Consider the following 55984-nt stretch of genomic DNA (forward strand, 5'->3'; position numbering starts at 1 on the left):
ATCCACCCGATGTGCGCCGCGCCGTCCCCGCGGCAGCAACGGCTCAATCCGAGCCCACTCCGCATCGCTCAGCCAAGTGATCCCCTTCATTCCAAGCCTCCAGCTGTTTGGAAGCTTGAATCACAATCTCAATAATCAGGGAATCCCCAATTGAGTACGGACCCTAGGCCGCGTTCTCGGCGGACGGGACGGGTTCGGCCGGCTTGGGCTCCAGGTCAAACTCCAGCGTAATCGTCGTGCCCGGCGGGCCGGAGACGGCGAGCTTGCCGCCGAGCTGGCGCGTAAAGGCGCTGATGAGGTTCTGCCCCATCGTGCTCAAGCTGCTGGCGCCGATCACGGTTTCCGGCGCCGTCGTGCCGATGCCGTCATCGGCGATCGTCAGCATTGCCCGGCCATCCGGCTCGGCGCGCATTTGCACCAGGATGTTGCCGGCCCGGTGGTCCGGGAACGCGTGCTTGAAGGCGTTGGTCAGGATCTCGGTGGTAAGCAAAGCCAGCGGCACCGCCCGGTCTCCGGACAAGGTGATCGACGGGATATCGACCTTCAGCCGCACGCGCCGGGTCGGCACGCCGCTGCCGTCCTGAATCAGGCGCACCAGGTTGGACATGAAGGCGGCAAGATCAATCTCGCGCAGGTCCTGGCTCTCGTAGAGGTGACGGTGCACCAGCGCCAAGGTGTTGATCCGGGTCTGCACGTCGGCGAAGGCCTGCTTGATCGCCTCGCCGCGCGGGATGCGGGCATAGAGATTGAGCAGGCTCGTCACGGTCTGCAGGTTGTTCTTCACCCGATGGTGGATCTCGCGCAGCATCATCTGCTTCTGCGCGACCGATTCATTGAGCTCGGCCTCGCGCGCCTTGATCCGCGCCGCCATGGTCATCAGCGTATCGTTCAATTCGCGGATCTCGGTGGGCGCGCCGCTGAAATTGAACGGAATCGGCACCTCGCCCAGAGTGATGATGCGTGCTTCCTCGGTGAGTCTGGCGATCCAGCGCGTCACCAGCAGCTGCGAGCCGATCAAGGCGGCGGCGAGTCCGCCCAGCACGACCAGCGACAGGGTGGCGATCTGGATCGCAAGATCGCGCTGCAGCGGGGCGATCAGAATGCGGGTCGGCTGGCCGAGCAGGATGTAGAGACTGCCGCCGGCGATCGGGTGCACCGCGTAATAGCGTTGCACCCCGTCACGGCCCGCCGCCTCGAAGGTGAGCGCGCCGCCGCTCACGACCCTGGTCAGGTATTCCTCCGCCGGCAGGCCGCCGGAGCCGCTGTTGGCATCGGAGATCACCAACGGACGGCCGGTCTTATCCAGCAGGTCGACGCTGGCTTCCGGCGGCAGGCCCGGCTCCTGGCCGCTCGCGGCCAGCCAGCGCAGCCGGATGCCGAGGGCGAGCACGGCGATGACCTTGCCCTGGGCATCGCTGACCGGCGTGCCGTAGGCCAGCACCGGCTCGTTCACGATCTGCGCGAAGGTATAGGCGCTCAGCACCGGCTGCTGGCGGCTGATCACTTCCTTGAACCAAGCCTGTCCGCCGGCCAGGCCCTTCGCGCGATTGCCGGTCGAGCGGCAGAGCGCGGCGCCTTCGGACGACAGAACCGATGCCAATGCATAGGCGGGGTAGGGATCGATCGCCTTCTTCAGGATGGCCTCGCATTCACCGGTGTTGCCGGCACCGGCGATCACACTGCGGATCAGCGGGTCTTTGGCGAGGTCATCGACAATGCGCTGCGACTGCCAGAGCAGGTTGGTCTCGTTGTTCGAAGCCAGCGTCGCATAGCGCTCGGTGGAGCGACGCGCCTGCTCGACCTGGCCCTGGTAATGGTCGACCGCCGCCAGGATGCCGAACGCCGTCGGCACCGCGAGCACGATGAAGAAGACCAGAAGCAGACGCCGCCGCAGAGGTCCGAGGAACTGCCGAATCATGATCTCCGCGCTTCCTCAAGTCTTCGGCGGCGAAATGCGGCGCAATCAGACCGCCTGGCGGGTCTCCTGGCGGGTGCCGAAGAAGGAGAGCGCCTGCGAGATCGTCACCTTCAGGGTATCGGGCTCGAATGGCTTGGTCACCAGGTAAGTCGGCTCCGGCCGCTCGCCGGTCAGCAGTCGCTCCGGATAGGCGGTCACGAAGATCACCGGCACCGTCATGCTCTGCAGGATCGACTTCACGGCGGTGAGGCCCGAGCCGCCGGCGCCGAGGTCGATGTCGGCCAGCACCAGGCCCGGCTGCGCCTTGCGCGCGATCTGCACGGCCTCGCTCTGGCTGGCGGCGACGCCGACCACCGAATGGCCCATGTCGTTGACCAGGCCGGCGATGTCGAGCGCGATCACCGGCTCGTCCTCGATGATCAGGATGGTGGTCGCCATCTGCTGGTTCACCATCGACCAGGCATCGGCGACCAGCTGCGTTGCGGTTGCCTCCGGCACCTTCAGAATCTCCGCGGCCTGCTCGACCGAGAAGCCTTCCAGCGTGGTCAACAGCAGCGCCTGGCGCTCGGCCGGCGGCAAGGCTTTCAAGCGCGACTCGACGGTGAGGTCGGTGAGCTCGCCGGGATCGAGCGAGTCCGACGCGCTGTCGCGGACGCCGGTCCGGGTCAGCACCTCATGGAAGAGCGAGAAGACCTGCACTCTCGCATCCGGCCCGGCTTTGACCCGGCCCGGCTCCTGGACCAGGGTCTCCAGGCAGATGCGAACATAGGTGTCTCCCACGCCCTGGTCGCCCACCAGGGCCCGCGCGTAGCGGCGGAGATACGGAATGATAGTGAGAAGCTGCTCGGTGACGTCTGACATGCTGATCCCTTTTGAGCCCCAAATAAATGGCCCCGATGGCTTAAGCCTGGCCGATGATGGTCGATTGTTGCGTATTTTTTCCCGTTGCGAAGGAACCCCGGACCACAGGGAGGGTTCCCTCCTGTGTGAAATATACGATAATTCGCAACCTTTTGCGGCGCTTCGGTCTTGATACGTCCGGGACCGTTATCCCGGTGCGCAACAGGCGACCGGCCGTCGGGGCGATTGGACAATGGCATTCCAGAATACGGCGGCGCCGTCAGGCGGGCTGTCGGGGCGAGATTGGATGATCGACAAGAAAGATGAGTCGATGAAGGCGCGGCCTGAAAAGCAGGCATCGGAAGGTGCAATGGACATCCCTCAGGGAAGTAAGGTTAATCCCAACGCGAAGGCACCCCCGGTGCAGGACCGTTGGTTCGATACCCAATTGAGCCGGATGTACGCCGACCTCGCGTCCGAGCCGGTGCCGAAGGACATGCTGAGCCTTCTCGAAAAGCTGAAGTCAAACAAGTCCCAGTAAAGCAGCGAACAGGGTGTCGGGGTGCAAGCCTCTATCGGTCCGATGCCAGCAACGTCGGAATTTAAACCGGCGATGCCGGCCAAATGTGAGGTACGAATGGGTCAGCCGACTTTCGAGGAAATGTCGACGGAAATGCGCACCGCTCTGCTTGAGGCGGTCCCGCATCTCCGCGCCTTCGCCCGATCGCTGACGCGCAACCGCGACCAGGCGGATGACCTGGTCAACGACACGATCGTGCGCGCGATCGCGGCGTCCAATCAGTTCACGCCGGGCACCAACTTCCGTGCCTGGGTGTTCACCATCCTGCGCAATCTGTTCTACAATCAGGGCCGCCGCGGCAAATCCCGCTTCTCGTCGATCGACGATCTGACGGTCGATGAGCCGTCGGAGAGCGCCACGCAAGAGGCGAGCCTGGAATTTTGCGACTTCCGCCGTGCCTTCTGGCAGCTGCCGGAACATCATCGCGAAGCGCTGATCCTGGTCGGCGCCAGCGGGCTCAACTACGAGGACGCGGCCAAGATCTGCGGCTGCCAGGTCGGCACCATGAAGAGCCGCGTAAGCCGCGCCCGCGCCGAGCTCCGCCGGATGATCGACGACGACGCCATCGTCTCGAAGCGCGGCGACACCAAGCCGATCACCGGCAAGGACCCGTTCGACCTGATTCAACAGGACCGCGACGCTCCGCTGCGGGTGAAGGGCTAGCTGTACACAGCTCCTTGAGTTCACAGCCCCGATAATGTTATTCCTCCCGACGCGCCGCGTGCGCGATCGGGGGAGTGCATCGGCTTGGCGAAGGTCATCACGCAGTTTCCGCGCAAGGTCCGGGTGGTCGAGAATGTCTTCATTCCGATGCCGGATGGTATACAGCTCGCCGCCAAACTCTGGTTGCCGGAAGACGCCGAGACCGATCCGGTTCCCGCCATTCTGGAATACGTGCCCTATCGCAAGCGCGACGGCACCCGCACCTATGACCAGGGCTCGCATATGTACTGGGCGGGGCATGGCTATGCCTGCCTCCGGCTCGACATCCGCGGCACCGGCGACAGCGAGGGCTTGATCGATGACGAATACACGCCGCAGGAGCAGCAAGACGGCGTCGCGGCGATCGCCTGGATCGCGCGGCAGAAATGGTGCAGCGGCGACGTCGGCATGATCGGCATCTCCTGGGGCGGCTTCAACGGCCTGCAGATCGCCGCGCTCCAGCCGCCGGCGCTGAAAACCATCATCACGGTCGGCTCGACCGACGATCGCTATGCGACCGACATCCATTGGGTCGGCGGCTGCCTCTCGAAGGACAATTTCGATTGGTCGTCGACCATGCTCGCACATAACGACCTGCCGCCGGATCCGGAGATCGTCGGCGGGAAGTGGCGCGCGATGTGGGATGCGCGCATGCAGCACAACGCGCCTTGGATTCTCCAATGGCTGAAGCACCAGCGCCGCGACGCGTTCTGGAAGCAGGGCTCGGTCTGCGAGGATTTTTCGAGGATCACGATTCCGGTCTATGCGGTCAACGGCTGGGCCGACAACTATTCGGAATCGATCCCGCGCCTGCTCGCCGGACTGTCCGGCCCGCGCAAGGGCCTGATCGGCCCCTGGGCGCATTCCTATCCGCACGACGCCACCGTCACGCCGGAGATCGGCTGGCTGCAGGAATCGTTGCGCTGGTGGGATCAGTGGCTCAAAGGCAGGAATACCGGCATCATGGACGAGCCGCTATACCGCGTCTGGATGCAGGAGAGCCTGCCGCCGAAGACCTGCTACCACGAGCGCCCCGGCCGCTGGGTCGCTGAGGCGGAATGGCCGTCGCCGCGCATCCAATGGCGCAAGCTGCATCTCAATGCCGGCGGTGCGCTCGAAGCGCGGCCGAGGCGCACCACGCCGCTCCCGATCTGCTCGCCGCTCTGGGTCGGCATGGCGGCGGGCGAGGTGGGGCGCTACGGCGACCAGGCGGAATGGGCGACCGACCAACGCGAGGATGACGGCGGCTCGCTGGTGTTCATGACCGAGCCTTTGGCGGAGCGAACCGAGATCCTCGGCGCACCGCAGCTCGATCTCGTCTTCGCGTCCGACAAGCCGCTGGCGCTGGTCGCGGTGCGCCTCAATGACGTGGCGCCGGACGGGAGCTCGACTCGCGTCACCATCGGCCTGCTCAATCTCAATCACCTGAAGAGCCATGAGAAGCCAGCCCGCCTGAAGCCCGGCACGAAATACAAGGCGACGGTCGATCTCGACGACATCGCCCATGCCTTCCCGGCGGGGCATCGCATCGCGGTCTCGATCTCCACAGTCTATTGGCCGATCGCCTGGCCCTCGCCGGAGCTGGTTTCGCTGACGGTCTTCGGCGGGCGCACCAGCCTGCGCCTGCCGGTGCGCCCGGAAGATCCGGCCGATGCCGCCCTGCCGGCTTTCGCGGAGCCTGAGCAGGCCGCCGACACCCCCTATACGAAGCGCGAGGTGCCGGCGCTCAGCCGTCGCACTGTCAGCCGCGACCTGCTGACCGGCAAGATTACGGTCGATTTCCCGCGCTGGACCGGAGAGACCACGCTCACCGACATCAACCAGACCTTCGTCTCGCAGGCGAACTGCCGCTACACGATCACCGAGGGCGATCCGCTCTCCGCGGCGATCGAGACCGACTATCGCGTCACGTTGAAGCGTCCGGACACCGCGGTCACCCACCACAGCACCGGCCGGATGACCTGCGATGCGACCCATTTCCGCATCGAGGTCACGCTCGACATCTACGAGAACGACCGGAAGATCTTCACCCGCAGCTGGGATCAGCGGATCAAGCGCGACTTCATGTAGCCGGGAACGCCTCCGGGCCGACTCGACCGCACGGGCCTGGCGCGGGGCGAAGTTTGCGATAGGGGCGCGCGCAGGCCCATGCAACAATAGCGGGCAATGCTGGTCAGTCACCGGGGGGAGCCGATGGCTAACGTTGCCACCACCGCCGCCGCCGCCAAGCCGCGCGCCGAAGCAAGGAAGGCCAACCTGCCGCGCGCCATCGCGCTGGTTCTGCTCTTGCTGCTCGGCCTGCCGCTGGCAGTCTGGCTGGACCTTCGGGCGCTCTCCGGCAATATCCTGCAGGAGCAGGCCTTGCAGACCGGCAAGATCATCGACGACATGCGCGGCTTCTATGCCTCCGACGTGGTCGCCCGTGTGATCGCCGCCCACCAGCAGGTGAAGCCGGTCCACAACTACACTGAGGTCGATGGCGCGATCCCGATCCCGGCCACGCTTTCGATCGAGCTGGGCCATCGGATCAGCGCGCGTAACGCCGCCGTGCAGTATCGGTTCGTTTCCGACTTCCCCTTCAGGGGGCGCGCGCAGCACCCGCTCGACGGCTTCGAGACCGGCGCGCTCGCCAGCCTGCGGCAGAATCCCAAGCAGCAGATCGTCCAGGTCTCCGGCGAGATTTTCGACCGCAGCGTCCGCATGGTGAGTCCGGTGATCATGGGCCAGGCCTGCGTCACCTGCCACAACAGCCATCCCGACAGCCCCAAGAAGGACTGGAAGGTTGGCGACGTGCGCGGCATCCAGGAGATCACCATCCAGCAGCCGCTGGCCGCCAACATTTTCGCCTTCAAATATTCGCTGATCTACTTCGCGCTGGCCGCGATCAGCGGCATAGCCTTCATTCGCATGCAGCGCCGCCAGTCGGCGACCATCTCCGAGATGAACAACGACCTCACCGTGGCCAACGAGTATCTGGCGACGGTCTCGATGAAGATCGCCCGCTATCTGCCGCCGCAGATCTACCGCAGCATCTTCAGCGGCGAGCGCGACGCGACCATCCAGACCGAGCGCAAGAAGCTCACTATTTTCTTCTCCGACATCCAGGACTTCACCGGCACGACCGAGCGCCTGCAGCCGGAAGAGCTGACCGAGCTGCTGAACGAGTATCTTACCGAGATGTCGCGGATCGCCTTGTTCCACGGCGGCACGATCGACAAGTTCATCGGCGACGCGATGCTGGTCTTCTTCGGCGATCCCGAGACCAAGGGCGTGGAAGAGGATGCGCGCGCCTGCCTGCTGATGGCGGTCGACATGCAGCGGCGGCTCCGCGAGCTCAACGCGCAATGGCGCCGCCGCGGCATCGAGAATCCGTTCCGCGCCCGGATGGGCATCAACACCGGCTATTGCAACGTCGGCAATTTCGGCAGTGCCGACCGCATGGACTACACCATCATCGGCGCCGAGGCGAACCTCGCGGCGCGCCTGCAATCGATCGCCGATCCCAACGGCATCGTGCTCGCCTACGAGACCTACACCATCGTGCGCGACCTGGTGCGCGCGAAGCCGCTGGCGCCGATCCAGATGAAAGGCATCAGCCGCCCGGTGGTGCCCTATTCGGTTGAGGGATTGCTCGGCGAGCTGGCGCAGCGCACCCGCGTGATCAGTGAGCACGAAACCGGCGTGGATCTTTTCGTCGACCTCGACGTGATCGACCGCGAGACCGCCGCTCGCACCATCCGGACGTTGCAGGAAGCGCTGGACGCGCTCGACGCCAAGCGCGCGGCGCAGACCTGAGGCGCAAACGAGCCTATAGCCGGCCGGCCTCGATGATCCGCTTCAGGAACGCCCGGGTCCGCTCGTCATGCGGGTCGCCGAAGATCTGCTCGGGCGGTCCTTCCTCGTGGATCACGCCCTGATGCAGGAAGCAGACCTTGGAGGCGACCTCGCGGGCAAAGCCCATCTCGTGGGTGGCGAGCAGCATGGTCATGCCCTGGCCGGCGAGATCGCGCACGATGTTCAAGACTTCGGAGACCAGCTCCGGGTCCAGCGCCGAGGTGATCTCGTCCAGCAATAGAAGTTTGGGTTCCATGGCGAGGGCGCGGGTGATGGCGACGCGCTGCTGCTGGCCGCCGGAGAGTCGGTCGGGATAGGCGGTCGCCTTGGCTTCGAGGCCGATTCGCTTCAGCAGTGCCATCGCTTTGGCTTCCGCTTCGGCCTTGTCGATCTTCAGCACCTTGATCGGCGCCAGCGTCACGTTCTCCATCACCGACATATGCGGGAACAGGTTGAAGCTCTGGAACACGATGCCGACCTGCTGCCGCAGCTTGTTGACATCGACGCCGGGGCCGGAGACGCGGTCGTTCTCCAGCCGGATTTCGCCGGACTGGATCGGGTCGAGGCCGTTGATGCAGCGGAGCAGGGTGGACTTGCCGCAGCCCGAGGGGCCGATCAGGCACACCACTTGGTGCTCGTTGACCGAGAGATCGAGGCCGCGCAGCACCTCGTGGTCGCCATAGCGCTTGTGGACGTCGCGCATTTCCAGGAAGGCCATGCGGCGGTCAGCCTCCGGCCCGGATGCGCGCGTTGTCGCGCTCAATCAGCTTGTCGACGAAGCGCGCCTGCGGGATGGTGACGAGGACGAAGAGAATGGCGACGATGGTGACCGCCGAAAGGTTGAAGGCGTTGGAGGCGATGATGCGCGACTGGTTGAAGGCGTCGACCACGCCGATCACCTGCACCAGCGCCGTGTCCTTCTGCAGGCCGATGAAGTCGTTCAGCAAGGGTGCGCCGATCCGGCGCACGGCCTGCGGCACGATCACATAGCGCATGGTCTGCAGATAGGAGAGGCCGAGCGAACGCGCGGCCGCGACCTGGCTCCAATGAATGCTCTCGATGCCGGAGCGATAGACCTCGCCGACATAGGCGCCGTAGGTCAGGGTCAGCGCCAGGATGCAATACCAGGTGAGGGGGATCTTGGCATACTCGGCGGCGGTGGCCGGATCGACAAACAAGCCGGCGATCGGCGGGATGATCATCTGCGGCAGGCCCGAGAGCGGCAGGCCGAAGCCGACCAGGTAGAGGGTCACGATCGCGGGCAGGCCGCGAAACACGTCGCAATAGATGATGGCCAGAGCGCGGATCGGCAGGCCGGCCGGGCCGGGGAGCAGCCGCAGGATGGCGACGATCAGGCCCCAGATCAGCACCAGGATCTCGGCGACGATGAAGATGAAGACGTTGTTCCAGAACGCCTTCAGCACCAGCGGCCACTTGTCCAGCATCAGCGGCAGGAAGAAGAAGGTCTTGCCGACCTCGGCGTTGTTCAGCAGCACGAAGCAGACCGTGCCGATGGCGATCAGGAAGAACACGCCCCAGCCGAAGGTCAGGACCGCGCTTTCCTTGGCGGCGGCGGTATCGATGCGTGCATGCACGGCATCGCCGGCATCGAGGAAGCCCCGGGCCTTGCGCGAATAGGTCATCGCACGCAGCGCTGGCCAGAACAGCAGGCACGCGACCGCGATGGTCGCGATCAGCGGAACTTCCCAGCTGCTGCTGTAGGCGTTGAGATGGGCCAGTGCACTTCTGACCAGTACAGTCGCGCCGAAGGCGGCGAGGACGCAGAGTGCTGCGAAAAGGATGGCGGCGAGGGAAAGGCCGTCGGCGCCTTGCCTGGTTCCGTTCGCGACGGCGCGCCCTTGCGGCAGAGAAGTCACTTCAATCGGTCTCGATGTCAATGGGTCTCCCGGCCGCGGCGCTGCCGCGACCGGGAATGCAACGCGCTGCTTACGGGTTCCAGTAGGGGACCGTGGCCGGGTCCTTGCCCCAGACCGAGGCCAGCCACTTGTCGCCCAGCTTCTTCATAGTGCCGTCGTCGATGATCGACTGGATGATCTTGTCGAGCGTCGCGTTGTTGGCGCCGCCCTTCGGATAGAGCGCGCCGTAGGACTCGCCGGTCTTGTACTGGCCCGGCACCTTGATCTTGCCTTCGCCGCGCACTTCTTCGGCGAGCACAATCGAAGTATCGGTGATCGCGGCGTCGATCTGGCCGGCGCGCAGCGCGGTGAACATGTCGCCCTGGTCCGGATAGACCTGCACCTTCGTCAGCTTCAGCGTATCGGTGGCGAAGCTGGCGCCAGTGGTCGCCTGCTGGACGCCGACGGTCACTTCCTTGATGGTCTTGTCATCGACCGGCTTGTCGGTCCGGGTCAGCACGCCGATGTCGGAGCTGAAATAGGGGATCGAGAAATCGACCACCTTCTTGCGCTCGTCGGTGATGGAGATTTCCGACATCGCGAGGTCGAAGCCGGAGGTCTGGCCGGTCACCAGCGGATCCCAGCCGACGTTGACGACCTCGAGCTTCTCGAAGCCGGCGCGGAAGGCGATCTCGGCGGCGAGGCAGTATTCCATCCCGTCTTTGATCGCTTCCGGCGTGTCGCCGTTCCACCAGATCGGGGCGGGCAGCGAGACCTCGACGGTCAGCTGGCCGGCCTTGGCCGGGCTGGCGATCGGGATCGAGCCTTTCGGACCAACCACGTCGCAATTGCCAATCTTGCCGCCGGCGGGCGCGGGCGCCGTCGTGGCGGCCTGGTCGTTGCTTGCGGCCTGCTCTTCCTTCTTCTCGCCGCATCCGGCGAGAAGGAAAGCGGCCAGCAGGGCACAGGTAGCTGTGCGAATCATGTTGGAACCCCTCCTCATCGTGTTTCATGGGGGGACGGCTTCATGCCTCTCCCCGTCGGCTCGGTGAATCGGCCCTTTGATGGCCGATACGCGACGATTCTGCAAACATTCCCCGGGGCGATCCATCGCGGAACCGCCGCGCATTCATCCGACCGCGCCGGGGTGGTGGAGTCAAGAGCGTTATCCTCTTGGCCCCACTCGGCAATTCCTCGAGGCTACTTCTTACGGTTCTCGACTCCGTTCAAGCCGGCGAAGAAGTCCACCATCCGCGGTACGAAGCGCTGCGAATAGCCGGCATTCTCGGCCATGATGAAGTTCTGGTGCACCACCTCGGCGACGAAGGAGGTGGCGGAGATCTGCTCGGTCATATTGGTGTAGTAGCGCAGGTCCTTGCGCGCCGTGGCGACGGCGAATTTCAGCGCGGTATCGTCGTCGGCCAGCGGCACTTTCATCAGCCGCTGGAACATCACCGAATTGGCGCCGCCGGCGACCACGATGTCGTGCAGCGCCTGCAGATCGACGCCGGCCTTGGTCGCGGCGGTGATCGCCTCGGCCACCACAGTCGCGGTGCCCAATGCGATGAAATTGTTGATCAACTTCAACTTGTGCCCGGCGCCGATGCCGCCAGCATGGATGATCGCCTCGGCGAAGCAGTCGAGCACCGGGCGCAACTCCTTCAGGGTCGCCTCGTCGCCGCCGGTCATCAGGCCAAGCTTGCCGGCCTCGGCCTCCACGGGCGTGCGGGTGAGGGGCGTGTCGGCGAAGCGGCCGCCTTTCTTCTGGATATCCCCCGCGACCTTCAGGGTCGAGCTCGGCTCCGCGGTCGAGCAATCGGCGACGATCAGGCCCTTGTGCACGCCGGCCAGCAACCCGTCCTCGCGATAGACCACCTCCTCGACCTGGGGCGAGCCGGTCACGCACAAGAATACGATGTCGCTCTCGGCGGCGATCTCCTTGGGGCTCTTGCCTTCGGTGGCGCCGAGCTTCAGCAGCTTCTCGACCGGCTCGCGGTTCTTATGGGCCAGCACCTTCAGCTGATGGCCCTTGGTCACGATATTCTTGCCGATGCCGTAGCCCATCAGCCCGACGCCGATCAACCCGACGCGTTTACCCGCAGCCATCCGATCCTCCTTGGGAGAATTGTCATACATTCGAGGCGCGAGACTATACGCCGCGCCCCGCTTTGTCAGGTGGGCGATTGTCAGTTGGGTTGATACGGCACGTTGGCCTGGACCAGCGCGGTGATGCCGCGGAGCGTCAGATCCTCGTCCCAGGGCTGCGGGCGGATCTCGGTATTGGCCAGCAAGGTCTCGACCAGCCCGTCGCTCAGGCTGCGTTGCATGCTGGGTTCCAGATATTGGTAGGCGCGCACGCCGCTTCCGGAAACCAGGATCAAGCTCGGGCTTATGAGCGCGATGAGGTTGGTGAGGCCGAAGCCGAGCGCGCGGCCGGCCTGCTCGAACAGGCCGAGGGCAACCGGGTCGCCCTTGGCGGCGAGGTCGCAAAGCACCTGCATCTGCGCCTCGGAGGGGTGTAGGGCGTCGGTGTTCGGCAAATCCAGCATCGCCCGCGCGTCGCGATAGAGCGCGTAATCGCCGACGAAGCTCTCGATGCAGCCGCGGCGGCCGCAATGGCAGAACGGCCCGTCCATCTGGTACTTGGTATGGCCGAACTCGGCGGCGGCGCCGGTGCGGCCGTCGTAAACCTTGCCGCCGACGATCAGCCCCATGCCGACGCCGGTGCCGAGCATCAGCACCGCCATATTGTCGATCGCCTGGAATTCCGGGCGATTGCGCAAAGCGACCGCGATGCAGTTGGCATCGTTCGCGGCATAGACCGGCAGGCCGAAGCGGCGGACCAGCGGCTGCACGATATCGACGTCGCGCACGCTCAAGGCCGGGCTCCAGGCGATGATGTCGGAATCGCGCACCAGGCCTTGCACCGCCAGGCCGACGCCGAGGCAGGGGCCGTAACCCGGCGCCATGCTGCGATGGCAGCGCTCGATCGCATCGCCGATCACGGTCACGATGTCGGTGGCGGAGAGGGCGCGGGTGTCGAGCGGCATGGTCTCCGTCGCTGCCATCGCGCCGGTGAAGTCGCCGAGCGCCACCTGGATCTCGTTGATCGACAGTTTCACCGCGATCACATGCGCGGTCTCCGGCACCAGCGCGATCGTCACTTTCGGCCGGCCGCGGCCGCGGCCCGCGTCGCCGGCATCTTCGCGGCCGAACATTTCCCGCAGCGCACCGGCGCGCACCAACTCGCCGGTGACGCCGGAGACGGTCGCCGGACTCATCTCGACGATCGCGCTCAGGTCGACCCGGGCTTGCGGCCCATGGATGCGTAGGGCCTGCAGGATGCGGTCGCGGGTCGGCGAGGTCGGCGGCGGAGGGCTGATGCGGTTCATAGCCGGTTATGTCGATGGCCCGATGGAATTTGTACGACGAATGCGACGTTATTTGTTCAGCAGAGAAACAAATGAAAGACGACAGCGCGGCTGTCAATGCGTTTGATGCACGAAGGCCTCAACCCGTCGAGAGGTTCATTTCCGTTCCAACACAGCATGTTGCGGTGCAAAATCCGCCGCAGATCTGCTTCACCCGACAAAAGTCCAAAGGGAATCCGCTTGACGGTCGAGCGCCGCGCGCCGCAAATTAAGTTCAATGCTCGAAGTTAATAACGGGCTGGAAGTTGATCTGTCGCAAGGCGTCCGACGACACATCGCAGCAACATCCAAGGCCCATCATTCCGGGCTCACCAACGGGGAGGACTGACAGATGACTCGCTTTCTGAAGTGGACATTGCCGGCCGTGGCACTGGCGACCAGCGTGTTTGCTGGATCGACGATGGCCGCGGCCCAGGACCTGGTGGTCGGCGTCTCCTGGTCGAATTTCCAGGAAGAGCGCTGGAAGACCGATGAGGCCGCGATCAAAGCGGCGCTCGCTGCGGCCGGGGCCAAGTATATCAGCGCCGACGCACAGAGCGATCCGACCAAGCAATTGAACGACGTGCAGAGCCTGATCGCCGGCGGCGCGAAGGCGCTGATCGTGCTGGCCCAGGACGCGAAGGCGATCGAGCCTGCGATCACCGCGGCCCTGAACGAGGGCATTCCGGTGATCGGCTATGACCGGCTGATCGAGAATCCGGGCGCCTACTACCTCACTTTCGACAATAAGGAAGTCGGGCGCATGCAGGCGCAGGGCGTGTTCGCCGTGCAACCCAAGGGCAACTACGTGTTCATCAAGGGTTCGTCCACCGACCCCAATGCCGATTTCCTGCACGAGGGACAGCTCGAAGTGCTGAAGGCCGCGATCGACAGCGGCGACATCAAGGTGGTCGGCGAGCAGTACACCGACGGCTGGAAGCCGGAGAACGCGCAAAAGAACATGGAGCAGATCCTGACCGCCACCGACAACAAGGTCGATGCGGTGGTAGCCTCCAATGACGGCACCGCGGGCGGCGTGGTCGCGGCGCTGACGGCGCAGGGCCTGCAGGGCATCCCGGTCTCGGGCCAGGACGGCGACAAGGCCGCTCTCAACCGCGTCGCGCTCGGCACCCAGACCGTCTCGGTCTGGAAGGACGCGCGCGAACTCGGCAAGGCGGCCGGCGAGATCGCCGTGCAGCTTGCCAAGGGCACCAAGCTGACCGACGTTCCCGGCACCGTGCAGTTCAAGACTCCCGGCGGCAACACTGTGAACTCGACCTTCTTGAAGCCGGTCCCGATCACCAAGGACAACCTCAACGTGGTGATCGATGCCGGTTGGATCAGCAAGGCCGAAGCCTGCCAGGGCGTCGCGGCCGGCAAGGTCGCGGCCTGCAACTAGGCTGAGCTCGCCCGTGACCCGTCCCGACCTCTCTCCGGTCCCCGGAGAGAGCGGGGCGGGCATACCCTTCGAAATCGAATTGGGCTAACATCGGCGCGGGAAATCCGCGTCTCAGGGGATAAGCGATCGCCCGGCCATGAACCTGTTCCGCCGCCTGTTTGCGCGCCTCGAGATCGACGAGCGCCTGCTCGGGATGCTGCTTAGCCTGGTCGTGATCTGGATCGGCTTCCACATCGCTTCCGACGGCAAGTTCATCACGCCGCGCAACCTGTACAACCTCGGCAACCAGACCGCCTCGGTGGCCGTGATGGCGGTCGGCATGGTCATGGTGATCATCGTCCGCCACATCGATCTGTCCGTCGGATCGATGCTCGGCGTCACCGCCATGGTGATGGGCGTGGTCCAGGCCACCTTGCTGCCGCCGCTGCTCGGCTTCGGCCATCCCGCGATCTGGATCATCACCGTCGTGGCGGGCATCCTCTGCGGCGCGCTGCTGGGCGGCCTCAACGGCTACATCATCGGCTACCTCGGCGTGCCGTCCTTCGTGGTGACCCTGGGCGGCCTGCTGATCTGGCGCGGCTGCGCCTGGTGGGTGACCTATGGTCAGACGGTGGCGCCGCTGGACCAGACCTTCACGCTGCTGGGCGGCGGCGTCTACGGCACCTTGCGCGAGACCGGCAGCTGGATCGCCGCGGGAGTCGCGATTGCAATCATCGTCTGGGCGGCGCAGCGCCAGCGCCGCCAGCGCATCCGCTTCGGCTTTCCGATCCGGCCGGTCTGGGCCGAGGCGGTCGTGGTCGGCGCCACCTGCCTCTTCGTGCTGGCCTTCGCCGCGACCATGATCGCCTACGAGATGCCGGAGGTGGCGGCGCGCCGCCTCGCCGAGGAGATGGGCTGGCCGATTCCGGAAGGCGGGCTGCACCTCGCCGAAGGCATCGCCATTCCGGTGCTGATCGTGGTCGTCTTGGCCGTGGCGGGCTCGATCCTGCTGAACAACATGCGTTTCGGTCGGTATATCTTCGCCATGGGCGGCAACCCCGAGGCGGCGAACCTGGCCGGCATCGACATCCGGCGGATGACCTTCTGGGTGTTCGTGCTGATGGGCGCGCTCTGCGGGATCGCCGCGGTCATCGCCTCGGCGCGCCTGCAGTCGGCGGGCAATTCGATCGGCACCAACGACGAGTTGAAGACGATCGCCGCCGTGGTGATCGGCGGCGCTTCACTGACCGGCGGATCCGGTACCATCATCGGCGCCATCGTCGGCGCCATCGTTATCCAAAGTCTGCAGAGCGGCATGTCGCTGCTGGGTTTCGACGCCTCGCTGCAGAACATCGTCACCGGGCTGGTCCTGGTGCTGGCGGTCTATGTCGACATGCTCTACCGGAGGCGGCGCGGCGTATGACAGAGGAACGGGCGATGATGCCGAAGGCCGAAGCGCAGCCTCACGCAGCGCAGGGAAGGCCGCCGCTGGTCGAGATGCGGCACATCTCGGTCAGCTTCGGCGGCATCCGTGCGGTCGATGATTGCTCGATCGATCTCTATCCCGGCGAGGTGGTCGGCCTGGTCGGCCACAACGCTGCGGGAAAATCCACCCTCATCAAGGTGCTGTCCGGTGCCTACCACGCGGATTCCGGCGAGATCTGGATCGACGGCAAGCGGGCGCCGATCCACAACGCCCGTGACGCCCGCAACTACAACATCGAGACCATCTACCAGACCCTCGCCCTGGCGGACAATCTGGACGCCTGCGCCAACCTGTTCCTCGGGCGCGAGCTGGTGCAGCCCGGTGGCCTGCTCGACGAGGCGGCGATGGAGGACGCCACCCGCAAGGTGATGAAGCGCCTCAACCCGAACTTCGTGAAGTTCCACGCGCCGGTTTCCGTGCTGTCCGGCGGCCAGCGGCAATCGGTGGCCATTGCCAGGGCGGTCCATTTCAACGCCCGCATCCTGATCATGGACGAGCCGACGGCGGCGCTCGGCGTGCAGGAGGCGCGCGGCGTCCATGAGCTGATCCGGCAGCTGCGCAGGGAAGGGCTCGGCATCTTCCTGATCAGCCACGACCTGCATGACGTCTTCGACCTCTCCGACCGGATCAGCGTGATGAAGAACGGCAAGATGGTCGGCACCGTCCACACCAAGGATGTCACCAAGGACGACGTGCTCGGCATGATCATCCTCGGCAAGCTGCCGGCGGGCGCGGTCGCCGGGAACGCCTAGAGCCACATCGGCAGGATCGACGCAGCCAGCAGCAGCGCAAGCGCGATGTTGACCGCGCGCCATTGCCGCTCGGTCGTCAACAGCCGTGCGAGAATCTGACCGCCGCTGCACCAGAGCAGCAGCGATCCGATCGCGGCGGCGCCGAACACGGCCGCCAGCAGCAGGCCGAGCTTCACCGGATCGTCGGCCAGCGCGGTGTTGGCGCCGGCGGCGCCGACCGCCAGAGTCCAGCCCTTAGGATTGCTCCAGAGCAGCAGGAACCCGCCGCCGAACCGGATCGGCCGCTCGCGCGCGGCGCCGTTGTTGTCCGGCGTGCCGCGGCGACCGATGGTCCAGGCCAGCCAGAGCAGATAGGCGCTGCCGATCAGGCGCAGCCAGAGTTGCAACCCCGGCCAGGACATCACCAGCGCGCCGAGCCCGCCCGCGACCACGCCCACCAGCGAAGCCAATCCCGCGGCAATGCCGAACAGCAGAGGCAGGCTGCGCGCCAGACCGAAACGCATCCCGGATGCGGTCGCCAGCGTCGTGGCCCCGCCAGGGGAGGCCGTGGCGATCACCGCGAATGTCGCCAATGACATCCACAGCTCCGACATCACACCTTCGGCGTTTCTCCGGCGAGCACCTGGGCAAGGACCGGCATGTCGATATTGCCGCCGGAGAGGATCACGCCGATGCGGCGGCTCTTCTGCCGGTCGCGTTCCTGGATCAAGCCGGCGAGGGCGGCGGCCCCGGCGCCTTCGGCCATGTTATGCGTCGCCGTGTAATAGAGCCGGATTGCCGCGGCGATCTCGTCCTCGGTCACGCGCAGGATCCGCGCCGCACCCTTGGCCATGATTCCGAGCGCGTCCGGCTGCGGATCGCGACAAGCCAAACCATCCGCGAAGGTGCGCGCGGTCGCGGTCGGCACCGGCTTGCCGGCTTCGAAGGAGAGGGCGACGGCCGGCGCATTCTCCGCGACGACGCCGATGATCTCGGTCGTGAGGCCGAGCAGGTCCCGCGCGGTGATCGCCGCGCAGATCCCGGAGCCCATGCCGATCGGCACATAGAGCGCGTCGAGATCGCGATGCGCGGTGAAGAGCTCCAGCGACGCCGTCGCGACGCCGCGCACCAGGTCGGCATGGAAGGAGGGGACATAGTGATAGCCGCGCTCGCGCTCGATCTCGGCGGCCTTGCCCCGGCTCTCGTCGAAGTCGCGGCCGGAGATTACCACCTCGCCACCCAGGGCCGCCATAGCCGCGTTCTTCTCGACCGAGTTGCCCTCGGGCACCACGAGGACGGCGTGAACACCGAACTTCGATGCGGCCAGGGCCACCGATTGACCGTGATTGCCGCGGGTCGCGGTGACGACGCCCATCGGCAGCTTGCCCGCGCGGCGGAGCGAATCCATGTAGACCAGCCCGCCGCGCACCTTGAACGCGCCGATCGGCGTGTGGTTCTCATGCTTCACCACCACCGTCGCGCCGATCTCCTTGGCTAGCAGGGGCCAGGCGAAGCTCGGCGTCGGCGGCACGGTCTGGCGCACCAGGGCGGCGGCTTCGTTGAGCGCGTCTCGGCTGAACAGGGTCATGCGCGTCCTTCCATCGGGGCGAAGTAGCAGGCGCCGGCCGGCGCCGCTTTCAAGAATCTGACCCAAAGCGCGGCGCTCCGGTAGCGCCGTCGCGACCGCCTCGGCTAGGATCCGGCCATGGACGGTTATCGCAGCTTCGAGCAGCCCGGCCGCTGGCGGGTCGAGCTCCTGCCGAAGAAAGGCTATGAGGCGCGCTACACGGCTGTCGCGCCGGTCATCGGCTTTGCCTTCGACGCCCAGGTCGGCATTCATGCCTTCGGCACCGATCGCCGTAGCGGTTATCGCGCCAGGCCGAACGGTCTCGCCTTCGTGCCGGCGGGCTGCGACGTCTATTCCAGCTCGGAGACCGGCGGCGAATATCTGAAGATCACCGTCGGCGCGGCGACCGCCGCCCCCTGGAGCTGGCTCCGCCGCTTCAGCGACACCATCGATCCGTCGGCGATTGAGACCGCGATCGCGCTGCGGCGGCTGCTGTTGTCAGGTCAGGCCGACGCGCTCGCCTGCGAGCAGCTGGTCCACGACCTGGAAGCGCGGGCCGCGGCGATGCTGAAGCTGAAGCCGGGCAGGGCCGAAGCCTGGATGACGCCGCAGCGCCTCCGCCGCATCGACGCGTTGATCGAGGCGCGGCTAGAAACCCGGCTCACGGTGCAGGACCTCGCCGAGGCGCTCGACCTCTCCGCCGGTTTCTTCACCCGCGCCTTCAAACACGCGACGGGCAAATCTCCGCACGACCACATCATCGACCGGCGGGTCGCCCGCGCGCGCCTGCTGCTGCGCGACCGGAACCTCGGGCTGGCCGCGATCGCCCTGGCTTCCGGGTTTGCCTCGCATGCGCATATGACGGCGACGTTTCGCAGCCGGCTCGGCATTTCCCCGCAAGCTCTGCGCTAATTATTTTGTGTGTAGCAGCGCGGCGATTCTCGTGAATGCTGCAAATCGAGCCGCTTGCACCAGCAAGCTGATCTGGGTTCTTAATCCCAGAATCAGGCATTGGTAACGCAAATTTAAGAGCCCTCGCGTAGGATAATTCTCACAATACCTCGAGAATCCCGCTGCGCCGCCTGGTAACCCCTGCTTGGCCCCGCAGCTTGGCGAAGTCCCCAGAGCGCTTGCCTCCCAAGGCGGCGCTCGGCACCGCCGGCCATCCCCCGCCTCTCCCCAAGGCGCGGACCCATTGGCCGGCGGTTCCCCTTTTCAGGATCCCACATCACCGCCGCGATACTTTTTGCTGCAGTGCATTGATGTGTTTTGACTTGCGTACCTCAGCCGAGGTTTGCAGAGTGTCGGCCATGATCGAACGGCCGATGCGGATGACCTTGTCGGATGTGGCGCGCGAGGCGGGGGTGAGCCTCGCCACCGTCGATCGCGTCATCAACCGGCGGCCCGGCGTCTCCTCGCGCTCGGTCTATGCGGTCGAACAGAGCCTGGAAAAGCTCGGCTATCGCCCCGATCCCATCGCCGCCAAGCTGGCGCGCCGCTCGGCGCAGCGATTCTGCTTCGTGCTGCCGGCCGGCAACAACACCTTCATGCGTCTCCTGGCGGAGCAGGTGGAGGCGGCCCGCAGCTGGCTCGCCAACCAGCGCGCCGTCGCTGACGTAATCTGGACCGACGTCTTCGACCCCGCTGCTCTGGCAAAGACCCTCGACGGCATCGACGACTCCTATGAAGGCGTCGCGGTGGTGGCGCTCGATCATCCGATGGTGCGCCAGGCGATCGACGATCTCGACGCCCGCGACATCGAGGTGGTGACCCTGGTCTCCGACGCGCCGGGCTCGAAGCGCGCGCATTTCGTCGGCATCGACAATTCCGCGGCCGGTCGCACCGCTGCGACTTTGCTCGGCCGCTTCGCCGGCGGGCGCCAGGGCCCGGTCGCGATCCTCGCCGGCAGCCTCTCGCTCCGGGACCATGCCGAGCGCATCTACGGCTTCCAGCAGGTGCTCGCCGCCGATTATCCGCAGCTCACCGCGCTCGGGGTGCGCGAGGGCCGCGACGAAGGCGAGCGCGCCCGCGCGGTGGTCGAGGCCTTGCTCGCCGAGCATTCGGGCCTGGTCGGAATCTACAATGCCGGCGCCGGCAATCGCGGCATCGCCGAGGCGCTGGAGACGGCCGGCCGCGCCCGCGACGTCATCTTCGTCGGCCATGAACTGACGCCGCATTCCCGGCGTTTCCTGATGCGCGGCACCATGGATGCGGTGATCAACCAGGACCCCGGCCACGAGGCGCGTTCCGCCGCCCGCGTGCTGATGGCCCTGGGCTCGAAACAAGCGATCGTTCCCGACCAGGAGCGCATCCGGATCGATATCTTCGTGCGGGACAATCTGCCATAAATTCGAAGCCGCATCGGCCGCGGCGAAACAAAAAAGACTGGCCGAGCAGGGGAGGGCTTAAGCGTTGTTCATCGGCATCGATCTCGGCACATCGTCGGTCAAGTCCATCCTGGTCGACGGCAACGATACGGTGATCGCGAGCGCGAGCGCGCCGCTCGAAGTCTCGCGCCCGCACGCCACTTGGTCGGAGCAGAATCCCGCCGACTGGTGGACCGCGACGCTGAAAACGCTCGACGAGATCAAGGCCAAGCATCCTGCGGAGATGGCCGCGGTCCAGGGCATCGGCCTTTCCGGTCAGCAGCACGGCGCGACCCTCCTCGATAAGAACGGCAACCCGCTGCGGCCCTGTATCCTCTGGAACGATGGCCGGTCCGAGCAGGAATGCATCGAGATCGCCAAGCAATGGCCGGAAATCTCCAAGCTCACCGGCAATCCAGCGATGCCGGGCTTCACCGGCCCGAAGCTGCTCTGGGTGCGCCGCCACGAGCCCGAGATCTTCAAGCAGGTCGCCACCGTCCTGCTGCCCAAGGCCTATCTCCGTTATCTCTTGAGCGGCGAGATGGTCGAGGATATGTCGGACGCCTCCGGCACGCTCTGGCTCGATGTCGCCAAGCGCGACTGGTCGGAGGAGCTGCTGGCGGGGCAGCACATGTCCAGGAAGCAGATGCCGCGGCTGGTCGAAGGCAGCGCGGTCTCCGCCACCTTGAAGCCCGAGCTGGCACAGCGTTGGGGCATGGCGAAGCCACCGGTGATCGCCGGCGGTGGCGGCGACAATGCGGCCGCCGCGGTCGGGCTCGGCGCGATCCATCCCGGCGATGCCTCGGTCTCGCTCGGCACCTCGGGCGTGCTCTGGGCGACCACCGCCGGCTTCGCGCCGAACAGGAACCTGCCGATCCATGCCTTCTGTCACGCGATCCCGAACACCTGGCATCAGATGGGCGTCATCCTCTCGGCCGCGTCGGCGCTCACCTGGTGGGCGCATGCGGCGAAGAGCACGGAGAAGGAACTGGTCGCCGAGCTCGGCAGCGATGTGCAGGCGCCGAGCCCGCTGCTCTTCATGCCCTATCTCTCGGGCGAGCGCACGCCGCACAATGATCCCAACATCCGCGGCGCTTTCTATGGCATCTCGCACGACACGACGCGCGCCCACCTGACTCAGGCGGTGCTTGAAGGCGTCGCTTTCGCCTTCCGGGATTGCCTGGTCGCCTTGACCGAAGCCGGTACCCGCATCAAGGCGGCCGATGCGATCGGCGGCGGCTCGCAGTCGCGGCTCTGGGTCGCGATCATGGCCAATGTGCTCGGCCTGCCGTTGAGCCGTCTTGCCGGCGGCGAACAGGGCGGCGCGTTCGGCGCCGCGCGTTTGGGCCGCATGGCCGCGACCGGCGAGAACCCATCCGTCGTCTGCAAGGCTCCGAAGCGCGTCGAGACCATCGCGCCGATACCGACTCTGGTCCAGCAATACGACGACACCTATCGCCGCTATCGTTCTCTCTACCCCGCACTGAAGGGAGCTTTCTCATGAACGCGCCGATCTCCAAGTTCTTCCCGATCTCCGACCCGATTCCATTCAAGGGCAAGGACTCCCGGGACCCGCTCACCTTCAAATGGTATGACCCCGACGCCAAGGTACTCGGCAAGCGCATGGAGGATCACCTGCGCTTCGCGGTCTGCTACTGGCATTCCTTCTGCTGGCAGGGCAACGATCCCTTCGGCGGTCAGAGCTTCGAGCGCCCCTGGTTCGGGGATGGCGACGCGATGCAGATGGCGAAGATGAAGGCAGACGTCGCCTTCGAGATGTTCCGCCTGCTGCGCGTGCCTTTCTTCTGCTTCCACGATCGCGACGTCGCGCCGGAAGGGGCGAGCTTCGCCGAATCCAATCGCAATCTCCGCACCATCATCGATGTCTTCCATCGGAAGATGGAAGAGACCAAGGTGAAGCTGCTCTGGGGCACCGCGAACCTGTTCTCGCATCGCCGCTACATGGCCGGCGCCGCCACCAACCCCAATCCGGAAGTCTTCGCCTGGGCCGCGGCGCAGGTGAAGAACGTGCTGGAAGCTACCCATGAATTGGGCGGCGCCAACTACGTGCTCTGGGGCGGACGCGAGGGCTATGAGACCCTGCTGAACACGGATCTCAAGCGCGAGCTCGACCAGATCGGCCGCTTCATGAACATGGTAGTCGAGCACAAGCACAAGATCGGCTTCAAGGGCACGATCCTGATCGAGCCAAAGCCGCGCGAGCCGACCAAGCACCAGTATGATTTCGACACCGCCTCGGTGTTCGGCTTCCTCAAGGCCTATGGCCTCGAGAAGGAAATCAAGGTCAACATCGAGAACAACCACGCGACCCTGGCCGGCCACAGCTTCGAACACGAGATCGCGCTGGCGGTCGCGCTCGGTATCTTCGGGTCGCTCGACATGAACCGCGGCGATCCGCAACTCGGCTGGGACACCGACCAGTTCCCGAACAACATCCCGGAAACGGCGCTGGCGCTCTATTACATCCTGCAGGCGGGCGGTTTCACCACTGGCGGCCTCAACTTCGACGCCAAGATCCGCCGCCAGTCGCTGGATCCCGCCGACCTGCTCTACGGCCATGCCGGCGCGATGGATGTCTGCGCCCGCGCTTTGACCATCGCCGGCCGCATGATCGAGGACGGCGCGCTCGACAAGCACGTCAAGGACCGATACGCCGAGTGGGACAGCGCCGAGGGCAAGGCGATCCTCGCCGGCAAGGTCTCGCTTGCCGACCTCGCCAAGAAGGTCGAGGGCAGCAACAGCGACCCGAAGCCGCGCTCGGGCCGTCAGGAGTATCTGGAGAATCTCGTCAACAGCTATCTGTAACCGCAGACGCCGCCGTCATCCCGGCACTTAGGTGCCGGGATCCACGCCTTGGCTGGCGCACGATGGAAAGCGTGGATGCCGGGACCAAGTCCCGGCATGACGACCGAGTAGAACGAGCCCTTAAGGGCGAAAGGGGAGGAACACGACCATGGCACTCAGCAACATCAAAGGCCCGGCGATCTTTCTGGCGCAGTTCGCCGCCGACACCGCGCCGCACAACACCTGGGACAGCATCACCAAATGGGCCGCGGGGCATGGCTTCGTCGGCGTCCAGGTGCCGACCTGGGATGGACGGCTGTTCGACCTGAAGAAGGCTGCGGCGTCGAAGGATTATTGCGACGAATTGAAAGGCATCGCCAAGAAGAACGGCATCCAGATCACCGAGCTCTCGACCCATCTTCAGGGCCAGCTGGTGGCGACGCATCCGGCCTATGACGAGCAGTTCGACGGCTTCGCCCCGAAGGAGATGCGCGGCAACCCGAAGAAGCGCCAGGCCTGGGCGGTCGATCAGGTGATGCTCGCGGCCAAGGCCTCGAAGAATCTGGGCTTGAAGGCCAGCGTCACCTTCTCCGGCGCGCTCGCCTGGCCCTTCATCTATCCGTTTCCGCAGCGGCCGGCCGGCCTAGTCGAGACCGCCTTCGATGAGCTGGCGCGGCGCTGGAAGCCGATCCTCGACGCCTATGACAAGGTCGGCGTCGATCTCTGCTACGAGGTCCATCCCAGCGAGGACCTCTATGACGGCGCCACCTTCGAGATGTTCCTCGACAAGGTGAAGGGCCATAAGCGCTGCAACATCCTCTACGACCCCTCGCATTTCGTGCTGCAGCAGCTCGACTATCTTGAATACATCGACCTCTATCACGACCGCATCAAGATGTTTCACGTGAAGGACGCGGAGTTCAACAAGAGCGGCCGCACCGGCGTCTATGGCGGCTACCAGCCCTGGATCAACCGCGCCGGGCGCTTCCGCTCGGTCGGCGACGGCCAGGTCGATTTCAAGAGCATCTTCTCCAAACTCGCGCAGTACGGCTACAAGGGCTGGGCGGTGCTGGAATGGGAATGCTGCATCAAGCACCCGGAGGACGGGGCGCGTGAAGGCGCCAAGTTCATCAAGGACCAGATCATCCACGTGACCGAGAAGGCCTTCGACGATTTCGCCGCCGCCGGCGTCGATGAGAAGGCCAATCGCCGGGCACTGGGTCTCGCGTAGGGGGGAGCGACATGGCCATCGAGGGCAGGCGCGATTCAGCGCTCGGCAAGATCAAGTACGGCATGGTCGGCGGCGGTGAGGGCGCCTTCATCGGCGCCGTGCACCGTCTGGCTGCGCGGATGGACGATCACTACGAGCTGGTGGCGGGGGCGCTTTCCTCCTCGCCGGAGAAGGCGATCCGCTCTGCCAGGGCGCTCGGTATCGCCGCCGACCGCTCTTACGGCGATTACCAGGCGATGGCTTCGGCCGAGAAGGCGCGCAAGGACGGGATCGAGGCGGTCGCTATCGTGACGCCGAACCATGTCCACGTCCCGGCGGCGCGCGCCTTCCTGAAGGCCGGCATCCATGTCATTTGCGACAAGCCGCTTTCGACCAACCTCAAGGATGCGCTGGCGCTCGAGAAGCTGGTGAAGTCGAGCGGCCTGGTCTTCTGCCTGACGCATAACTACACCGGCTACCCGATGGTGCGACATGCGCGGCAGATGGTTCAGGACGGCGACTTGGGCGAGATCCGCATCGTGCAGGCGGAATATCCACAGGACTGGCTGACCAACCCGATCGAGAAAACCGGGCAGAAGCAGGCTGCCTGGCGCACCGATCCCAAGCAGTCCGGCGGCGGCGCGATCGGCGACATCGGCACCCATGCGCATAATCTTGCGGCCTTCGTCTCCGGCCTCGAGCTGGATTCCGTGCTCTCCGACGTCGACACCTTCGTCAAAGGCCGCAAGGTCGATGACAACGTCAATGTGCTGCTGCGCTACAAGGGCGGCGCCAAAGGCATGCTCTGGGCGAGCCAAGTCGCCGTCGGCAACGAGAACAATGTCAAGGTGCGGGTCTACGGCACCAAAGGCGGCCTCGAATGGCACCAGGAGCACCCGAACCACCTGCACTGGTTCCCGTTCGGCCAGGCGCCTCAGCTCTTGACCCGCGGCTCGCCCTCGGCCAATGCCTCGGCCGGCCGCGTCACCCGCGTCCCGCCGGGACACCCCGAGGGCTATCTCGAGGGCTTCGCCAATATCTACACCGAAGCCGCCCATGCGATCCGCGCCGCACGGTCTAAGAAGAAGCCCGACAAGACGGTCATCTTCCCGACCATCAACGACGGCGTGAAAGGCATGGCCTTCATCGAGGCGGTGCTGAAGTCTTCTGCCAAGGGCGGGAAGTGGGTTAAGCTGGGGGCCTGACCCCCCTCATCGTCATCAGCGGGGATGACGGGTTGGTAAGTGAAGGAGAGCAGGCATGAAGCTCGATCACTACACGCTGCGGACCCGAAAGCCCGAGGAGACGGTGCGCTTCTACACCGAATACCTCGGCTTGAAGGAAGGCTGGCGGCCGGGGTTCAACTTCCCCGGTCATTGGCTCTATATCGGCGACGTGCCGACAGTGCATATCGTCACCATCACCGACGACGAGTCCGCCTTGCGCGGCTATGTCGGCGAGCGCAAGGACGGGCCGGGCTCCGGCTCGATCGATCACATCGCCTTCCGCTGCGTCGGGCTGGCCGAATACCAGCAGCGCCTGCTCGGCTTCGGCATCAAGTTCCGCGAGCGGGTGGTGCCGAATCTGGAGCAACACCAGCTCTTCATCGAGGACCCGAACGGCGTCCATATCGAGCTCGTCTTCAACGCCGCCGAAAGCACCGGCATCAAAGGTGAGCAGATGGCACAGTCGAAGATGAAGGCGGACTCCAACGCGGCGGAGTAGACCGCTGATAACAAATCACTAAACAAAATTGCTGCGACTGCGAAAAAAGCCTGCGGATTTCGCGCGCTTGCGGTGTTTAGTGATTTGGTGTTTACTAAACAAAAATCAGAATAAGCGTAGGGGAGCGCGCCGCGGATGAAGATCGGTTTCAATCTTCTGCTCTGGACCATCAACGTCGAGGACCGGCATATGCCGATCCTCGAGGACCTGAAGAAGACAGGCTATGACGGCGTCGAGGTGCCGGTGTTCGGCGGCGATCCCGCTCAGTTCAAAATGCTCGGCCAGCGCCTTTCGGACATGGGCCTGGAGCGGACCGCGGTCTCCGCCCTGACCAGCACTGAGGTCAATCCCCTGGATGCCGATGCGGCGGTTCGGGCCAAGGCGGTCGATTTCATGAAAGGCGTGCTCGACGGTTGTGCGGCGCTCGGTGCGTCGCGGGTCGTCGGCCCGATGCACTCGGTGCTCGGACATTTCAGCGGCAGCGGTCCCACTGCGGACGAGAAGAAGCGCTGCGTCGACTTCTGCCGGACGGTCGGCGAGCATGCCAAGTCGGTCGGCGTCGTCGTCAACCTCGAGGCGCTCAACCGCTTCGAATGCTATTTCGTGAACACGATGGCGGATCTCGAGGCCCATGTGGAGCGGGTCGGGCATCCCTTCATCCGCGGCATGTATGACAGCTTCCATTGCAACATCGAGGAGAAGGACCCGATCGACGCCATCGCGAAACACGTGAAGGCGATCGACCACGTCCATATCTCCGAGAACGACCGCGGCACGCCGGGGCGGGGGCATATCGACTTCGCCGCCACCTTCAAGGCGCTGAAGGCGGTGAAGTACGACGGCTGGCTCACCATCGAGGCGTTTGGCCGCGGCCTGGTGGAGCTGGCCGCCGCGACCAAGGTCTGGCGCGATTTCTTCCCCGATCCCAAGCAGGTCTATCAGGAGGGCTTTACCGTGATCCGCGACGGCTGGGCGAAAGCATGACACCCGCGCAGCTGAAACGCCTGATCGAAACCCTGGCGCAGGCCGTCATCGCCGAGACCGACCGGCTGACCGCGCTCGACCAGGCGATCGGCGACGGCGATCACGGCCTCAACATGAAGCGCGGCTTCGAGGCGGTGCTGGCCGATCTCGACGGGCTCGCCCGCAAGCCCCTGCCGGACGCGATCAAGGCGGTGGGCACGCATCTGGTGATGAAGGTCGGCGGCGCCTCGGGCCCGCTTTACGGCACTCTGTTCCTCACCATCGGCAAGGAGCTGCCGGCGGCGCCGGGCCTGGCCGACTTCGCCAAGGCGTTCGCCACCGCCTTCGCAGCGGTGAAGGCGCGCGGCAAGTCCGATCGCGGCCAGAAGACCATGCTCGACGTGCTGGGGCCGGTCAGCGATGCACTGGCCGGCGCTGCGGCGGATCCGCAGCTCGGCGACCGGCTCAAGCGCGTGGCGACCGAGGCGGCCGAGGCGACCGTCAACATGAAGGCGATCCGCGGCCGCGCCTCGTTCCTCGGTGACCGTTCGATCGGACATATGGATCCCGGCGCATGTTCCTCGGCGCTGATGATCGCCGCCGTCGTCGATTTCCTGGAGACAGCATGAGCAGCAATGTCGGCATCGTGATCGTTTCCCACTCGCCCAAGGTGGCGGAGGGCGCCGCCGACATGGTGCGGCAGATGGTGGGCGCGGAGGTTCCCGTCGCCTGGACGGGCGGCAATCCCGACGGCGGCCTGGGCACCAGCGTGCCTTCGATCATCGCGGCGATCGACCAGGCCTGGTCGGAATCCGGCGTCGCGATCCTGGTCGATCTCGGCGGCGCCGAGACCAACAGTGAGATGGCGGTGGAGATGCTCGACGCTGAGAAGCAGGCGAAGGTCGTGATCTGCAACGCCCCGATCGTCGAGGGCGCGGTGATCGCCGCCGCCGAGGCCGCGAGCGGGGCACCGCTCGATCTCGTGAAGAAGACCGCCGAGGAGCTGTCGCCGCAATGAGTGAAGCAAACGGCAGCACGCTGCTCACGCATTCAGCCGGTCTGCACGCGCGGCCGACCTTGAAGCTCGCCATGCTGGCCAAGACCTTCGCGGCGAAGATCGAGATTGCCGCCAAGCCGGAAGGTCCCTGGATCGATGCCAAGAGCGTCGTGAGGGTGATGGCGATGAAGGTGCCGAAGGGTGCGACGCTCCACCTCCGCGCCAGCGGCGACAAGGCGCGGGAAGCCGTCGCGGCGATCCTGGCTCTGGTCGATCGTGACTTTGATGAAGGCTCTGAGAGAGAGGAGAAGGCTGCCAATGCCTGAGATCCGCTGCTCCGGTCGAACCGCGTCTCCCGGCGTTGCCATCGGCACGCTCTTCGTCCTTGAGGCCGCGATCCACAGGGTCCGCGGCATCGGCACGGCGACGGAAGAAAGCGGCGCGCTGGACGACGCGATCGAGGCGGCGAAGGCGGAAATCGCCGCGCTGATCACCCAGACCGAAGGCGAGGCGGCGGAGATCCTGACCTTCCAGGTCGCGATGCTGGAAGACGAAGCGCTGACGGCGCCGGCGCGGGCCGAGATCGCCGGCGGCAGCCCCGCGGACCTCGCCTGGCGCCAGGCCCTGGATGCGCAGATCGCCGACTATGCCGCGGCGGATGACGAATACTTCCGGGCGCGGGCCGGCGACCTGGTCGATATCCGCGACCGGGTGTTGCAGCATCTGTCCGGGGCGCAGGTGCAGGCCTTGCCGCAGGGCGCCGTCATTGCGGCCGACGACATGACGCCCTCTCGCTTCCTCGGCCACGACTGGCGCAATGGCGGCGCGATTGCGCTTTCGAAGGGGAGCCCCTCGAGCCATGTCGCCATGCTGGCGCGGGCACGGCATGTGCCGATGGTGGTGGGCTTGGGTTTCGATACCGCGAAGCTCAAAGCCGGCGCCCCGGCGATCGTCGATGGTGCGGCGGGCCTCATCATCCTCGATCCTGAGCTGGAATCCCGCAAGCAGGCGAGCAGCCGCATCGCCAATGCGGCACGCGCCGAGGCGGAAGCGCAGCATTTCCTGAAGCGGCCGGCGGTCACGCGCGACGGCACGGCGGTCGCGGTCTTCATCAACGTGGCATCGCCGGAGGAATTGAACGGTCTCGATCCCGCGATCTGCGACGGGATCGGTTTGGTGCGCACCGAGTTGCTGTTTCACGCTTCGGGTGGGCTGCCGGACGAGGGGCATCAATTTGCGGCCTACCAGCGCATCCTGGAATGGGCCGCGGGCCGGCCTGTCATCGTGCGCACGCTCGATGCCGGCGGCGACAAGCCGATTCCGGGCCTCACGGTGGAGGAGACCAACCCCTTCCTCGGTCTTCGTGGCCTGCGGCTCTCGCTGCAGCGGCCCGAAGTATTTCGCACCCAGCTCCGTGCGCTCTGCCGCGCGGCGGTCGCTGGTGAACTCAAGATCATGCTGCCGATGGTGACCGTCCCGGCGGAGCTGGAGCAGGCGCGCGGGCACCTTGATGCGGTCGTCGCCGAACTGGCCAAGGCGGGTGTCGCACACAAGCGGCCGCCGCTCGGCATCATGGTCGAGGTGCCGAGCGTCGCGGTGATGCCGGAGCGCTTCGATGCGGATTTCTTCTCGATCGGCTCCAACGATCTCACGCAATACGTCATGGCTGCCGCGCGCGATTTGAGCTCGGTCGCGCATCTCGCCGACACCGCGGATCCGGCGGTATTGCATCTGATCGAGCGCGTGGTGGATCACGGCGTCTGCCAGGGCGTCGAGGTCAGTCTCTGCGGCGATGCCGCCTCCGACCCGGCGTTGGTGCCACATCTCCTGAAGAGCGGCTTGCGCAAGCTTTCGGCGGCACCGGGCGCGGTCGGGCGGGTCAAGGCCGCGATCGCGGGCTTCGAGCTCTGATGGTGATCGTGGTCGAGCAGCGCGAGAACGCGGTCGCCGAATACAAGCGTATTCTGGCCAAGGTGCTGGAGAACCGTCCCTCGGGGACGCGGCAGCGGCTGGCGGTGGCGCTTGGCAAGAACCGCAGCTTCATCTCGCAGATCGCCAACCCGAGCTACGCGACGCCGATCCCGGCGCAGCACTTGGAGACCATCTTCGAGATCTGCCTGTTTCCCGCGACCGAGCGGCACGCTTTCCTCGATGCCTATGGCCGCGCCCATCCCGGCAAGGTCGAGCGCCGGCGGCAGCGCAAGGACCACCGCATGCGGCCGGTGACCGTCTACGTGCCGGATCTCGATGACGAGGCGAAGAACCAGGCGCTCGACCGGCTGCTGGCCGATCTCGCAGCGCGGATTGGAAAACTGACCGAAGATTAGAACGTCGCGTCATTGCCGGGCTTGCCCCGGCAATCTCGTGCAAGCCGGAACCAGATGCCCGGGTCGAGCCCGGGCATGACGACTTAAGTCAAGAGGGGAGATAAGCCATGAAAAAGCTGATCAACGGTGTCGACACGGTTCTGTCAGAGAGCCTGGACGGCTTTGCTGCGGCCCATGCGGATATCGTGACCCTCGGCGCGGATCGGCTGTTCCTGCGGCGCAAGACCTTGAAGCCCGGCAAGGTCGCCTTGCTCTCCGGCGGCGGCTCGGGGCATGAGCCGCTGCATGCGGGCTTCGTCGGGCATGGCATGCTGGACGGCGCCTGCCCGGGCCAGGTCTTCACCTCGCCGACGCCGGACCAGATGGCGGCGGCGGTCGGCGCCATCGACACCGGCAAGGGCACGCTCTTCATTGTGAAGAACTATGAAGGCGACGTGATGAATTTCGAGATGGCGGCCGACATGGCGGAGACGCCGGTCAAGACCGTGGTAGTCGATGACGACGTCGCAGTCGAGAAGTCGACCTACTCGATCGGGCGGCGCGGCGTTGCCGGCACCATGATCGTCGAGCGCATCGTCGGCGCCGCGGCGGAGCAGGGAGCCTCGCTCGACGACGCGCAGGCCTTGGGCAAGGAGGTCAACGCCCGCACCCGCTCGATGGGTGTCGCGCTCACCAGCTGCACGGTGCCGGCGGCGGGCAAGCCGACCTTCCAACTCGGCGAGGATGAGATGGAGATGGGCGTCGGCATCCATGGCGAGCCGGGGCGGCGGCGGGTGAAGCTCGCCAGCGCCGACGACATCGCTAAGGAGATGATGACGGCGATCCTCGACGACCTCGCGCCGAAGAGCGGCTCGGAGGCGATCTTGCTGGTGAATGGTTTCGGCGGCACGCCGTCGATGGAGCTCTATCTGATGTGCAACGCCGCCAACCGCATCCTCGCGGGGCGCGGCGTGAAGCCGGCCCGCACCCTGGTCGGCGCCTATGTCACCTCGCTGGAGATGGCCGGCTGCTCGCTGACCCTGTCCCTGATCGATGACAAGCTCGCCAAGCTCTGGGACAGCCCGGTCCACACCGCCGCCCTGCGTTGGGGAATGTAAGCCGAATCACGGTGTGACGCTCGGGCGTGTTCCGCGCGCTCCGACTGAACAAATATCGTATCTCCATTGGCGGCAGGTCGCGTCATGCGCCCAAGCCCGACAGCCCGACGCTACCAATACGCGCATTAGCTTCCAGCTGTTCGTCTATTCCCGTCTTCCATCCTTCCGCTTGACCGCTCGTTATTATCACGACTAGTCTGATAGGGTTACAAGGATTAAGGCAGATGCCTTGTGTAAAATAAACCGACAGGGATGAGGTCATTCATGGCGATACGAGCCCAACGTCTCCCCTCCTTGAACGCGCTGAAAGTGTTCTGGGCGGCCGCGCGTCACGGCAGCTTCGTCAAGGCCGCCAGTGAGCTTCACGTGACCGCCTCGGCGGTCAGCCTGCAGATCCGACAGCTCGAGGACGAGCTGGGGCTGAAGCTGTTCGAGCGCACGCCGAAGGGCCTAGCACTCACCCCTGCGGGATCGCGGGTGCTGCCCGATGTGAACGCGGCCTTCGAGAGGCTGCGCACCACCTTCTCCTCCCTGAGCGAGGCGGAAGAGGGCGCGGTGCTGACCGTATCCGCCGCGCCGTCCTTCGCGGCGAAGTGGCTGCTGCCGAGGCTGACCCGCTTCCTCTCCGCCAACCCCGACATCGAGGTCAGCATCAAGGCGACGGCCGAACTCGCCGATTTCGAGCGCGACGCCGATCTCGGCATTCGCTATGGCCGCGGCGGCTATCCGAACCTCGAGACCGAACTGCTGATGCGCGAGATGGTGTTCCCGGTCTGCAGTCCCGAGCTCCTGCAGGGACAGAAGCACAAGGTGACCGCCGACTTCCTCAACGCCGTGAACCTGCTGCACGACGACAGCGCCGACCAGAACGAGGCTTTGCCCGGCTGGAAGATGTGGCTGCGCGCGGCCGCGATCGACGACGTCGATTGGCGCAAGGGTCCGCGCTTCGACCAGACGGTGCTGGCGATCGAAGCGGCCGCGGCGGGGCTGGGCGTCGCGCTGGCGCCGGCAGCTCTGGTCGATGGCGATATTGCCGGCGGCCGCCTGGTGCGGCTGGCCAGCGCCGAACTCAGCGAGCCCTTCGCCTATTACCTGGTCTACCCGGCGGCGAAGACCGACCGCGCCGCAGTGAAGGCGTTCCGCGCCTGGCTGTTCGATGAGCTGGGCGGCACGCAGGCGCAGGCCGCGCCGCCGCGCCGGGCCTTCGCGGCGGCGTGACGTCGCGAAGGCCCTGGCGCGCCGTTATGCGGCGGCTTGCGGGAAGTCGGTGCTGCGGGTCACATCCTCCCAGCGGTCGATCTCCTCGATCACCGCGTCGAGCTTCTCCCGCGCGCGCCGCAGTGCGTCGCTGCCGAGCAGCAGATGCAAGGGCGGCGTGCTCGCGTTGACCGCGGCGATGATGGCCTGGGCGCCACGCGCGGGATCGCCGAGCTGCTTGCCGTCATTGGCGTCGAAGGCGGCGGTGATGCGGCCGATATTCTCGGCATAGGCGTTGTCGGCGTCGCTCTTGCGGATCGAATGCGCCGAGAGGAAGTCGGTGCGGAAGGCGCCGGGCGCCACCGCCGTCACCTTGATGCCGAACGGCGCCAGTTCCTGGGCGATGCTGACCGAGATTCCTTCGAGCGCGAACTTGACCGCGGCATAGAGGCTGTAGCCGGCGGCGGGGGCGCGGCCGGCGACCGAGGTGATGTTGACGATATGACCGGAACCCTGGGCGCGGAGATAGGGCAGGGCGGTGCGGATGATGCGGAAGGGCGCGAAGACATCGACCGCGAAGATCCGCGCCAGCTCCTCGTCCGTCGCCTTCTCGGTCGCGCCGAGCAATCCGTAGCCGGCATTGTTGACGATGACGTCGATCTTGCCGGCCAGCGCGAAGGCCTGCTTCGTCGCGGCCTCCGCCGCTTTGCCGTCGGCGACATCGACGGTGATCACATGCAGCTTGCCGGGCGCGGCCTTGAGGTCGGGTGTGCCGCTGCGGACGGTGCCGATCACGGTGTCGCCCTCGGCCAGGGCCGCCTTCGCCAAAGCCAGGCCGAGGCCGCGCGAGATGCCGGTGATGAACCAGGTTTTCATGAGAGTCTCCTTGAGGCTGGTGGATGCCCGGAGAGCTATTCCTCCCAGCCGGCATTCAGAATGGGCGCTCTGCTGACAGAGCTTGTAAGCAGGGCTAAACAATCTATATCTCGGCCATGGAATCCCTCCTCTCCGGCAGCGATTACAACCAGCTTCGCGCCTTCGTCGCGGTCGGCGAGCATCTGAGCTTCAGCCGGGCGGCGGCGGTGCTGGGCGTCTCGCCCTCCGCCTTGAGCCAGCTGGTCCGCGGTTTCGAGGAGCGTGTCGGCATCCGTCTGCTCAACCGCACGACCCGCAGCGTGGCGCTGACCGAGGCCGGCGAGACCTTGTTCCAGCGCGTGCGGCCTGCGGTGTCCGAGCTGGGTGCCGCGATCGGCCAGGTGCGGCGCAGCCGAGAGCGGCCGGCGGGCACGGTCCGCGTGCTGGCCTTCCGCTCGGCGGCGGAGATCTATCTCGAGCCGATCCTGCCGGCCTTCGCCGAACGCTATCCCGATGTGGTGCTCGACATCACGCTCGACGACGAAGTGGTCGACGTCGTCGCCGGCGGCTTCGATGCGGCCTTGCGGATCGGCGAGGTGATCGAGCGCGATCTCATTGCCGTGCGCCTCGGGCCCGACTTGAAGCAGATCGCCGTGGCCACGCCGGACTATATCGCCCGGCACGGCAAGCCGGAGCACCCGCGCGACCTCGTCAACCATTGCTGCATCCGCTGGCGCTGGAGCGGGCACACGACTCCCTATGCCTGGGAGTTCTTCGAGAAGGGAAGCTGGTTCTCGGTCACGGTCGACGGGCCTCTGATCGTCAACGACAAGGCGCTCGCCTTGCGCGCGACGCTGCAGGGGATCGGCATCGGCTTTCCGGTCGAGAACACGGTCGCCGATCACATCGCGGCCGGTCGCCTGGTGCCGCTGCTCGAGGAATGGTCGGCGCCGTTCCCCGGCATGTTCCTCTGCTATCCGCAACAGCGGCAGATGGCGCCGGCTTTGCGGGCTTTCATCGACGCGGTGAGGGGCGGCAGGCTCTAGTCCACCACTGCAGCCGCCGCCGGCGGCGCGCCCGCTGGCCGGGCGGGCCGGCGGAGGAAGATCAGCAGCGGCACCGCGGCCAGGGTGACCCACATCATGAACTGGAAGTCGTTCAGATAGGCAATGGTCGCCGCCTGCCGCGTGACCTCGGCGTTGAGGGCGGCGAGGCCGGGGGCGGTGTCGAGCGACCAAGCAGGGGGTAGAACACCGTCTTGCATCATCGGCTTGTAGGGCGAGACATGCTCGGCGATGTCGGCGTGGTTGACCTGGGTACTCTGCGAGAGCAGTGCCATCACCACCGAGATGCCGATCGACGAGCCGATGTTGCGCAGCAAGCTGAACAGACCCGCGGCTTCGGTGCGCAGCTTCGGGTCGAGGGTGGAGAAGGTAATCGTACTCAGCGGCACGAAGATAAAGCCGAGGCCAAAGCCCTGGATGATGCCGCTTTCGACGATGTCGTATTGGCTGGTGTCGAGATTGAAGCCGACCATCTGCCAGAGTGAATAAGCCGTCATCAAGAGACCGGTCAGGATCAGCAGGCGGGTATCGACCTTTCCCACCATACGGCCCACCGCCATCATCGCGATCATCGTGCCGATGCCGCGCGGCGCCAGCACAAAGCCGACGGTGATGACCGGATAGCCCTTGAGATTCTGCAGGAAAGGCGGCAGGAGTGCCATGGTCGCCAGCAGCACGATGCCGACCAGGAAGATGAAACAGAGCCCGGTGACCAGGTTGCGGTCTTTGAACAGCCGCGGCGTGATGAACGGATGCTCATGCGTCAGCATATGCACGATGAACATGTAGAAGGCGAGGGCGGCCAGCACGGCCTCGACGATGATCTCGTTGGAGGAGAACCAGTCCAAGAGCTCGCCGCGGTCGAGCATCATCTGCAGCGCGCCGATCGCAAGGCCGAGCAAGGCGAAGCCGAAGAAGTCGATCGGCTTGTCGCTCTTCTCGGTCTCCGGCACGAAGGCGAGGATGCCCATCAAGGCCAGGATGCCGAAAGGCAGGTTGATGAAGAAGACCCAGCGCCAGTTGTAGTATTCGGTCAGATAGCCGCCGAGCGTCGGGCCGAGGATCGGCCCGACCATCACGCCGACGCCCCACATCGCCATGGCGGCGCCGTGTTTCTCTCTGGGGTAGGTGTCGAGCAGGACCGATTGCGACAGCGGCACCAGGGCCGCCCCGAACACGCCCTGCAGCAGGCGGAACAGCACCATCTGCTCCAGCGTCGCGGCGATGCCGCAGAGCATGGAGGCGATGGTGAAGCCGATCACCGACCAGACGAACAGGCGTTTGCGCCCGAGCTTCGCCGAGAGGAAGCCGGTCGGCGGCGTCATGATCGCGGCTGCGACGATATAGGAGGTCAGCACCCAGGCCACCTGGTCCTGGGTCGCGGACAGCGAGCCCTGCATATGCGGCAAGGCGACGTTGGCGATGGTGGTGTCCAGCGCCTGCATGATCGTCGCCAGCATGATCGAGCAGGTGATCAGGAACGGCGAGGCCGCCGCTTTCGTACCGCCGGACATATCGGACGCGCCTTACTTCCCGCCGTCGATCCAGGCCATGGCCGAATGGATGATGCTCGGCAGCGAACGGGTATGGCCGGTGTCGATCTCGACCTCGACGCTCATGCCGGCACGGAGCTGCGGCTGGTCGGGCTTCGGCTCAAGCTTCAGCCGCACCGGGATGCGCTGCACCACCTTGACCCAGTTGCCGGTGGCGTTCTGTGCGGGCAGGGCGCTGAACTCCGAGCCGGTCGCGGCGCCAACGCTCTCGACCTCGGCGACGAAATCCTCCGAAGGATAGGTGTCGACGCTGACATGCGCCTCCTGGCCCGGCTTCACATAGGTGAGGTCGGTCTCCTTGAGGTTGGCGTCGATCCACAGGTCTTTGTCCGAGACCAGGCTGAAGGCGGGACGGCCTGCAGTGAGATAGGTACCAGTGCGGATGTTGTCGATCTGGCTGACGATGCCGTCGCTCGGTGCCAAAATCGTTGCGCGGCGCAGATCGAGCTCAGCCTGGTCGACCTTGGCTTGCGCGGCCTGGACCTTGGGATGGTCTTCGGGCGCGATGTCGGGGTTGCCGTTCAAATCAGAGAGGATGCGCTGGATGTCCTGCTGCACGCCGGAGACCTGGGCCTGCGCGACGCTGTACTGGTTGCGCGCCTCGTCGTAATCGGATTCCGAGATGGTCTTGGCATTGAACAGCTTCTCGCGCCTTGCGTATTCGCGCTTGGCGAGGCCGACATTGTCGTTGGCCATCTGCAGATCGGCTTGGCGCTGGCGATAGGCGGCCTTCTGCGCGTCGATGTCGTTGCGCGCGGCGGCGAGCTCGGCCTGCGCGCCGGTCAAGGCGATCTTCAGCGGCTCGGGATCGATCTGCAGGAGGACTGTGCCTTGCTTGACGACCTGGTTCTCGTGCACCGGCACCGCGACCACGCGGCCGGAGATCTCCGGGCTGATCGAGGTCATATGCGCCTTGATGTATGCGTTGTCGGTGCCCTGGAAGCGACCGCCGTTCAGATAGACGGCGCCGGAGACCAGGATGACCACGACCGGGCCGAGCGCGAGCAGCAGGCGGCGCCAACGCCGCCGCTTGCGGAAGGCGAGGGTGATGCCGTCGCGGGGCGCGATGGTCTGTTGCGTGCCGGGCGCGCTGGTCGGCGCGGCCGCATCGGGAGCTGAACCTGAATCAGGCATGGCTGGCTGTTCTTGCACTGGATGTTGAATCGTCTTCGTCGCTGGCTTTGAGATCGCGGCCGGAGAGGTTGGCCCGCACCTTCATCAGAAGATCGGTGAGCTGCTGACGTTCCCCCTCGCTGAGGCCGGCGAGCGCGGCCTCCCGGGTTTCGGAGGCGAGGCCCTGGAGCTGGGTCAGCAGCGGCCCGGTCGCTTCGGTGAGATGCAGGCGGCGGACCCGGCGGTCGTTGGGATCGGGGCGGCGCTCGACCAGCCCCGCGGCCTCGAGCTTGTCCAGCAGGCGGACCAGGGTGATCGGCTCGATCTCCAGCATGTCGGCGAGGGCGGCTTGGCTGGACCCCTCGTTGCGGGCGATATAGGCCAGCACCGCCCATTGCGCGCGGGTGAGGCCGGTGCCCTTGGAGCGCCGCTCGAAGTCCCGGCGCAGCAGGCGCGCGGTGTCGTGGAGAAGGAAGCCGAAGGTGATCTGAAGCATCTCGCCCCGTCTGCACGGTTGTTATGGATGCATAACATAAGCATGCTTATGATATAGTCAAGCAGCGACTTTAAATGGCCAACGCCTTGATCCTTAAGTCTTTATTAACCATGGCCGTAAAGGGAACCTTAGCCATTTCCGGCGCTAAATCAGGCTAATTGGGATCAGAGTCTCGCATCCTCGTCGCGAAACTAGGAATCCGATCATTTCAAAAATCTGCGGGAGGGCCCGACCGGTCGGATGCGCCTGTTGAAGCGACTGCGCGTTTTAGCGGCGAGTTTCGCATTGACCGTCAGCCAGACCGTGCTGGGCGGCGCGCCCGCGCATGCCCTCGACGGACAAGGCGGATTGCTGGCGCAGACCGCTTTCGCCGGTCTTGTGGTCGGTGCGATCGTCGGCGCGTTGGTGCTGTTCCTGCTCGCGAAACGGGCGCGGCTGCGGGCCGCGCGTCACGCCGAGTTGGAGCAGCTGGCGGGCGTCCCCGAGGACAACCCGCATCCGATCCTTCGAGTCACCGCTTCCGGCGAGGTGCGTTATGCCAACGCCGCGGCCAATGCACTGCTGGGGCGGATCGGCACCGAGCCCGAGCTCTGGAAGCAGTGGCAGGAGGCGATCCGCGCGATGCGCGGGCCCGGGCGCACCGAGCGCCGCTTCGAGATCGGCGACCGGGTCTATCTGCTGAGCGCGGTCACCGATGCCCGCGACTGCCTCAATGTATTCGTGTTCGACGTGACCGATCTCTTCGCCAAGGAGCGCGCGCTCAGCCAGAGCGAGGCGCGGCTTGCGCTGGTGACGCGCACCGCGCGGCTCGGCCTGTTCGAGATCGACGTCCAGAAGCGCAGCATCACCTACAACGACATCTATGCCTGGCAGCTCGGCATCGGGCCGGTTTCCTATACCGAGAGCCTGGACCTCTGGGCCGAGCGCATTCATCCGGCCGAGCGCGAGGCGACCTTGCGCGCCATGCAGGATTTCATCGGCGGCCGGCTCGGGCGCTACCGCATGGAGCACCGGCTCGACAACGGCCGTGGTGGCTGGTTCTGGGTCTCGGCGATCGCCGAGGTGACCGAGGTCGAGCCGATGACCGGCATGCCGCGCCAGGTGATCGGCTCGCATCTCGATGTGACCGAGCTCAAAGCCTCCGAGATCGCGCTGGAGCGCAACAACCGCCGCAGCCAGGCGCAGCTCGCCCTGGTGGCGCTCGGCGACACCGGGTCGGAATCCGCGCTGTTCGCTTGCGCGGCCGAGCATGCGGCGGCGATCACCGAGAGCCAGCGCGGCGTCCTCCATGTGCTCAACGACAAAGGGGCGATCGAGGCGACCTATCGCTTCGGGCCCGGCGACCATCCGCGCCGCGTCGGCGAGCTCAAGCTTGAAAGCGAGATCCGCGACTGTGGCCGGATCGTCGCGCGCCTGAGCGTCGCCGGCCGATCCGACGCCTACGACGCGGAGGATGCGGCGAGCCTGCAGATCATCGGCGCCGAAGCCTGGCAGTTGGTGCAAAGGATCCGGCAGGCCCGCAAACTCGAGATCCAGTCGCGCGTGCTGCAGAGTGCGGTCAACGGCATCGTCATCACCGATCCCGATGGCCGTGTCGAATGGGCCAACCCCGCCTTCGAGCGCATCACCGGTTATGCACTCGACGAGATGATGGGGCGCGATCTGCGTTTGCTGCGCTCGGGCCAGCATGAGGAACCCTTCTACCGGCGACTTTGGGAGACGATCAAGGACGGGCGCTCCTTCACCGCCGAGTTCATCAACCGGCGCAAGGACGGCAACCTGGTCACCGTAGAGCAGGTCATCACCCCGGTCGTGGGCGCCGGCGGCCAGATCGAGAAATACATCTCCATTTCCGAGGACATCACCGAGCGCAAGTCGGTCGAGAGCCGGCTGGTCTATCTCCGGCAGCATGACGAACTGACCGGACTCCTCAATCGCGCCAGCATGGTCGATGTGATTGACCGCGCCATCGCCGAGCAGGAGCGCGGCGGCCCGGGATTCGCCCTGATCTATGTCGGGCTCGACCATTTCAAGGTGGTGAATGACCGGGTCGGTCGCCAATCGGCCGACGAAGTGCTGCAGCGCATTGCCGTCATCCTGAACGATTGCCTGCGGCCGACCGACAATGTCGCGCGCTGCGGCGGTGACGAGTTTGTCGTGCTGCAGCGGATGGCCAAGAGCGCCGACGACGCGGCCAACCTGGCGCGCCGGCTTTCCGCGGCGCTGATCAGCGGGATGGAGGCCAGCCCGGTCGAGGTGCGGCTGGGGGCCAGCATCGGCATCAGCATCTTTCCGGCCGACCAGGGGACCGCCGACGAATTGCTGACCAAGGCGGAACTCGCCATGCGCCGGGCCAAGACCGAGATGCGCGGCAGCGTCCGCTATTTCACGCCGGCGCTTCAGGAGGCGGCGCAGACGCGGGCCAAGCTCGCTTCCGCCCTGCCGGCGGCGATGCGCGAGGGGCAGATCTTCCTGCTCTACCAGCCGCTGATCGACTTGAAGACCGAGACCGTGATCGGCTGCGAGGCGCTGGCGCGCTGGAAGCATCCGGAACTCGGCATGGTCTCGCCGCTGCAGTTCATCGCGATCGCCGAGGAGACCGGGCTGATCGGCGAGCTCGGCCTCTATATCCTGCACCGCGCAATCATGGATTTCTCGGCGGCGATCCCGGGCTACGCCGAGAAGAACCTGACCCTCTCGGTCAATCTCTCCTTCGGCCAGTTCGCCGAGGACGAGTTCGTGGAATCGATCCGCGGCGCGCTCGACGTCACCGGCTTCCCGCCGGAACGCCTCGAGCTGGAGTTAACGGAATCCATGCTGGCCTTGGAGCCGGAGCGGGCGAGCGAAACTACCCGGTCGCTCGCGGCATTGGGCTGCAAGCTCGCGATCGACGATTTCGGCACCGGCTATTCATCGCTGGCGCAGCTGCGCCGCTTCCCGGTGGACTATCTCAAGATCGACCGCAGCTTCGTGATCGACCTCGAGAGCGGCGAGGGCCCGCAGGCCGTGGTTCGGGCCGCGATCGCGATGGCCCATAGCCTGGGCATGGCGATCATCGCCGAAGGCGTCGAGACGCCGCAGCAGGCCGAGTTCCTGCGCGATGCCGGCGCCGAGGTGGTGCAGGGCTATCTCTACGGCAAGCCGATGCCGATCGAGGACTTCGCCGCCATGGCCGGCCAGCCCGCAAGGCCGCAGCCGCAAACGCCGATCCGGGCGACGCACACCGCTTCGCGCCGGCTGCACTAGCGATCCAGCAACACCTGCGCGGCGCCGCGTTCGAAGAAGCTCTTTGGGCAGGTGGTTGCGGCTTCGGTGAGATCGCGGCGCCCGTCCTCGGTCTTGCCGGAGACGAGCGCCAGCGCGCCGATGTAGAAGGCGGCCTGGCAGGCCTGGTCGTCGCGATAGTCCGGATCGCCCTGCTTGGCCGCGGCACGGACCTCGTCGACCGTGGCGACGCCCATGTAGAGCGAAACGATCGGGCCCGGCCACTCGCTGAGATCCTCGCCGCCGAAGCGGGCGATCAGGTTGGGCTTCGCCGCGCGCCCGGCGCCGGTTTCGGCCAGATAGAGCCAGAGCCCGCCGAAGGTGTAGCGCGGCTTCACCGCCAGATACTTCTTGATCGACGTCACCGCTTCCGGATATCGGCCGAGATAGTACTGGATGATTCCCTTGTTCCAGGCGGCAAGTTCGGTGTAGTCGGCGTCGATTTGCGCCGCCTGGTCGAAGTCGTAGATGGCTTCGTTGTACTGGCCGGCCAGCATGCGGTCGTTGCCGCGGTTGTAGTAGGCGGTCGCATCCTCGGGATAGAGCTCGATCGCCTTGCTGTAGTCGGCGATGGCCTGTTCGTAGGCATCCTTAGACTCGTAGGCGAGGGCGCGGTCGTAGAAGGCCTCCGAGTATTCCGGCCGGAGCTTGATCGCCTGGTCGAAGCTGCGGATTGCCTGGTCGTAGTCGCCCTGGGCGCTATAGGCCATACCGAGGTCGTTGTAAGCTCGCGCGGCGTCGACGTCGGAAAGCCCGCCGGACTGGGCGGCGTGGCCGCACAGCGTAATGGCCCGGTCCCAATCCTGCGCATCGTTGGCGTCGTAGCAAGCCTGGAGTTCCCGCGGGGCCGCCTGGGCTGCGTTGCTCCAGCCGACAAAGGCGGCCAGCGCCACCGCACCGAACTTCAAACGCAACCCAACCCCCCGAAATGCCGCTTGCAGTTGTAGCCGCCAGCCTAGTCGAGCGACTCGGAAAGCGCCATAGCCGCGGTTGCGAAAACCGGGGCTTTCCATTAGTTTCCGCGCGGTTGCCGCAGTTTCGGGGTGTAGCTCAGCCCGGTAGAGTACCTGCTTTGGGAGCAGGGTGTCGCTGGTTCGAATCCAGTCACCCCGACCAGCGGCAAAGCAAAGGCGAGAGAGCGGAATCAAGAGATGCAGGCGCGGATTTTCAAACCGACGAAGAATGCGATGCAATCGGGACGCGCGGGCGCGCAGCAGAAATGGGTGCTGGAGTTCGCGCCGTCCTCGCGCCGCGAGGCCGATCCGCTGATGGGCTGGACCAGCTCCGACGACACCCGCCGGCAGCTGCGTCTCACCTTCGAGACCCGGGAAGAGGCGGTCGCCTATGCCGAGCGCGAAGGCATTCCCTATATCGTCGAAGAGCCCGCGGTCAGAAAGGTCCAGCCCAAGGCCTATGCCGACAACTTCCGCTTCGACCGGATCGGCAACTGGACCCACTGACCGCAAGCGCAAGCACGGCCCCGTAGCTCAGCGGATAGAGCAACCGCCTTCTAAGCGGTAGGTCGCTGGTTCAAGTCCAGCCGGGGTCGCCAATCCCGGTCTGGCGCAACCCGGATCGCATGGATTTCAGCCAGTTCCCCGAAATACTTGAAGTAAAACCTTGGCTCCGTGCGACGTGGTGTGGCGCGGAGGGGGAATCCCAACAGCGCAGCGCCCGCTGCGTTCCTCGGACGCACATTGAAGAGAGTGCGGTTCGGAGCGGCTCCATTTTGCGGGGGTGGATGGATCACGCCGCCGGATCATCGGTTTCTTTGACATGACCGATGGCGCCGCCTGAACCGCTCGGAGCGGTCGGACCGGCAGGCTTCACTGGGACTTGGAGGTTCAGATGAAACGCGCGCTCCTGGCCGCGGGGTCGGCCTTGCTCGGCCTGATGATCGGAACCAGCGCTCTCGCCGCGCCGCCGGAAGCCGGTGGCAAGGCCTGCATCAGCGCCCAGGATTGGGCCACCGTGGTGCGCGACAAATCCACCGGCGTCGCGATCAAGGTCCTGGCGAATATCGAAGGCATGGAAGCCAAGCAGGTGGTGGCGCGGGTGAATGCCGAGCCGCCCAAGACCCAGTTGTCAGCCGATCATCTGATCGTGCTGGGCGCCAAGGTTCTGGAGACCGGCGAGCCGGCGTCCTACGTCCTCGTGGCCTTCTTCAACCAGGGTTGCCTGGTGGCCTCGGGCCGCGCCGATCCGAAAGGCGTTGCCGACCTGCTCGAAGGCGAATCCACCTGATATATCAGTAGCATCTCATTCCCAGTGTGGGCCCGGCTGTTGGGAGCTGCCGCACGGGCCTGCTCTCGCTTGAATGTTCGGTTGATCTGTATCAAGGTCCCCGCAGGAACGCACCGCGGCCACAGGCGTCGCTGTGCCGCAAGCATGTGGGGTGACAGTATTGCCCGAGTTGCAGAGGCCTGAAGCGACCGTCCTGGTCGTCGACGATGACCCGGATCTCCTGCAGTCCCTGCGTGTCCTGCTGGAGGCCTACGACTACACCGTGATCATGGCCGCCAACGCCGCCGCGGCCATTGCCGCGGTGTCGGAGCGGCATCCCGATCTCGTCCTGACCGACATCTACATGCCCGACGCCGATGGCTTCGAACTGATCAACGCGCTGCGGCAGCATAGTCTGGACGTGCCGGTGGTGGCGATGTCGGGCGGCGGACGGGTCGGCGGCTATGACAACCTCTCGGTTGCAACCCATCTCGGCGCGGCGGCGGTGATCGACAAGCCCTTCTCGAATGCCTCGCTGATCGAAACCATCGAGCGCGTCCTGTCCGGCCAAAGGGCCGACCGCTGACGGTCAGCAGAACCGGCGCCGGCTAGAGCAGCGAAAAATCTGACAAAAACCCGGCGCTTTGCGCTTGCTGCGGCGGGTGCTGTAGCATGTCGGCGGATATTTTCACCCGCAAATCCAGATGCACAAACAGGAGGCGACATGGCCGGCAAGTATATCTCCTTGACCGCGAAGGATGGCGGCAGCTTCCGCGCCTATCTGGCGCCGGCCGCCACCGGCAAAGGGCCGGGCATCGTGCTCTGCCAGGAGATCTTCGGCATCAACGCCTATGTCCGAGAGGTGGCCGATCAATATGCGGCGGAAGGCTATACCGTGCTGGCGCCGGATCTGTTCTGGCGCATGGAGCCCAATGTCGAGCTCGGCTATACGCCGCAGGATTGGGAGCGCGCCTTCGACTTCTTCAAGCGCTTCAATGTCGACAAGGGCATCGAGGATATCGGCGTCGCGGCGCAAGCCCTGCGGACGCGCCCGGAGAGCACCGGGAAGGTGGGCGCGCTCGGCTTCTGTCTCGGCGGCAAGCTTGCTTACCTGACCGCCTGCCGGGTGAAGGTCGATGCGGCGGTCTGCTACTACGGCGTCGGCATCGAGCAGAACCTCGATGAATCCAGCAACATCAAATGCCCGATGGTGATGCACTTCGCCGATAAGGACCAGTTCGTGCCGAAGGAAGCGATCGAGCGGATCAAGGCGCATTTCGCGCCGCGGCCGGAGATCGAGATCTATGTCTATCACGGCCAGGATCATGCCTTCGCCCGGACCGGCGGCGATCACTACGACAAGGCTTCGGCGATGACCGCCGAGGCGCGCAGCAAGGCGCTGTTCAAGAAGGCGCTCGGCTAGGGAACCGGTCCCCACGGCTCTGGGTTGTTCCAGTCCCGGCACCGGTCCAGGGCTAGAATCATTCCAGAGCCAGAGGGGAGCATCATGGCCAGTTCCAGCGCTTCGTTGCATGAAGACGAAGGCAAGCTGAATCCCAAGACCATCGACCAGCACCGCGCCTACGTCTCGCTGCAGGAAGAGCTCGAAGCCGCCGACTGGTACAATCAGCGGGTCGAGGCCTCGACCGACCCCGAACTCGCGGCGATCCTCGCCCACAATCGCGATGAAGAGAAGGAGCACGCCGCGATGGTGCTCGAATGGCTGCGTCGCGGCGATCCCAAGCTCGACGAGCATTTGCGCACCTATCTCTTCACCGAAGGCGCGCTGCTCGACATCGAGGCGGCGGCCGAGCATGGCGGCGGCGACGGTGGTGGAAAGGGCGAAGCGGACAACTCACTCGGTATCGGCAGCCTGCGCGGCACCGGCAGCCTGGTCGTCACGGGAGCCTGAGACATGAGCCATCTGCATCGCCACCTCGCGCCGATCTCCGCCGAAGCCTGGGAGAAAATTGACGAGGAAGCCAAGCAAACGCTGAAGGCCACCTTGGCGGCACGCAAGCTGGTCGACTTCTCCGGGCCGAAGGGCTGGCAGAAATCCGCGGTCTCGACCGGCCGGGTGAAGCCCGCCGAGCCGGCCCCGCGCGAAGGCGTTACAGCCGCGATCCGCAAGGTTCTGCCGCTGACCGAACTCCGCGCGGTCTTTGAGCTCTCGCGTGAGGAACTCGATGCGGTCGATCGCGGCGCGGACAATCCGGACCTCGATCCGGTGACCGCCGCCGCCAAGCAGATCGCCCTCGCCGAGGACGGCGCCGTGTTCCACGGCTATGCGGCCGGAAAAATCGCCGGCATCTGCGAGCAGGCGCCGGGCGGGCCGATCGCCATCACCCACAATTACGAGGACTACCCGATCGCGGTCGCGCAGGCGATCACGCGGCTCAGGAATGCCGGCGTGGATGGTCCCTATGCGATCGCACTCGGCCCGCAATGCTATACCGGCCTCACCGATGCGACGAAGAACGGCTATCCGGTGATCCAGCATGTCCGCCGGCTGATCGACGGGCCGATCGTCTATGCGCCGGCGGTCGATGGGGCCGTGGTGCTTTCGATGCGCGGCGGCGATTTCAAGATCACGGTCGGCCAGGATCTCTCGATCGGCTATCTCGACCACACCGCGAAGACCGTGACGCTCTATCTCGAGGAGAGCTTCACCTTCCAGGTGCTCTCGCCCCAGGCCGCCGTGCGGCTGGCCTATAGCGACGGGAAGAAGAAGTAGCCGGATCGAGGGGCTGTACATGCTGGGTACATGCACGGGCGCACCGGCGGGGACCGTCCGAACACGGACGGCTGCAAACGAACGCGGTGCCTCTTGACCCGCTAACCCTCTGCCGCAAAACGCAAACCCCGCAGCGCAGGCGAAAGCGATTGTCGATTCCGTCCGTGTCCGGTCCGCGTTGCATGATCTGTCTGCGTCCGGTCTGCGTGGCGCGATCCGTCTGTGTCCGGTCTGCGTTGCAGGAAAGCAGGCAAGGCGCCCCAGGTCGGCGCGCCGGTCGATATGGCATTCACGATGTCAAACAGCGCCCGCCCGCGCAGGATGGAGGGCTGGTCGCTATTGTATCATGTGCGTCGCGGAAAGTCCCGGCCGGCATGCGCGGCTGAATTCAGGAGTATGCAGGCGAATTCGCTCAGGGCAGCGCCGCCGGAATCTCCGCCAGTGTCGAGAGAGTGGTTGAGTGCTCGTTCAATCCATATTCCATGGGCTGGCCGGCGCGGTTGAGCCAGAAGACACGAAAGCCGAAGCCGGCGGCGCCGCCGGCGTCCCAGGCATTGCCCGAGACGAAGCCGATCCGGTCCGGCGCGAGGCCGAGCGCCTCGACGCCCAGCTGGTAGACGCGGCGATCGGGCTTGAAGACCTTCACGGCATCGACCGAGAGCACCGGGTCGAGCAGTCCGGCGAAGGGCTGCGTTTCGATCAGCCGCCTGAGCATCGCGGGCGTGCCGTTGGACAGGATGCCGAGGCGAAGACCGCGGCCCTTCAAGGCGCGCAGGGTGGCTTCGGCATCGGGGTAGGGCGCCAGCGCATGGAAGGATTCCAACAGCGCGGCGGCGAGGGCGCTGTCGGCACGGCCCTCGGCGGCGAGTGCGAAGGCGAGGGCGTCGCGGGTGATGGCGTCGAAATCGCGGTAGGTGTTCCGCAGACTGGCGGTCCAGGTGTATTCGATCTGCTTCTGCCGCCAGAGGGCGAGAATGCGTTCCGTCCGGTCGCCGAGCCGGGAGGCATGCGGTGCGACCGCGGCGCGCAAATCGAAGAGCGTTCCATAGGCGTCGAACAGCATCGCCTCGATCGCGGCCATGGCGGCTACTTCCCGGGCTCTGTGTCGAACGACACAGCTTTTACGAGGCACCAGGCGCGCTGGCCTTGGGCGAGACCGAGATCCTTCAGCGAGTGGCGCGAAATGCGGGCCCAGATCGGTGCGCCGATATCCAGCAGCACATCCGCATAAGGGCCGTCGCCGCTCGATATCTCGGTGATGCGGCCCTGGAACTGGTTGAGGATGCTGATCCCATCGACGCGGTTTCTCGCCAGAGCTACGTCACGCGCGCGGATGCGCAGGTTGATCGGCGTGCCGGCCGGGCGTCCGGCGCCGGGCACGCGGAACTGGCCGCCGGCGAAGTCCAGCACCGAAAGGCCGGACCCGTCATCCTGGACCGAGACCCTGGCCGCGATCGCGGCGCCGGCGGCGCTGCTTTCCAGAATGTCGCCGAGACCGAGATCGGCGAAGACTTCGAAGATCGTCCCAACCCGTCGGATCTTGCCCTGCGCGACCACCGCGACCCGGTTGGCGAGCCGGACCACTTCATCGACGTTGTGACTGACGAAGATGGTCGGGATCGAGAGCGAGCTCCGAACCCGTTCCAGGAAGGGCAGGATCTCCGCCTTGCGCTTCTCGTCCAGGGCTGCCAGCGGCTCGTCGAGCAGCAGCAGGCGCGGTGCGCTCAACAGCGCGCGGGCCAGTGCGACGCGCTGCTTCTCGCCGCCGGAGAGGTCGGTGACGCGGCGATGCAGGAATCGCTCGATCTCCAGCAGCTCCAGCACCGTGGTTTCGGCGATGTGGCGTTCGGCGGCGGGGGCGCGGCGCCAGCCGTAGCGGATGTTGTCGCGGACGTTGAGATGCGGGAAGAGGCGCAGGTCCTGGAACATATAGGCGACTCGCCGCTTCTCGGGCGGCAGGTTGACGCCGGTGGCGCGGTCGAACAGGGTCGTGCCGTTCAAGCGGATGCTGCCGCGGTCCGGCTTGACCAGCCCCGCGAGCCAGTTGAGGATCGTGGTCTTGCCGGCGCCGGACGGGCCGAACAGGGCCAGCACACCGTCGGTCGGCGTCGCCAAGGTGATCTCGACTTCGGCCGAGCCCAGCTTCTGCGCGGCGTCGATTTCAAGCATCAGCGCCCGCCCCGGGCCGTGGCCCAGCGGTTGAGCAGGTTGGCGCCGATCAGTGCCGCCAGCGCGATCACCACGGCGATCAGGGTGAGGCGGAGCGCCTGGGTGTCGCCTTGCGGCGATTGCAGCGCGCGGTACATCGCCAGCGGCAGAGTCTCGGTCTCGCCCGGGATGGTGGAGACGAAGGTGATGGTGGCGCCGAACTCGCCCAGCGACCGCGCGAAACCGAGGATGGCTCCGGCGATCAATCCGGGAAAGGCGATCGGCAAGGTCACCGAGAAGAAGACGTCGAGCCGCGAGGCGCCGAGACTGCGCGCGGCGGCTTCGAGCTTGCGGTCGACCGCGGCGATCGAGAGTCGGATGGCGCCGACGGTCAGCGGCAGCGCCATCACCGCCGAGGCGATGGCGGCGCCCTGCCATTTGAACATCACCGTGAGGCCGAGCCAGTCGGCCATCGGCTTGCCGATCCAGCCCTGGCGGCCGAACAGGATCAGCAGGATGAAGCCGACCGAAACCGGCGGCAGGACCAGCGGCAGATGCAGCAGCGCATCCACCAGGGTCTTGCCATAGAACTCGTGGCGCGCCAGCAACCAGGCGAGCGCGATCGCGAAGGGCAGCGCGCCGAGCGTGCTCCAGATGCCGACCTTCAGCGACAGCAGCATCGCCTCGATTTCGAACGGCGACAAAGGGTCGGTCAGCACCGGTCAGGCACCGTAGAGTTTCGCGGGATCGATCTCGACTTCGGCGATGGTCTCGGCCTTGCCGTCCCGGATCGCGGTGAAGAAGCAATTGTGGCGGCCGGTATGGCAGGCGACACCCTTCTGATCGACCAGCAGCAACAGGCAGTCATTGTCGCAGTCGACCCGGAACTCGACCAGGCGCTGCACCTGGCCCGAGGTTTCCCCCTTGCGCCAGAGCGACTGCCGCGAGCGCGACCAGTAGCAGACCCGGCCGGTGGCGAGCGTCTCGTCGATCGCGGCGCGGTTCATCCACGCCAGCATCAGCACTTCGCCGCTGTCATGCTGCTGCGCGATCGCCGGGATCAGTCCGTCACGATCAAAGACCAATGTCTCCAGCAGCTCGCCAGCTGACTTCGGCGCCGTCATTCCGCCGCGCTTTCGCCCGGCAGATTGGAGCGCAGGCGCTGGAACCCGGCTTCGAGATCGGCGATCAGATCGTCCGGGTCCTCGAGGCCGGCATGGAGGCGCAGCATCGGCCCGTCGGTCTTCCAGGGTTTCGCGGTGCGCGATTGCTCGACCTTCGAGGGGATGATCAGGCTTTCGTAGCCGCCCCAGGAATAGCCCATGCCGAAGAGCTGCATGCCGTCCAGCATGGCGGTGAGCTGGGAGTCGGAGCAGGGCTTCAGGATCACGCTGAACAGGCCCGACGAACCGGTGAAGTCGCGCTTGAAGAATTCATGGCCCGGCGTGCCGGGAAGGGCAGGGTGCAGCACCCGCTCGACCTCCGGCCGCTTCTGCAGCCAGTCGGCGAGGCGGAGCGCGGTCTGCTGATGCTGCGCCAGGCGCGCGCTCATCGTCCTGAGGCCGCGCAGCGCCAGATAGACGTCGTCCGGGCCGACCGAATAGCCCATGCCGTGCACCTGATTCTTCACCGTCATGAAATGCGCGTCCTTCATGGCGATGATGCCCATCATCACGTCCGAATGGCCGACGATGTATTTGGTCGCGGCATGCAGGCTGATGTCGACGCCGTGCTTCAGCGGCTTGAAGTAGAGCGGCGAGGCCCAGGTGTTGTCGATGATGGTGACGATGCCGCGCCGCCTGGCGAGGGCGGCGATCGCCGGCACGTCCTGCACCTCGAAGGTGTGCGAGCCCGGGCTCTCGAGATAGATCACGCGGGTGTTGTCCCGGATCAGCTTCTCCAGTGCCTCCGCGGTGACCATCGGGTCGTAATAGGTCGTGCTGATGCCGATCTTGGCCAGTTGATTGTCGCAGAGCTTGCGCGTCGGGAAATAGGCCGTATCCGTCATCAGCACATGATCGCCCGACTTCAGGAACGCATAGAGCGCGCCGGCGATCGCCGCCAGGCCGGACGGCATGGCGATGGCGCGATCGGCTTCCTCGAGGGCCGCAACGGCCTCCTCGAAGGCCCAGCTGGTGGGCGTTCCCGTTCTGCCGTAAGTGACGTGCTCGAACGGCGCCTTCTCCTTGAAGCGCAGCTCTTCGACGGTCCGATAGAGCACGGTCGAGGCGTGATAGACCGGCGGGTTGACGATACCGTGGTTGTCGAAGGGGCTATTGCCCGCATGAGTCAGTTTCGTCCGGTCCCGCCAAGCCCTACTTTTGTCGGTGCCCGCGGGACGCTTTCCGCCGCTGCTGGAAGCCATGATTTTCTTAGCCTGTAAGCGATTTAATTAACGGTCCTGAGACCGGCAACAAACTTGTAGCAGCCGTTCGGGTTGTGTTAAAGGTGGCTGAAATCCCCACAAAAAGCGCACAGGGAGCGCCGCGGGGACCGAACGTACAAAAGCTAAAACAACACCACCATCAGGGAAGGGGTAGATCATGAACTATTTCCGTCTTGCCGTTGCCGGTGCCGCTCTGACGGTCGGCCTCGCGGCAGCCGCGCAGGCGACCACGCTGGAGACCGTGAAGCAACGCGGCAAGCTGGTTTGCGGCGTCACCACCGGTCTTGCGGGCTTCGGCGCGCCGAACGACCAGGGCCAGTGGTCCGGCCTGGACATCGACCTCTGCAAAGGCGTCGCCACCGCTGTGTTCGGCGATCCCACCAAGGTCGAGTACAAGCCGCTGAACGCCGAGCAGCGCTTCACCGCCCTGCAGTCGGGCGAAGTCGACATGCTGGCCCGCAACTCGACCTGGACGCTGCATCGCGACACCGGCCTCGGCCTCGATTTCGTCACCGTCAACTTCTATGACGGCCAGGGCTTCATGGTGAAGAAGGAACTCGGCGTGAAGAGCGCGCTCGAGCTCAAGGGCGCCACGGTCTGCGTGCAGGAAGGCACCTCGACCGAGAAGAACCTCGGCGACTTCGACAAGGTGAACAACCTCGGCATGAAGCCGGTGAAGTTCAAGGAGAACGACCAGGCCCGCGGCACCTATGACGAAGGCCGCTGCGACGCCTACACCACCGATGCCTCGGGCCTCGCCGCCGAGCGCACCGCTCTCAAGAACCCGGACGACAACATCATCCTGCCGGAGATCATCTCCAAGGAGCCGCTCGGCCCGGTCGTGCGCCACGGTGACAACCAGTGGGGCGACATCGTGCGCTGGACGCACTACGTCACCCTGATCGCCGAGGAGAAGGGCATCACCCAGGCGAACATCGACGAAGTGAAGTCGAAGAACGCCGCCGGCAACGAGAACGCCGATCCGGAAGTCCAGCGCATGCTGGGCATCACCGACAAGCTCGGCGAGGAGATGGGCCTGACCAACGATTGGGCCTATAACGTGATCAAGGCCGTCGGCAACTACGGCGAGATCTTCGACCGCAACGTCGGCCCGAAGACCCCGCTGCGCCTGGAGCGCGGCCTGAACGCGCTCTGGACCAAGGGCGGCCTGCAGTACGCGCCGCCGTACAACTGAGCAGATGAACTCGGCGACCAGCGCCCGGCATAGCCCGCCGGGCGCTGGCCTCATCTTTACAGGTCCATCCAACCGGGAGACCTGAAGTGACGGCAGACGTTCAAGGCTCCCGCGACCAAGCCACGACCGTGACGCCCTGGTGGCGCGATGAGCGCAAGCGCGGCATCGCCTCCCAGTTCGTCGTCGGCGTGGTCCTGATCGGGATCGTCTGGTTCCTGGTCGACAATCTGCTGACCAACCAGGAACGGCTCGGCGTGCCGATGAGCTTCCGTTTCCTGGACAGCCCGGCGGGCTTCCAGCTCAGCTTCGCCGCCATCTCGGTGACCCTGGATTCACCGATCAGCCGGATCCTGCTGGTCGGCGCGCTCAACACCCTGCTGGCCTCCGCGATCACCGCGGTGATCGCCACGGTGCTCGGCCTCGTCATCGGCATCGCGCGGCTCTCCAACAACTGGCTGGTGGCGCGCCTGGCGCTCGCCTATATCGAGGCGCTGCGCAACACGCCGCTGCTGCTGCAGCTGGTGTTCTGGTATTCCGCCGTGGTGGCGGCGCTGCCGGCGGTGAAGAGCAGCCTCAACCTGTTCGACGTGATCTTCCTGAACAAGAAGGGGCTCTACGTCCCCGACCCGGTGTTCCAGCCCGGCGCCGGCGCGGTGTTTGTCGCCTTCGTCGTCGCCGTGGTGGCGAGCGTGTTCCTGCGGCGCTGGGCGCGTCGGCGCCAGGAGCTGACCGGTCAGCGTTTTCCCGCGGCAACGGCATCGATCCTGCTGATCCTGGGCGTTCCGGCACTGGCCAGTCTGGTGATGGGACATCCGGTCGAATGGGACGTGCCGGTGCTCGGCGGCTTCAATTTCAGCGGCGGCCTCGCCTTCCAGCCTGAGGTCGTGGCGCTGATCGTTGGCCTCGGGTTGAACAGCTCCGCTTTCATCGCCGAGATCATCCGCGGCGGCATCATGGCGGTCAGCCACGGCCAGACCGAGGCTTCGCTCGCACTCGGGCTGAAGCCGAGCTGGACCTTGCGGCTGGTGGTGATTCCGCAAGCGCAGCGCATCGTCATCCCGCCGATGGTGAGCCAGTATCTGAACGTGGTGAAGAATTCGACCCTGGCCGGCTTCATCGGCTATCCGGACCTGTTCGCGGTGATCGGCACCTCGCAGAACCAGACCGGCCGGGCGATCGAATGCATTGCGATCATGATGGTGTTCTACCTGGGCGTCAGCCTCATCATCTCTACCGTGCTCAACTGGTACAACAAGCGCGTCGCGCTGGTGGAGCGCTAGAGGCCATGACCGACATCGGCGCCAACAACAACCTCAATTCGCAGATGGAGCCGGGGCTCCGCCCCAGCCTGCCGCCGCCCACGATGGAGACCGGCGCCATCGGCTGGCTGCGGCACAACCTGTTCTCCAGCTGGACCAACGCGCTGCTGACGGTGCTGGCGCTCTATGTCCTCTATCTGGTGATCCCGCCGTTCCTGTCCTGGGCAATCCTGGATGCGACCTGGACGGTGCCGCCGCTGGCGGCGGGCGCCGAGGATCATCCGCCGCAATTCGCCGATTGCCGGGCCAATGCCGGCGCCTGCTGGATCTTCGTCGAGGCGCGGCTGCCGCAGTTCATCTACGGCTTCTATCCGGAGCCCGAGCGCTGGCGGGTCAATATCGTCTTCGTGATGTTGGCGGTCTCGATCTTCGGCCTGCTGTCGGAGCGGATCAAGCGCAAGAAGGAGTTGGCGATCTTCTTCTTCGCCATCTTCCCGGTGCTGGCCTTCTGGCTCCTCTATGGCGGGCTCGGCCTAGAGGTGGTGGAGACCCGGCTCTGGGGCGGCTTCATGCTGACCCTGATCCTCTCGGGGATCGGCATCGTGTTCTCGCTGCCGCTGGGCGTGCTGCTGGCCCTGGGGCGGCGGTCCGAGCTCCCGGTCGTGCATTTGCTTTGCGTGATCCTGATCGAGTTCGTGCGCGGCGTGCCGCTGCTCACGATTCTCTTCATGGCGAACGTGATGCTGCCCTTCTTCCTGCCGCCGGGCGTCGAGTTCAACGTGCTGCTGCGGGTACTGCTCGGCGTCACGATCTTCGCCGCGGCCTATATGGCGGAAGTCGTGCGCGGCGGGTTGCAGGCCCTGCCTAAGGGCCAGTACGAGGGCGCCATGGCGATGGGCCTGGGTTATTGGCAGATGATGCGCCTGATCATCCTGCCGCAGGCCTTGCGCATCGCCATCCCCGGCATCGTCAACAACTTCATCAGCCTGGCGCAGGACACGACCTTGGTGGCCATCGTCGGCCTCTACGATTTCCTGAACATCGTGCGCGCGGGTTCGCGCGACACCAACTGGCTCGGCACCGAGATCGAGGGCTATGCCTTCTGCGCCCTGGTCTACTGGGTGTTCTGCTTCGCCATGTCGCGTTACAGCATGTATCTGGAGCTGAAGCTCCACACCGGTCACAAGAAGCGCTGAGAGGAACTCGATGGCCCAAGCTGCAAGCATTCCCGCTGCTTCCGATCAGCCGATGATCGAGCTCTCGGCCGTCAACAAGTGGTACGGCCAGTTCCATGTGCTGAAGGACATCAACCTCACGGTCTATTCCGGCGAGCGCATCGTGGTCTGCGGCCCCTCGGGCTCCGGCAAGTCCACCATGATCCGCTGCATCAACCGGCTGGAGGAGCACCAGAAGGGCAAGATCGTCGTCGATGGCGTCGAGCTGACCCATGACCTGAAGAAGATCGAGCAGGTCCGCAAGGAAGTCGGCATGGTGTTCCAGCATTTCAACCTGTTCCCGCATCTGACCGTGCTGGAGAACCTCACGCTGGCGCCGATCTGGGTCCGCAAGATGCCGAAGAAGGAAGCGGAAGAGGTCGCGATGAAATACCTGCAGCGGGTCAAGATCCCGGAGCAGGCGGGGAAGTATCCGGGCCAGCTTTCCGGCGGCCAGCAGCAGCGCGTGGCGATCGCCCGCTCGCTCTGCATGAACCCGAAGGTCATGCTGTTCGACGAGCCGACCTCCGCGCTCGACCCGGAGATGATCAAGGAAGTGCTGGACGTGATGATCGAGCTCGCGAAGTCGGGCATGACGATGATCTGCGTCACCCACGAGATGGGCTTCGCCCGCACCGTCGCCAACCGGGTGATCTTCATGGACCGCGGCGAGATCATCGAGCAGAACGAGCCGGAGGAGTTCTTCAAGAACCCGAAATCCGAGCGTACCCGGCTGTTCCTGAGCCAGATCCTGCACCACTGAGGCGCGCGATGCGCCCGACCGGCGACGGTCACCGCCGCGCGCTATCGCCCGCCGTCAAACCGCGCGATGCCGAGGCCATGGATGTCGGTGTCGCTGCGGCCGTCGACGATCAGCTCGGCAAGGACCGCGCCAACGCCGGGACCAAGCTGAAACCCATGCCCGCAGAAGCCGAAGGCGTGGAACAAGCCCGGCGTGGTGGCTGAAGGCCCGACGATCGGCGAGCCGTCGGCGGTGTCGCCATCGACCCCGGTCCAGCTGCGGATGATGTTCAAGTTTCGGATCTGCGGCACGATGCGTGCGGCCTCCGCCGCGGCCTGTGCGGAGATTTCCGGGAGCGGGCGCGAGCGGGTGTGACCGGCATTGGCGCGGCCCTGGCCGCCGCCGAAGATCACGTTGCCGCGCGGGATCTGCCGGAAATAGAGATCGCCGCCGATGACCCCCAGCACCGGCTGGAAGCGATAGGGCGCCGGCTCGGTCACCATGATCTGCGGCACTTCCGGCACCAGCGTCACGCTTTCGCCGAACCAGGCGGCCACGGTGTTCGCCCAGGCGCCGGCGGCGTTCACCAGCAGCGGTGACTCGAAGCGGCGGCCGTCCCTGGTCGCGATGTGAAAGAGGCCGCCGTCATGGCTGCCCGACACGACTTCCGCGCCTTCGATCAATGTCGCACCAGCCTTGCGCGCGGCCGCGGCGAAAGCCGGCGCGATCAGCCGCGGGTTGGCCTGGCC

54 protein-coding genes and 2 tRNA genes (1 of these 56 cut by a window edge) are annotated in these 55984 nt (G+C 65.6%); 36 read left to right on the top strand and 20 right to left on the bottom strand.

The features are described 5' to 3' along the window. Window positions 1-163: 163 nt before the first annotated feature. Both ACYQ4T_RS20200 and ACYQ4T_RS20205 read right to left on the bottom strand, forming a co-directional pair. A complete protein-coding gene (locus ACYQ4T_RS20200) occupies window positions 164-1918 on the bottom strand; it encodes a sensor histidine kinase (RefSeq protein WP_459858089.1) in 1755 nt (584 codons plus the stop codon). Window positions 1919-1963: 45 nt separating this feature from the next. Further along, a complete protein-coding gene (locus ACYQ4T_RS20205; protein WP_459858091.1) occupies window positions 1964-2779 on the bottom strand; it encodes a response regulator in 816 nt (271 codons plus the stop codon). 232 nt (window positions 2780-3011) lie between these two features. Here ACYQ4T_RS20205 and ACYQ4T_RS20210 point away from each other — a divergent pair, with 232 nt between their 5' ends. The 4 genes from ACYQ4T_RS20210 (at window position 3012) to ACYQ4T_RS20225 (ending at window position 7835) form a co-directional block, all read left to right on the top strand. Then, window positions 3012-3299 (top strand): NepR family anti-sigma factor, encoded by a 288-nt coding sequence (locus tag ACYQ4T_RS20210; RefSeq protein WP_459858093.1) that lies wholly within the window; start codon window positions 3012-3014, stop codon window positions 3297-3299. Between the two features lie 96 nt (window positions 3300-3395). Beyond that, on the top strand, window positions 3396-4001 hold the full coding sequence (locus ACYQ4T_RS20215; RefSeq protein ID WP_395022877.1) for a sigma-70 family RNA polymerase sigma factor: 606 nt from the start codon (window positions 3396-3398) through the stop codon (window positions 3999-4001). An 84-nt stretch (window positions 4002-4085) separates the two neighbouring features. Further along, window positions 4086-6110: a CocE/NonD family hydrolase gene (locus tag ACYQ4T_RS20220; protein WP_459858096.1), complete on the top strand. Its 2025-nt coding sequence runs from the start codon at window positions 4086-4088 to the stop codon at window positions 6108-6110. 123 nt (window positions 6111-6233) lie between these two features. After that, entirely contained in the window at window positions 6234-7835 is a 1602-nt protein-coding gene (locus ACYQ4T_RS20225) for an adenylate/guanylate cyclase domain-containing protein (RefSeq protein WP_459858098.1), read from the top strand. A gap of 13 nt (window positions 7836-7848) precedes the next feature. Here the strand turns inward: ACYQ4T_RS20225 and ACYQ4T_RS20230 are convergent, their stop codons facing one another. From ACYQ4T_RS20230 to ACYQ4T_RS20250, 5 genes are all read right to left on the bottom strand, one after another. Continuing rightward, window positions 7849-8592 carry an amino acid ABC transporter ATP-binding protein gene (locus ACYQ4T_RS20230; RefSeq protein ID WP_459858100.1) on the bottom strand — a complete coding sequence of 248 codons (744 nt, stop codon included), beginning with the start codon at window positions 8590-8592 and terminating at the stop codon, window positions 7849-7851. Between the two features lie 7 nt (window positions 8593-8599). Further along, on the bottom strand, window positions 8600-9751 hold the full coding sequence (locus tag ACYQ4T_RS20235) for an amino acid ABC transporter permease (protein ID WP_459858102.1): 1152 nt from the start codon (window positions 9749-9751) through the stop codon (window positions 8600-8602). Window positions 9752-9821: 70 nt separating this feature from the next. Further along, the gene (locus ACYQ4T_RS20240; protein ID WP_459858105.1) at window positions 9822-10715 is read right to left on the bottom strand and encodes an ABC transporter substrate-binding protein; all 894 of its coding nucleotides are present in this window, start codon (window positions 10713-10715) and stop codon (window positions 9822-9824) included. A gap of 215 nt (window positions 10716-10930) precedes the next feature. Then, entirely contained in the window at window positions 10931-11836 is a 906-nt protein-coding gene (locus ACYQ4T_RS20245; RefSeq protein ID WP_459858108.1) for an NAD(P)-dependent oxidoreductase, read from the bottom strand. A gap of 80 nt (window positions 11837-11916) precedes the next feature. Next, window positions 11917-13122, bottom strand: a complete 1206-nt coding sequence (locus ACYQ4T_RS20250; protein WP_459858110.1) for an ROK family protein — start codon at window positions 13120-13122, stop codon at window positions 11917-11919. A gap of 370 nt (window positions 13123-13492) precedes the next feature. On the opposite strand from ACYQ4T_RS20250, the gene xylF reads away from it, so the two are divergent. The 3 genes from xylF to ACYQ4T_RS20265 all read left to right on the top strand — a co-directional run bounded on the left by xylF (window position 13493) and on the right by ACYQ4T_RS20265 (window position 16756). Continuing rightward, window positions 13493-14539, top strand: a complete 1047-nt coding sequence (gene xylF / locus ACYQ4T_RS20255) for a D-xylose ABC transporter substrate-binding protein (protein ID WP_459858112.1) — start codon at window positions 13493-13495, stop codon at window positions 14537-14539. A 136-nt stretch (window positions 14540-14675) separates the two neighbouring features. Continuing rightward, window positions 14676-15941 carry a sugar ABC transporter permease gene (locus ACYQ4T_RS20260; protein WP_459858114.1) on the top strand — a complete coding sequence of 422 codons (1266 nt, stop codon included), beginning with the start codon at window positions 14676-14678 and terminating at the stop codon, window positions 15939-15941. A 14-nt stretch (window positions 15942-15955) separates the two neighbouring features. After that, complete coding sequence (locus ACYQ4T_RS20265; RefSeq protein ID WP_459858116.1) at window positions 15956-16756, top strand: ATP-binding cassette domain-containing protein; 801 nt, start codon at window positions 15956-15958, stop codon at window positions 16754-16756. Here the strand turns inward: ACYQ4T_RS20265 and ACYQ4T_RS20270 are convergent. Together ACYQ4T_RS20270 and ACYQ4T_RS20275 are read right to left on the bottom strand one after the other, a co-directional pair. Next, window positions 16753-17334, bottom strand: coding sequence for a LysE family translocator (locus tag ACYQ4T_RS20270; protein ID WP_459858119.1), 582 nt, complete (start codon window positions 17332-17334; stop codon window positions 16753-16755). The two genes, ACYQ4T_RS20265 and ACYQ4T_RS20270, sit on opposite strands and share 4 nt — an antisense overlap. Before the next feature lie 14 nt (window positions 17335-17348). Beyond that, a complete protein-coding gene (locus ACYQ4T_RS20275; protein ID WP_459858122.1) occupies window positions 17349-18323 on the bottom strand; it encodes a threonine dehydratase in 975 nt (324 codons plus the stop codon). 117 nt (window positions 18324-18440) lie between these two features. Here ACYQ4T_RS20275 and ACYQ4T_RS20280 point away from each other — a divergent pair, with 117 nt between their 5' ends. The 15 genes from ACYQ4T_RS20280 to gcvA all read left to right on the top strand — a co-directional run bounded on the left by ACYQ4T_RS20280 (window position 18441) and on the right by gcvA (window position 33010). Next, the gene (locus tag ACYQ4T_RS20280) at window positions 18441-19214 is read left to right on the top strand and encodes a helix-turn-helix domain-containing protein (protein ID WP_459858124.1); all 774 of its coding nucleotides are present in this window, start codon (window positions 18441-18443) and stop codon (window positions 19212-19214) included. A 398-nt stretch (window positions 19215-19612) separates the two neighbouring features. Next, the gene (locus tag ACYQ4T_RS20285; protein WP_459858126.1) at window positions 19613-20650 is read left to right on the top strand and encodes a LacI family DNA-binding transcriptional regulator; all 1038 of its coding nucleotides are present in this window, start codon (window positions 19613-19615) and stop codon (window positions 20648-20650) included. 64 nt (window positions 20651-20714) lie between these two features. After that, the gene (gene xylB / locus ACYQ4T_RS20290; protein WP_459858129.1) at window positions 20715-22172 is read left to right on the top strand and encodes a xylulokinase; all 1458 of its coding nucleotides are present in this window, start codon (window positions 20715-20717) and stop codon (window positions 22170-22172) included. Continuing rightward, the gene (xylA, locus tag ACYQ4T_RS20295; RefSeq protein ID WP_459858132.1) at window positions 22169-23494 is read left to right on the top strand and encodes a xylose isomerase; all 1326 of its coding nucleotides are present in this window, start codon (window positions 22169-22171) and stop codon (window positions 23492-23494) included. Before xylB ends, xylA begins: the two co-directional genes overlap by 4 nt. 148 nt (window positions 23495-23642) lie before the next feature. Beyond that, window positions 23643-24704, top strand: a complete 1062-nt coding sequence (locus ACYQ4T_RS20300; protein ID WP_459858134.1) for a sugar phosphate isomerase/epimerase family protein — start codon at window positions 23643-23645, stop codon at window positions 24702-24704. A gap of 11 nt (window positions 24705-24715) precedes the next feature. Then, entirely contained in the window at window positions 24716-25888 is a 1173-nt protein-coding gene (locus tag ACYQ4T_RS20305; RefSeq protein WP_459858136.1) for a Gfo/Idh/MocA family protein, read from the top strand. 55 nt (window positions 25889-25943) lie between these two features. Next, window positions 25944-26408 carry a VOC family protein gene (locus ACYQ4T_RS20310; protein ID WP_459858139.1) on the top strand — a complete coding sequence of 155 codons (465 nt, stop codon included), beginning with the start codon at window positions 25944-25946 and terminating at the stop codon, window positions 26406-26408. A gap of 135 nt (window positions 26409-26543) precedes the next feature. Further along, window positions 26544-27392, top strand: a complete 849-nt coding sequence (locus tag ACYQ4T_RS20315; protein WP_459858142.1) for a sugar phosphate isomerase/epimerase family protein — start codon at window positions 26544-26546, stop codon at window positions 27390-27392. Next, window positions 27389-28000, top strand: a complete 612-nt coding sequence (gene dhaL / locus ACYQ4T_RS20320; protein WP_459858144.1) for a dihydroxyacetone kinase subunit DhaL — start codon at window positions 27389-27391, stop codon at window positions 27998-28000. Before ACYQ4T_RS20315 ends, dhaL begins: the two co-directional genes overlap by 4 nt. Next, window positions 27997-28389, top strand: a complete 393-nt coding sequence (dhaM, locus tag ACYQ4T_RS20325; protein WP_459858146.1) for a dihydroxyacetone kinase phosphoryl donor subunit DhaM — start codon at window positions 27997-27999, stop codon at window positions 28387-28389. The genes dhaL and dhaM overlap by 4 nt, the downstream gene beginning before the upstream one ends. Further along, window positions 28386-28694: an HPr family phosphocarrier protein gene (locus ACYQ4T_RS20330; protein WP_459858149.1), complete on the top strand. Its 309-nt coding sequence runs from the start codon at window positions 28386-28388 to the stop codon at window positions 28692-28694. Before dhaM ends, ACYQ4T_RS20330 begins: the two co-directional genes overlap by 4 nt. Then, on the top strand, window positions 28687-30279 hold the full coding sequence (ptsP, locus tag ACYQ4T_RS20335; protein ID WP_459858151.1) for a phosphoenolpyruvate--protein phosphotransferase: 1593 nt from the start codon (window positions 28687-28689) through the stop codon (window positions 30277-30279). The genes ACYQ4T_RS20330 and ptsP overlap by 8 nt, the downstream gene beginning before the upstream one ends. Then, entirely contained in the window at window positions 30279-30695 is a 417-nt protein-coding gene (locus ACYQ4T_RS20340) for a hypothetical protein (protein WP_459858153.1), read from the top strand. The genes ptsP and ACYQ4T_RS20340 overlap by 1 nt, the downstream gene beginning before the upstream one ends. A gap of 107 nt (window positions 30696-30802) precedes the next feature. Beyond that, window positions 30803-31792 carry a dihydroxyacetone kinase subunit DhaK gene (gene dhaK / locus ACYQ4T_RS20345; RefSeq protein ID WP_459858155.1) on the top strand — a complete coding sequence of 330 codons (990 nt, stop codon included), beginning with the start codon at window positions 30803-30805 and terminating at the stop codon, window positions 31790-31792. A 264-nt stretch (window positions 31793-32056) separates the two neighbouring features. Then, the gene (gene gcvA / locus ACYQ4T_RS20350) at window positions 32057-33010 is read left to right on the top strand and encodes a transcriptional regulator GcvA (RefSeq protein WP_459858157.1); all 954 of its coding nucleotides are present in this window, start codon (window positions 32057-32059) and stop codon (window positions 33008-33010) included. A gap of 24 nt (window positions 33011-33034) precedes the next feature. Here gcvA and ACYQ4T_RS20355 read toward each other — a convergent pair whose 3' ends face one another. After that, window positions 33035-33865 (bottom strand): oxidoreductase, encoded by an 831-nt coding sequence (locus ACYQ4T_RS20355; RefSeq protein ID WP_459858159.1) that lies wholly within the window; start codon window positions 33863-33865, stop codon window positions 33035-33037. Between the two features lie 116 nt (window positions 33866-33981). Here ACYQ4T_RS20355 and ACYQ4T_RS20360 point away from each other — a divergent pair, with 116 nt between their 5' ends. Continuing rightward, window positions 33982-34890, top strand: coding sequence for a LysR family transcriptional regulator (locus tag ACYQ4T_RS20360; protein ID WP_459858161.1), 909 nt, complete (start codon window positions 33982-33984; stop codon window positions 34888-34890). On the opposite strand, the gene ACYQ4T_RS20365 is transcribed toward ACYQ4T_RS20360, so the two are convergent. The 3 genes from ACYQ4T_RS20365 to ACYQ4T_RS20375 are packed head-to-tail and all read right to left on the bottom strand — an operon-like array spanning window position 34887 to window position 38070. Beyond that, entirely contained in the window at window positions 34887-36422 is a 1536-nt protein-coding gene (locus tag ACYQ4T_RS20365) for a DHA2 family efflux MFS transporter permease subunit (RefSeq protein WP_459858163.1), read from the bottom strand. The genes ACYQ4T_RS20360 and ACYQ4T_RS20365 overlap by 4 nt on opposite strands. 12 nt (window positions 36423-36434) lie before the next feature. Next, window positions 36435-37595, bottom strand: coding sequence for an HlyD family secretion protein (locus ACYQ4T_RS20370; protein ID WP_459858165.1), 1161 nt, complete (start codon window positions 37593-37595; stop codon window positions 36435-36437). Continuing rightward, entirely contained in the window at window positions 37588-38070 is a 483-nt protein-coding gene (locus tag ACYQ4T_RS20375; protein ID WP_459858167.1) for a MarR family winged helix-turn-helix transcriptional regulator, read from the bottom strand. The genes ACYQ4T_RS20370 and ACYQ4T_RS20375 overlap by 8 nt, the downstream gene beginning before the upstream one ends. Window positions 38071-38355: 285 nt before the next feature. Here ACYQ4T_RS20375 and ACYQ4T_RS20380 point away from each other — a divergent pair, with 285 nt between their 5' ends. Continuing rightward, entirely contained in the window at window positions 38356-41316 is a 2961-nt protein-coding gene (locus ACYQ4T_RS20380; protein ID WP_459858169.1) for a sensor domain-containing protein, read from the top strand. On the opposite strand, the gene ACYQ4T_RS20385 is transcribed toward ACYQ4T_RS20380, so the two are convergent. Then, on the bottom strand, window positions 41313-42248 hold the full coding sequence (locus tag ACYQ4T_RS20385) for a tetratricopeptide repeat protein (protein WP_459858171.1): 936 nt from the start codon (window positions 42246-42248) through the stop codon (window positions 41313-41315). The genes ACYQ4T_RS20380 and ACYQ4T_RS20385 overlap by 4 nt on opposite strands. A gap of 125 nt (window positions 42249-42373) precedes the next feature. On the opposite strand from ACYQ4T_RS20385, the gene ACYQ4T_RS20390 reads away from it, so the two are divergent. From ACYQ4T_RS20390 to ACYQ4T_RS20425, 8 genes are all read left to right on the top strand, one after another. Next, a tRNA-Pro gene (locus ACYQ4T_RS20390) sits at window positions 42374-42450 on the top strand. 35 nt (window positions 42451-42485) lie between these two features. Beyond that, on the top strand, window positions 42486-42794 hold the full coding sequence (locus ACYQ4T_RS20395) for an ETC complex I subunit (protein ID WP_395022923.1): 309 nt from the start codon (window positions 42486-42488) through the stop codon (window positions 42792-42794). Window positions 42795-42810: 16 nt separating this feature from the next. Next, a tRNA-Arg gene (locus ACYQ4T_RS20400) sits at window positions 42811-42886 on the top strand. 296 nt (window positions 42887-43182) lie between these two features. Further along, on the top strand, window positions 43183-43578 hold the full coding sequence (locus ACYQ4T_RS20405; protein ID WP_459858175.1) for a hypothetical protein: 396 nt from the start codon (window positions 43183-43185) through the stop codon (window positions 43576-43578). Between the two features lie 160 nt (window positions 43579-43738). Beyond that, a complete protein-coding gene (locus ACYQ4T_RS20410) occupies window positions 43739-44143 on the top strand; it encodes a response regulator (protein WP_459858177.1) in 405 nt (134 codons plus the stop codon). Window positions 44144-44281: 138 nt separating this feature from the next. Continuing rightward, window positions 44282-44980: a dienelactone hydrolase family protein gene (locus ACYQ4T_RS20415; protein ID WP_459858180.1), complete on the top strand. Its 699-nt coding sequence runs from the start codon at window positions 44282-44284 to the stop codon at window positions 44978-44980. Window positions 44981-45064: 84 nt separating this feature from the next. After that, window positions 45065-45469 carry an encapsulin-associated ferritin-like protein gene (locus ACYQ4T_RS20420; protein ID WP_459858182.1) on the top strand — a complete coding sequence of 135 codons (405 nt, stop codon included), beginning with the start codon at window positions 45065-45067 and terminating at the stop codon, window positions 45467-45469. Window positions 45470-45472: 3 nt separating this feature from the next. Continuing rightward, window positions 45473-46291: a family 1 encapsulin nanocompartment shell protein gene (locus ACYQ4T_RS20425; RefSeq protein WP_459858184.1), complete on the top strand. Its 819-nt coding sequence runs from the start codon at window positions 45473-45475 to the stop codon at window positions 46289-46291. Window positions 46292-46703: 412 nt separating this feature from the next. Here the strand turns inward: ACYQ4T_RS20425 and ACYQ4T_RS20430 are convergent, their stop codons facing one another. From ACYQ4T_RS20430 to metC, 5 genes are read right to left on the bottom strand one after another with little or no spacing between them, the layout of a single operon-like run. Further along, complete coding sequence (locus ACYQ4T_RS20430) at window positions 46704-47372, bottom strand: haloacid dehalogenase type II (protein WP_459858186.1); 669 nt, start codon at window positions 47370-47372, stop codon at window positions 46704-46706. Window positions 47373-47377: 5 nt separating this feature from the next. Then, complete coding sequence (gene modC, locus ACYQ4T_RS20435; protein WP_459858188.1) at window positions 47378-48460, bottom strand: molybdenum ABC transporter ATP-binding protein; 1083 nt, start codon at window positions 48458-48460, stop codon at window positions 47378-47380. Next, complete coding sequence (gene modB, locus ACYQ4T_RS20440; RefSeq protein ID WP_459858191.1) at window positions 48460-49158, bottom strand: molybdate ABC transporter permease subunit; 699 nt, start codon at window positions 49156-49158, stop codon at window positions 48460-48462. Before modB ends, modC begins: the two co-directional genes overlap by 1 nt. 3 nt (window positions 49159-49161) lie before the next feature. Then, window positions 49162-49563 carry a phosphoribosyl-AMP cyclohydrolase gene (hisI, locus tag ACYQ4T_RS20445; protein ID WP_459858194.1) on the bottom strand — a complete coding sequence of 134 codons (402 nt, stop codon included), beginning with the start codon at window positions 49561-49563 and terminating at the stop codon, window positions 49162-49164. Further along, complete coding sequence (gene metC / locus ACYQ4T_RS20450) at window positions 49560-50804, bottom strand: cystathionine beta-lyase (RefSeq protein WP_459858196.1); 1245 nt, start codon at window positions 50802-50804, stop codon at window positions 49560-49562. Before metC ends, hisI begins: the two co-directional genes overlap by 4 nt. A gap of 178 nt (window positions 50805-50982) precedes the next feature. Here metC and ACYQ4T_RS20455 point away from each other — a divergent pair, with 178 nt between their 5' ends. The 4 genes from ACYQ4T_RS20455 (at window position 50983) to ACYQ4T_RS20470 (ending at window position 55256) form a co-directional block, all read left to right on the top strand. Continuing rightward, window positions 50983-52020 carry an amino acid ABC transporter substrate-binding protein gene (locus ACYQ4T_RS20455; protein WP_459858199.1) on the top strand — a complete coding sequence of 346 codons (1038 nt, stop codon included), beginning with the start codon at window positions 50983-50985 and terminating at the stop codon, window positions 52018-52020. Window positions 52021-52106: 86 nt separating this feature from the next. Then, window positions 52107-53300, top strand: coding sequence for an amino acid ABC transporter permease (locus ACYQ4T_RS20460; protein ID WP_459858202.1), 1194 nt, complete (start codon window positions 52107-52109; stop codon window positions 53298-53300). A gap of 5 nt (window positions 53301-53305) precedes the next feature. Further along, window positions 53306-54475, top strand: a complete 1170-nt coding sequence (locus tag ACYQ4T_RS20465; RefSeq protein WP_459858205.1) for an amino acid ABC transporter permease — start codon at window positions 53306-53308, stop codon at window positions 54473-54475. Window positions 54476-54485: 10 nt separating this feature from the next. Then, window positions 54486-55256 (top strand): amino acid ABC transporter ATP-binding protein, encoded by a 771-nt coding sequence (locus ACYQ4T_RS20470; RefSeq protein WP_459858207.1) that lies wholly within the window; start codon window positions 54486-54488, stop codon window positions 55254-55256. 41 nt (window positions 55257-55297) lie between these two features. Here ACYQ4T_RS20470 and ACYQ4T_RS20475 read toward each other — a convergent pair whose 3' ends face one another. Beyond that, window positions 55298-55984, bottom strand: the 3' portion of a protein-coding gene (locus ACYQ4T_RS20475) for an NAD(P)/FAD-dependent oxidoreductase (protein ID WP_459858210.1). 423 nt of this gene lie beyond the right edge of the window; the window shows 687 of its 1110 coding nt (coding positions 424-1110); its start codon lies off the right edge, out of view; its stop codon occupies window positions 55298-55300.

The organism is Dongia sp. agr-C8 (assembly GCF_054658695.1).

What these genes read in the sequence shown, in the direction of transcription:
- ACYQ4T_RS20200 (WP_459858089.1), bottom strand. Translation starts at nt 1,918, where the DNA reads ATGATTCGGCAGTTCCTCGGACCTCTGCGGCGGCGTCTGCTTCTGGTC.
- ACYQ4T_RS20205 (WP_459858091.1), bottom strand. Translation starts at nt 2,779, where the DNA reads ATGTCAGACGTCACCGAGCAGCTTCTCACTATCATTCCGTATCTCCGC.
- ACYQ4T_RS20210 (WP_459858093.1), top strand. Translation starts at nt 3,012, where the DNA reads ATGGCATTCCAGAATACGGCGGCGCCGTCAGGCGGGCTGTCGGGGCGA.
- ACYQ4T_RS20215 (WP_395022877.1), top strand. Translation starts at nt 3,396, where the DNA reads ATGGGTCAGCCGACTTTCGAGGAAATGTCGACGGAAATGCGCACCGCT.
- ACYQ4T_RS20225 (WP_459858098.1), top strand. Translation starts at nt 6,234, where the DNA reads ATGGCTAACGTTGCCACCACCGCCGCCGCCGCCAAGCCGCGCGCCGAA.
- ACYQ4T_RS20230 (WP_459858100.1), bottom strand. Translation starts at nt 8,592, where the DNA reads ATGGCCTTCCTGGAAATGCGCGACGTCCACAAGCGCTATGGCGACCAC.
- ACYQ4T_RS20240 (WP_459858105.1), bottom strand. Translation starts at nt 10,715, where the DNA reads ATGATTCGCACAGCTACCTGTGCCCTGCTGGCCGCTTTCCTTCTCGCC.
- ACYQ4T_RS20245 (WP_459858108.1), bottom strand. Translation starts at nt 11,836, where the DNA reads ATGGCTGCGGGTAAACGCGTCGGGTTGATCGGCGTCGGGCTGATGGGC.
- ACYQ4T_RS20250 (WP_459858110.1), bottom strand. Translation starts at nt 13,122, where the DNA reads ATGAACCGCATCAGCCCTCCGCCGCCGACCTCGCCGACCCGCGACCGC.
- xylF (WP_459858112.1), top strand. Translation starts at nt 13,493, where the DNA reads ATGACTCGCTTTCTGAAGTGGACATTGCCGGCCGTGGCACTGGCGACC.
- ACYQ4T_RS20260 (WP_459858114.1), top strand. Translation starts at nt 14,676, where the DNA reads ATGAACCTGTTCCGCCGCCTGTTTGCGCGCCTCGAGATCGACGAGCGC.
- ACYQ4T_RS20265 (WP_459858116.1), top strand. Translation starts at nt 15,956, where the DNA reads ATGATGCCGAAGGCCGAAGCGCAGCCTCACGCAGCGCAGGGAAGGCCG.
- ACYQ4T_RS20270 (WP_459858119.1), bottom strand. Translation starts at nt 17,334, where the DNA reads ATGTCATTGGCGACATTCGCGGTGATCGCCACGGCCTCCCCTGGCGGG.
- ACYQ4T_RS20275 (WP_459858122.1), bottom strand. Translation starts at nt 18,323, where the DNA reads ATGACCCTGTTCAGCCGAGACGCGCTCAACGAAGCCGCCGCCCTGGTG.
- ACYQ4T_RS20280 (WP_459858124.1), top strand. Translation starts at nt 18,441, where the DNA reads ATGGACGGTTATCGCAGCTTCGAGCAGCCCGGCCGCTGGCGGGTCGAG.
- ACYQ4T_RS20285 (WP_459858126.1), top strand. Translation starts at nt 19,613, where the DNA reads ATGATCGAACGGCCGATGCGGATGACCTTGTCGGATGTGGCGCGCGAG.
- xylA (WP_459858132.1), top strand. Translation starts at nt 22,169, where the DNA reads ATGAACGCGCCGATCTCCAAGTTCTTCCCGATCTCCGACCCGATTCCA.
- ACYQ4T_RS20300 (WP_459858134.1), top strand. Translation starts at nt 23,643, where the DNA reads ATGGCACTCAGCAACATCAAAGGCCCGGCGATCTTTCTGGCGCAGTTC.
- ACYQ4T_RS20305 (WP_459858136.1), top strand. Translation starts at nt 24,716, where the DNA reads ATGGCCATCGAGGGCAGGCGCGATTCAGCGCTCGGCAAGATCAAGTAC.
- ACYQ4T_RS20310 (WP_459858139.1), top strand. Translation starts at nt 25,944, where the DNA reads ATGAAGCTCGATCACTACACGCTGCGGACCCGAAAGCCCGAGGAGACG.
- ACYQ4T_RS20315 (WP_459858142.1), top strand. Translation starts at nt 26,544, where the DNA reads ATGAAGATCGGTTTCAATCTTCTGCTCTGGACCATCAACGTCGAGGAC.
- dhaL (WP_459858144.1), top strand. Translation starts at nt 27,389, where the DNA reads ATGACACCCGCGCAGCTGAAACGCCTGATCGAAACCCTGGCGCAGGCC.
- dhaM (WP_459858146.1), top strand. Translation starts at nt 27,997, where the DNA reads ATGAGCAGCAATGTCGGCATCGTGATCGTTTCCCACTCGCCCAAGGTG.
- ACYQ4T_RS20330 (WP_459858149.1), top strand. Translation starts at nt 28,386, where the DNA reads ATGAGTGAAGCAAACGGCAGCACGCTGCTCACGCATTCAGCCGGTCTG.
- ptsP (WP_459858151.1), top strand. Translation starts at nt 28,687, where the DNA reads ATGCCTGAGATCCGCTGCTCCGGTCGAACCGCGTCTCCCGGCGTTGCC.
- ACYQ4T_RS20340 (WP_459858153.1), top strand. Translation starts at nt 30,279, where the DNA reads ATGGTGATCGTGGTCGAGCAGCGCGAGAACGCGGTCGCCGAATACAAG.
- dhaK (WP_459858155.1), top strand. Translation starts at nt 30,803, where the DNA reads ATGAAAAAGCTGATCAACGGTGTCGACACGGTTCTGTCAGAGAGCCTG.
- gcvA (WP_459858157.1), top strand. Translation starts at nt 32,057, where the DNA reads ATGGCGATACGAGCCCAACGTCTCCCCTCCTTGAACGCGCTGAAAGTG.
- ACYQ4T_RS20355 (WP_459858159.1), bottom strand. Translation starts at nt 33,865, where the DNA reads ATGAAAACCTGGTTCATCACCGGCATCTCGCGCGGCCTCGGCCTGGCT.
- ACYQ4T_RS20360 (WP_459858161.1), top strand. Translation starts at nt 33,982, where the DNA reads ATGGAATCCCTCCTCTCCGGCAGCGATTACAACCAGCTTCGCGCCTTC.
- ACYQ4T_RS20365 (WP_459858163.1), bottom strand. Translation starts at nt 36,422, where the DNA reads ATGTCCGGCGGTACGAAAGCGGCGGCCTCGCCGTTCCTGATCACCTGC.
- ACYQ4T_RS20370 (WP_459858165.1), bottom strand. Translation starts at nt 37,595, where the DNA reads ATGCCTGATTCAGGTTCAGCTCCCGATGCGGCCGCGCCGACCAGCGCG.
- ACYQ4T_RS20375 (WP_459858167.1), bottom strand. Translation starts at nt 38,070, where the DNA reads ATGCTTCAGATCACCTTCGGCTTCCTTCTCCACGACACCGCGCGCCTG.
- ACYQ4T_RS20395 (WP_395022923.1), top strand. Translation starts at nt 42,486, where the DNA reads ATGCAGGCGCGGATTTTCAAACCGACGAAGAATGCGATGCAATCGGGA.
- ACYQ4T_RS20405 (WP_459858175.1), top strand. Translation starts at nt 43,183, where the DNA reads ATGAAACGCGCGCTCCTGGCCGCGGGGTCGGCCTTGCTCGGCCTGATG.
- ACYQ4T_RS20415 (WP_459858180.1), top strand. Translation starts at nt 44,282, where the DNA reads ATGGCCGGCAAGTATATCTCCTTGACCGCGAAGGATGGCGGCAGCTTC.
- ACYQ4T_RS20420 (WP_459858182.1), top strand. Translation starts at nt 45,065, where the DNA reads ATGGCCAGTTCCAGCGCTTCGTTGCATGAAGACGAAGGCAAGCTGAAT.
- ACYQ4T_RS20425 (WP_459858184.1), top strand. Translation starts at nt 45,473, where the DNA reads ATGAGCCATCTGCATCGCCACCTCGCGCCGATCTCCGCCGAAGCCTGG.
- ACYQ4T_RS20430 (WP_459858186.1), bottom strand. Translation starts at nt 47,372, where the DNA reads ATGGCCGCGATCGAGGCGATGCTGTTCGACGCCTATGGAACGCTCTTC.
- modC (WP_459858188.1), bottom strand. Translation starts at nt 48,460, where the DNA reads ATGCTTGAAATCGACGCCGCGCAGAAGCTGGGCTCGGCCGAAGTCGAG.
- hisI (WP_459858194.1), bottom strand. Translation starts at nt 49,563, where the DNA reads ATGACGGCGCCGAAGTCAGCTGGCGAGCTGCTGGAGACATTGGTCTTT.
- metC (WP_459858196.1), bottom strand. Translation starts at nt 50,804, where the DNA reads ATGGCTTCCAGCAGCGGCGGAAAGCGTCCCGCGGGCACCGACAAAAGT.
- ACYQ4T_RS20455 (WP_459858199.1), top strand. Translation starts at nt 50,983, where the DNA reads ATGAACTATTTCCGTCTTGCCGTTGCCGGTGCCGCTCTGACGGTCGGC.
- ACYQ4T_RS20465 (WP_459858205.1), top strand. Translation starts at nt 53,306, where the DNA reads ATGACCGACATCGGCGCCAACAACAACCTCAATTCGCAGATGGAGCCG.
- ACYQ4T_RS20470 (WP_459858207.1), top strand. Translation starts at nt 54,486, where the DNA reads ATGGCCCAAGCTGCAAGCATTCCCGCTGCTTCCGATCAGCCGATGATC.